The 56,898-nt window shown below is 69.3% G+C and carries 55 protein-coding genes, 1 pseudogene and 1 riboswitch (1 of these 57 running past the window's edge); of the genes and pseudogenes, 43 read left to right on the top strand and 13 right to left on the bottom strand.

All coding sequences use genetic code 11. The features are described from left to right. The 6 genes in view from hppD to hutH are tightly spaced (at most 31 nt apart) and all read left to right on the top strand, a layout consistent with a single transcriptional unit that may run on beyond the window. Window positions 1-949, top strand: the 3' portion of a protein-coding gene (gene hppD, locus JHY01_RS09095) for a 4-hydroxyphenylpyruvate dioxygenase (protein ID WP_205325305.1). Its footprint begins 239 nt before the window's first position; 949 of the gene's 1,188 nt are visible here — the last part of the coding sequence; its start codon lies beyond the left edge, outside the window; it ends in the stop codon at window positions 947-949. A gap of 31 nt (window positions 950-980) precedes the next feature. After that, on the top strand, window positions 981-2,636 hold the full coding sequence (gene hutU / locus JHY01_RS09090; RefSeq protein WP_205325304.1) for a urocanate hydratase: 1,656 nt from the start codon (window positions 981-983) through the stop codon (window positions 2,634-2,636). A 30-nt stretch (window positions 2,637-2,666) separates the two neighbouring features. After that, window positions 2,667-3,935 (top strand): allantoate amidohydrolase, encoded by a 1,269-nt coding sequence (locus JHY01_RS09085; protein WP_205325303.1) that lies wholly within the window; start codon window positions 2,667-2,669, stop codon window positions 3,933-3,935. Continuing rightward, a complete protein-coding gene (locus JHY01_RS09080) occupies window positions 3,929-5,242 on the top strand; it encodes a formimidoylglutamate deiminase (RefSeq protein ID WP_205325302.1) in 1,314 nt (437 codons plus the stop codon). Before JHY01_RS09085 ends, JHY01_RS09080 begins: the two co-directional genes overlap by 7 nt. Then, complete coding sequence (hutI, locus tag JHY01_RS09075; protein ID WP_205325301.1) at window positions 5,239-6,399, top strand: imidazolonepropionase; 1,161 nt, start codon at window positions 5,239-5,241, stop codon at window positions 6,397-6,399. Before JHY01_RS09080 ends, hutI begins: the two co-directional genes overlap by 4 nt. A 9-nt stretch (window positions 6,400-6,408) precedes the next feature. Next, window positions 6,409-7,947 (top strand): histidine ammonia-lyase, encoded by a 1,539-nt coding sequence (gene hutH / locus JHY01_RS09070; protein ID WP_205325300.1) that lies wholly within the window; start codon window positions 6,409-6,411, stop codon window positions 7,945-7,947. Here hutH and JHY01_RS09065 read toward each other — a convergent pair whose 3' ends face one another. Together JHY01_RS09065 and JHY01_RS09060 are read right to left on the bottom strand one after the other, a co-directional pair. Then, window positions 7,948-8,085 carry a hypothetical protein gene (locus tag JHY01_RS09065; RefSeq protein ID WP_205325299.1) on the bottom strand — a complete coding sequence of 46 codons (138 nt, stop codon included), beginning with the start codon at window positions 8,083-8,085 and terminating at the stop codon, window positions 7,948-7,950. An 83-nt stretch (window positions 8,086-8,168) separates the two neighbouring features. Then, window positions 8,169-9,119: an EamA family transporter gene (locus JHY01_RS09060; protein ID WP_205325298.1), complete on the bottom strand. Its 951-nt coding sequence runs from the start codon at window positions 9,117-9,119 to the stop codon at window positions 8,169-8,171. 71 nt (window positions 9,120-9,190) lie between these two features. Here JHY01_RS09060 and JHY01_RS09055 point away from each other — a divergent pair, with 71 nt between their 5' ends. Further along, window positions 9,191-10,108 carry a LysR family transcriptional regulator gene (locus tag JHY01_RS09055; protein ID WP_205325297.1) on the top strand — a complete coding sequence of 306 codons (918 nt, stop codon included), beginning with the start codon at window positions 9,191-9,193 and terminating at the stop codon, window positions 10,106-10,108. Between the two features lie 4 nt (window positions 10,109-10,112). Here the strand turns inward: JHY01_RS09055 and JHY01_RS09050 are convergent, their stop codons facing one another. Both JHY01_RS09050 and JHY01_RS09045 read right to left on the bottom strand, forming a co-directional pair. Continuing rightward, on the bottom strand, window positions 10,113-11,240 hold the full coding sequence (locus JHY01_RS09050) for a hypothetical protein (RefSeq protein WP_205325296.1): 1,128 nt from the start codon (window positions 11,238-11,240) through the stop codon (window positions 10,113-10,115). Window positions 11,241-11,375: 135 nt separating this feature from the next. Next, window positions 11,376-12,062: an IclR family transcriptional regulator gene (locus JHY01_RS09045; protein ID WP_344469158.1), complete on the bottom strand. Its 687-nt coding sequence runs from the start codon at window positions 12,060-12,062 to the stop codon at window positions 11,376-11,378. A gap of 67 nt (window positions 12,063-12,129) precedes the next feature. Between JHY01_RS09045 and leuC the strand changes: the two genes are divergently transcribed. From leuC to JHY01_RS27275, 3 genes are all read left to right on the top strand, one after another. Next, the gene (leuC, locus tag JHY01_RS09040) at window positions 12,130-13,557 is read left to right on the top strand and encodes a 3-isopropylmalate dehydratase large subunit (protein WP_205325294.1); all 1,428 of its coding nucleotides are present in this window, start codon (window positions 12,130-12,132) and stop codon (window positions 13,555-13,557) included. 15 nt (window positions 13,558-13,572) lie between these two features. Continuing rightward, window positions 13,573-14,172: a 3-isopropylmalate dehydratase small subunit gene (gene leuD / locus JHY01_RS09035; protein WP_205325293.1), complete on the top strand. Its 600-nt coding sequence runs from the start codon at window positions 13,573-13,575 to the stop codon at window positions 14,170-14,172. A gap of 240 nt (window positions 14,173-14,412) precedes the next feature. Then, window positions 14,413-14,967 carry an HU family DNA-binding protein gene (locus tag JHY01_RS27275; protein ID WP_205325292.1) on the top strand — a complete coding sequence of 185 codons (555 nt, stop codon included), beginning with the start codon at window positions 14,413-14,415 and terminating at the stop codon, window positions 14,965-14,967. Between the two features lie 139 nt (window positions 14,968-15,106). Here the strand turns inward: JHY01_RS27275 and JHY01_RS09025 are convergent, their stop codons facing one another. The 4 genes from JHY01_RS09025 to JHY01_RS09010 form a co-directional block, all read right to left on the bottom strand. Continuing rightward, on the bottom strand, window positions 15,107-16,390 hold the full coding sequence (locus tag JHY01_RS09025; protein WP_307814342.1) for a D-arabinono-1,4-lactone oxidase: 1,284 nt from the start codon (window positions 16,388-16,390) through the stop codon (window positions 15,107-15,109). A 133-nt stretch (window positions 16,391-16,523) separates the two neighbouring features. After that, complete coding sequence (locus JHY01_RS09020) at window positions 16,524-17,438, bottom strand: NUDIX hydrolase (RefSeq protein WP_205325291.1); 915 nt, start codon at window positions 17,436-17,438, stop codon at window positions 16,524-16,526. A 75-nt stretch (window positions 17,439-17,513) separates the two neighbouring features. Then, window positions 17,514-17,744 (bottom strand): cold-shock protein, encoded by a 231-nt coding sequence (locus JHY01_RS09015; RefSeq protein ID WP_240192551.1) that lies wholly within the window; start codon window positions 17,742-17,744, stop codon window positions 17,514-17,516. Window positions 17,745-17,809: 65 nt separating this feature from the next. Further along, entirely contained in the window at window positions 17,810-18,037 is a 228-nt protein-coding gene (locus JHY01_RS09010) for a hypothetical protein (RefSeq protein WP_205325290.1), read from the bottom strand. Between the two features lie 334 nt (window positions 18,038-18,371). On the opposite strand from JHY01_RS09010, the gene JHY01_RS09005 reads away from it, so the two are divergent. The 11 genes and pseudogenes from JHY01_RS09005 (at window position 18,372) to truA (ending at window position 26,119) form a co-directional block, all read left to right on the top strand. Further along, window positions 18,372-19,142, top strand: a complete 771-nt coding sequence (locus JHY01_RS09005; RefSeq protein WP_205325289.1) for a 1-acyl-sn-glycerol-3-phosphate acyltransferase — start codon at window positions 18,372-18,374, stop codon at window positions 19,140-19,142. Between the two features lie 11 nt (window positions 19,143-19,153). Then, entirely contained in the window at window positions 19,154-20,158 is a 1,005-nt protein-coding gene (locus tag JHY01_RS09000; RefSeq protein ID WP_205325407.1) for an NAD(P)H-dependent glycerol-3-phosphate dehydrogenase, read from the top strand. Next, a complete protein-coding gene (locus JHY01_RS08995; protein WP_205325288.1) occupies window positions 20,151-21,200 on the top strand; it encodes a D-alanine--D-alanine ligase family protein in 1,050 nt (349 codons plus the stop codon). The genes JHY01_RS09000 and JHY01_RS08995 overlap by 8 nt, the downstream gene beginning before the upstream one ends. 196 nt (window positions 21,201-21,396) lie before the next feature. Then, on the top strand, window positions 21,397-22,002 hold the full coding sequence (gene rpsD / locus JHY01_RS08990; protein ID WP_240192550.1) for a 30S ribosomal protein S4: 606 nt from the start codon (window positions 21,397-21,399) through the stop codon (window positions 22,000-22,002). A gap of 310 nt (window positions 22,003-22,312) precedes the next feature. Beyond that, window positions 22,313-22,534, top strand: a complete 222-nt coding sequence (gene infA / locus JHY01_RS08985) for a translation initiation factor IF-1 (RefSeq protein WP_026929479.1) — start codon at window positions 22,313-22,315, stop codon at window positions 22,532-22,534. Between the two features lie 27 nt (window positions 22,535-22,561). Next, on the top strand, window positions 22,562-22,678 hold the full coding sequence (rpmJ, locus tag JHY01_RS08980) for a 50S ribosomal protein L36 (RefSeq protein WP_081913453.1): 117 nt from the start codon (window positions 22,562-22,564) through the stop codon (window positions 22,676-22,678). Window positions 22,679-22,846: 168 nt separating this feature from the next. Next, a complete protein-coding gene (rpsM, locus tag JHY01_RS08975; protein ID WP_205325287.1) occupies window positions 22,847-23,221 on the top strand; it encodes a 30S ribosomal protein S13 in 375 nt (124 codons plus the stop codon). An 11-nt stretch (window positions 23,222-23,232) separates the two neighbouring features. Then, window positions 23,233-23,631, top strand: coding sequence for a 30S ribosomal protein S11 (gene rpsK, locus JHY01_RS08970; protein WP_136529806.1), 399 nt, complete (start codon window positions 23,233-23,235; stop codon window positions 23,629-23,631). Window positions 23,632-23,726: 95 nt separating this feature from the next. After that, window positions 23,727-24,773: a DNA-directed RNA polymerase subunit alpha gene (locus JHY01_RS08965; RefSeq protein ID WP_205325286.1), complete on the top strand. Its 1,047-nt coding sequence runs from the start codon at window positions 23,727-23,729 to the stop codon at window positions 24,771-24,773. 67 nt (window positions 24,774-24,840) lie between these two features. Beyond that, a pseudogene (gene rplQ, locus JHY01_RS08960) lies at window positions 24,841-25,188 on the top strand (50S ribosomal protein L17); the annotation flags it as partial. Between the two features lie 67 nt (window positions 25,189-25,255). Next, window positions 25,256-26,119: a tRNA pseudouridine(38-40) synthase TruA gene (truA, locus tag JHY01_RS08955; RefSeq protein ID WP_205325284.1), complete on the top strand. Its 864-nt coding sequence runs from the start codon at window positions 25,256-25,258 to the stop codon at window positions 26,117-26,119. 56 nt (window positions 26,120-26,175) lie between these two features. Here the strand turns inward: truA and JHY01_RS08950 are convergent, their stop codons facing one another. Beyond that, complete coding sequence (locus JHY01_RS08950) at window positions 26,176-26,373, bottom strand: hypothetical protein (RefSeq protein ID WP_205325283.1); 198 nt, start codon at window positions 26,371-26,373, stop codon at window positions 26,176-26,178. Between the two features lie 313 nt (window positions 26,374-26,686). On the opposite strand from JHY01_RS08950, the gene JHY01_RS08945 reads away from it, so the two are divergent. From JHY01_RS08945 to JHY01_RS08925, 5 genes are all read left to right on the top strand, one after another. Further along, window positions 26,687-27,067: a group 1 truncated hemoglobin gene (locus JHY01_RS08945; protein WP_205325282.1), complete on the top strand. Its 381-nt coding sequence runs from the start codon at window positions 26,687-26,689 to the stop codon at window positions 27,065-27,067. Between the two features lie 82 nt (window positions 27,068-27,149). Then, on the top strand, window positions 27,150-28,199 hold the full coding sequence (locus tag JHY01_RS08940) for a glycerophosphodiester phosphodiesterase family protein (RefSeq protein ID WP_205325281.1): 1,050 nt from the start codon (window positions 27,150-27,152) through the stop codon (window positions 28,197-28,199). A gap of 151 nt (window positions 28,200-28,350) precedes the next feature. Further along, the gene (locus tag JHY01_RS08935; protein ID WP_205325280.1) at window positions 28,351-29,808 is read left to right on the top strand and encodes a von Willebrand factor type A domain-containing protein; all 1,458 of its coding nucleotides are present in this window, start codon (window positions 28,351-28,353) and stop codon (window positions 29,806-29,808) included. A gap of 323 nt (window positions 29,809-30,131) precedes the next feature. Continuing rightward, window positions 30,132-31,628, top strand: coding sequence for a cytochrome ubiquinol oxidase subunit I (locus JHY01_RS08930; RefSeq protein WP_205325279.1), 1,497 nt, complete (start codon window positions 30,132-30,134; stop codon window positions 31,626-31,628). Continuing rightward, on the top strand, window positions 31,625-32,707 hold the full coding sequence (locus JHY01_RS08925; RefSeq protein WP_205325278.1) for a cytochrome d ubiquinol oxidase subunit II: 1,083 nt from the start codon (window positions 31,625-31,627) through the stop codon (window positions 32,705-32,707). Before JHY01_RS08930 ends, JHY01_RS08925 begins: the two co-directional genes overlap by 4 nt. 96 nt (window positions 32,708-32,803) lie before the next feature. Here JHY01_RS08925 and JHY01_RS08920 read toward each other — a convergent pair whose 3' ends face one another. Next, window positions 32,804-33,829 (bottom strand): proprotein convertase P-domain-containing protein, encoded by a 1,026-nt coding sequence (locus JHY01_RS08920; protein WP_205325277.1) that lies wholly within the window; start codon window positions 33,827-33,829, stop codon window positions 32,804-32,806. Window positions 33,830-34,139: 310 nt separating this feature from the next. Continuing rightward, window positions 34,140-34,925 (bottom strand): hypothetical protein, encoded by a 786-nt coding sequence (locus tag JHY01_RS08915; RefSeq protein WP_205325276.1) that lies wholly within the window; start codon window positions 34,923-34,925, stop codon window positions 34,140-34,142. A gap of 486 nt (window positions 34,926-35,411) precedes the next feature. On the opposite strand from JHY01_RS08915, the gene JHY01_RS08910 reads away from it, so the two are divergent. Next, window positions 35,412-36,029: a class I SAM-dependent methyltransferase gene (locus JHY01_RS08910; RefSeq protein WP_205325275.1), complete on the top strand. Its 618-nt coding sequence runs from the start codon at window positions 35,412-35,414 to the stop codon at window positions 36,027-36,029. 340 nt (window positions 36,030-36,369) lie between these two features. Here the strand turns inward: JHY01_RS08910 and JHY01_RS08905 are convergent, their stop codons facing one another. Then, window positions 36,370-37,839 carry a family 43 glycosylhydrolase gene (locus JHY01_RS08905; RefSeq protein ID WP_205325274.1) on the bottom strand — a complete coding sequence of 490 codons (1,470 nt, stop codon included), beginning with the start codon at window positions 37,837-37,839 and terminating at the stop codon, window positions 36,370-36,372. 159 nt (window positions 37,840-37,998) lie between these two features. Here JHY01_RS08905 and JHY01_RS08900 point away from each other — a divergent pair, with 159 nt between their 5' ends. Then, window positions 37,999-39,012: a LacI family DNA-binding transcriptional regulator gene (locus JHY01_RS08900; protein WP_205325273.1), complete on the top strand. Its 1,014-nt coding sequence runs from the start codon at window positions 37,999-38,001 to the stop codon at window positions 39,010-39,012. 251 nt (window positions 39,013-39,263) lie between these two features. Here the strand turns inward: JHY01_RS08900 and JHY01_RS08895 are convergent, their stop codons facing one another. After that, window positions 39,264-41,363, bottom strand: a complete 2,100-nt coding sequence (locus tag JHY01_RS08895; RefSeq protein WP_205325272.1) for an RICIN domain-containing protein — start codon at window positions 41,361-41,363, stop codon at window positions 39,264-39,266. Between the two features lie 298 nt (window positions 41,364-41,661). Here JHY01_RS08895 and JHY01_RS08890 point away from each other — a divergent pair, with 298 nt between their 5' ends. From JHY01_RS08890 to JHY01_RS08820, 15 genes are all read left to right on the top strand, one after another. Further along, window positions 41,662-42,915: an ABC transporter substrate-binding protein gene (locus JHY01_RS08890; RefSeq protein ID WP_205325271.1), complete on the top strand. Its 1,254-nt coding sequence runs from the start codon at window positions 41,662-41,664 to the stop codon at window positions 42,913-42,915. A gap of 101 nt (window positions 42,916-43,016) precedes the next feature. Further along, the gene (locus JHY01_RS08885) at window positions 43,017-43,964 is read left to right on the top strand and encodes a carbohydrate ABC transporter permease (RefSeq protein WP_205325270.1); all 948 of its coding nucleotides are present in this window, start codon (window positions 43,017-43,019) and stop codon (window positions 43,962-43,964) included. Next, window positions 43,961-44,806: a carbohydrate ABC transporter permease gene (locus JHY01_RS08880; RefSeq protein ID WP_205325269.1), complete on the top strand. Its 846-nt coding sequence runs from the start codon at window positions 43,961-43,963 to the stop codon at window positions 44,804-44,806. Before JHY01_RS08885 ends, JHY01_RS08880 begins: the two co-directional genes overlap by 4 nt. Then, on the top strand, window positions 44,803-46,059 hold the full coding sequence (locus tag JHY01_RS08875) for a family 1 glycosylhydrolase (protein WP_205325268.1): 1,257 nt from the start codon (window positions 44,803-44,805) through the stop codon (window positions 46,057-46,059). The genes JHY01_RS08880 and JHY01_RS08875 overlap by 4 nt, the downstream gene beginning before the upstream one ends. A gap of 103 nt (window positions 46,060-46,162) precedes the next feature. Then, a riboswitch (TPP riboswitch) is annotated at window positions 46,163-46,269 on the top strand. After that, a complete protein-coding gene (gene thiE / locus JHY01_RS08870) occupies window positions 46,262-46,996 on the top strand; it encodes a thiamine phosphate synthase (protein ID WP_205325267.1) in 735 nt (244 codons plus the stop codon). Its footprint overlaps the riboswitch before it by 8 nt. Then, the gene (locus JHY01_RS08865; protein ID WP_205325266.1) at window positions 46,996-48,525 is read left to right on the top strand and encodes an FAD-dependent oxidoreductase; all 1,530 of its coding nucleotides are present in this window, start codon (window positions 46,996-46,998) and stop codon (window positions 48,523-48,525) included. Before thiE ends, JHY01_RS08865 begins: the two co-directional genes overlap by 1 nt. Further along, the gene (gene thiS, locus JHY01_RS08860; protein WP_205325265.1) at window positions 48,522-48,713 is read left to right on the top strand and encodes a sulfur carrier protein ThiS; all 192 of its coding nucleotides are present in this window, start codon (window positions 48,522-48,524) and stop codon (window positions 48,711-48,713) included. The genes JHY01_RS08865 and thiS overlap by 4 nt, the downstream gene beginning before the upstream one ends. A 2-nt stretch (window positions 48,714-48,715) precedes the next feature. Next, complete coding sequence (locus tag JHY01_RS08855) at window positions 48,716-49,507, top strand: thiazole synthase (protein ID WP_205325264.1); 792 nt, start codon at window positions 48,716-48,718, stop codon at window positions 49,505-49,507. Next, on the top strand, window positions 49,504-50,445 hold the full coding sequence (gene thiD, locus JHY01_RS08850) for a bifunctional hydroxymethylpyrimidine kinase/phosphomethylpyrimidine kinase (protein WP_205325263.1): 942 nt from the start codon (window positions 49,504-49,506) through the stop codon (window positions 50,443-50,445). Before JHY01_RS08855 ends, thiD begins: the two co-directional genes overlap by 4 nt. 137 nt (window positions 50,446-50,582) lie before the next feature. Next, window positions 50,583-52,175: a phosphomethylpyrimidine synthase ThiC gene (gene thiC / locus JHY01_RS08845; RefSeq protein ID WP_205325262.1), complete on the top strand. Its 1,593-nt coding sequence runs from the start codon at window positions 50,583-50,585 to the stop codon at window positions 52,173-52,175. Between the two features lie 354 nt (window positions 52,176-52,529). After that, window positions 52,530-52,973 carry a 50S ribosomal protein L13 gene (gene rplM / locus JHY01_RS08840; RefSeq protein ID WP_205325261.1) on the top strand — a complete coding sequence of 148 codons (444 nt, stop codon included), beginning with the start codon at window positions 52,530-52,532 and terminating at the stop codon, window positions 52,971-52,973. Window positions 52,974-52,997: 24 nt separating this feature from the next. Continuing rightward, a complete protein-coding gene (gene rpsI, locus JHY01_RS26530; protein WP_205325260.1) occupies window positions 52,998-53,555 on the top strand; it encodes a 30S ribosomal protein S9 in 558 nt (185 codons plus the stop codon). 148 nt (window positions 53,556-53,703) lie between these two features. Then, window positions 53,704-55,032 carry a phosphoglucosamine mutase gene (gene glmM, locus JHY01_RS08830; protein ID WP_205325259.1) on the top strand — a complete coding sequence of 443 codons (1,329 nt, stop codon included), beginning with the start codon at window positions 53,704-53,706 and terminating at the stop codon, window positions 55,030-55,032. A 79-nt stretch (window positions 55,033-55,111) separates the two neighbouring features. After that, entirely contained in the window at window positions 55,112-55,987 is an 876-nt protein-coding gene (locus JHY01_RS08825; protein WP_205325258.1) for a LemA family protein, read from the top strand. 150 nt (window positions 55,988-56,137) lie between these two features. Continuing rightward, the gene (locus tag JHY01_RS08820; protein WP_205325257.1) at window positions 56,138-56,824 is read left to right on the top strand and encodes a hypothetical protein; all 687 of its coding nucleotides are present in this window, start codon (window positions 56,138-56,140) and stop codon (window positions 56,822-56,824) included. The last annotated feature ends 74 nt before the right edge of the window (window positions 56,825-56,898 follow it).

Genomic DNA, 56,898 nt, shown 5'->3' with positions numbered 1-56,898 from the left:
CGCGCTCAAGTCCGGCGGCGTCGTCTTCGTCCTCGCCGGCGGCGTCACCGCCGACGCCGAGGCCACGAAGCACTATGCCGCGCACGGCGACGGCGTCATCGAGGTCGCCCTTGAAGTGCCCGATGTGGACGCGAACTACAAGCACGCGATCGAGCAGGGCGCCATCGCGATCGAGGAGCCGCACGACCTCACCGACGAGCACGGCACCGTCCGCCGCGCCGTCATCGGCACCTACGGCGAGACCCGGAACGTGCTGATCGACCGGTCGAAGTACGACGGCCCGTTCCTGCCCGGCTTCGTCGCCGCCGAACCCATGGTCGCGCCGCCGCAGAAGCGCTTCTTTCAAGCGATCGACCACGTCGTGGGCAACGTCGAGCTCGGCAGGATGCGTGAATGGGTCCGCTACTACGAGCGGGTCATGGGCTTCACCAACATCGTCGAGTTCGTCGACGACGCGATCGCCACCGAGTACTCCGCGCTCATGAGCAAGGTCGTGGCCAACGGCAGCCGCAAGATCAAGTTCCCGATCAACGAGCCCGCCGAGGGCAAGAAGAAGTCCCAGATCGACGAGTACCTGGAGTTCTACGGCGGCCCCGGCGTCCAGCACATCGCGCTCGCGACCGGCGACATCCTCGCCGCCGTCGACGCGATGCGCGAGCGCGGCGTCGAGTTCCTGGAGGCCCCGGACGCCTACTACGAAGACCCTGAGCTGCGTGAACGCATCGGCGAGGTACGGGTGCCGATCGAGGAGCTGCAGGCGCGGCGCGTCCTGGTGGACCGCGACGAAGACGGCTATATGCTCCAGATCTTCACCAAGCCGCAACAGGATCGGCCGACAATGTTCTACGAGATCATCGAGAGGCACGGCTCGCTCAGCTTCGGCAAGGGCAACTTCAAGGCCCTGTTCGAGGCCTTGGAGAAGGAGCAGGCCAAGCGCGGCAATCTGTGATGTTCAAGCGGCACCGACGGGGAGCGGACATATGCACGCACCAATAGGCCCGGACCTGCACTGCAAGACCTGGCAGGCGGAGGCGGCCTACCGGATGCTCCAGAACAACCTCGATCCCGAGGTGGCCGAGCGCCCCGAGGACCTGGTGGTCTACGGCGGCACCGGCAAGGCCGCGCGCAGCCGTGACGATCTCAAGGCGATCCTGCGGACCCTGCTCACGCTGGAGGCGGACGAGACGCTGCTGGTGCAGAGCGGCCGCGCCGTCGGCGTGATGCGCACCCACGAGTGGGCGCCGCGCGTGCTCATCGCGAACTCGAACCTGGTGCCGGACTGGGCCACCTGGCCCGAGTTCCGGCGCCTCGAAGCGCTCGGCCTGACCATGTACGGCCAGATGACGGCCGGTTCGTGGATCTACATCGGCACGCAGGGCATCCTGCAGGGCACCTACGAGACCTTCGCCGCCGTCGCCGAGAAACGATTCGGTGGGAGTCTCAAAGGGACGCTCACACTGACGGCCGGGTGCGGCGGCATGGGCGGGGCGCAGCCGCTCGCCGTCACGATGAACGGCGGCGTGTGCCTGATCGTCGAAGTCGATCCCGACCGCCTCGAACGGCGCGTGCGCACCCGCTACCTCGACACCGTCGCGGCCGACCTCGACGACGCGATCGCGCAGGCCATGGCCGCCGAGCGGAGCGGCGAGGCCAAGTCGATCGGCGTGGTCGGCAACGCCGCCGAGGTCTTCCCCGAGCTGCTCCGCCGCGGCGTCGAGATCGACATCGTCACGGACCAGACCTCCGCGCACGATCCGCTGTCCTATGTGCCCGCCGGAGTCGACTACGCCGAAGCGGCCGAACTCGCGAGGACCGATCCGGACGGTTACACCGACCGCGCCCGCGAATCCATGGCCCACCACGTGGCGGCCATGGTCGGCTTCCTCGACGCGGGCGCCGAGGTCTTCGACTACGGCAACTCCATCCGCAGCGAGGCCCTCCTCGGCGGCTGCGAGCGCGCCTTCGCGTTCCCCGGGTTCGTGCCCGCCTACATCCGGCCGCTGTTCTGCGAAGGCAAGGGCCCCTTCAGGTGGGCCGCGCTCTCGGGCGACCCGGCCGACATCGCCGCCACCGACCAGGCCGTGCTCGACCTGTTCCCGGAGAACCGCAGCCTGCACCGCTGGATCTCGCTCGCCCGCGAACGCGTCGCCTTCCAGGGCCTGCCGGCCCGGATCTGCTGGCTCGGCCACGGCGAGCGGGACGTCGCCGGCGTGCGGTTCAATGAGATGGTCGCCGACGGAACCCTGCAGGCCCCCATCGTGATCGGCCGCGACCACCTCGACTGCGGCTCAGTCGCCAGCCCCTACCGCGAGACCGAGGGGATGAAGGACGGCTCCGACGCGATCGCGGACTGGCCCCTGCTCAACGCCCTCGTCAACACCGCTTCGGGCGCGAGCTGGGTGTCGATCCACCACGGCGGCGGGGTCGGCATCGGCCGCTCCATCCACGCCGGGCAGGTCACCGTCGCGGACGGGACGCCGCTCGCGGCCGAGAAACTCGCGCGGGTGCTCGCGAACGACCCGGCGATGGGCGTCATCCGCCACGTGGACGCCGGATACGAGGAGGCCGAACAGGTCGCGGAGGACCACGGCATTCATGTGCCTTCGCGAGAGCCGAGCCCGGCCCGGGAGTCCTGAAGCGCTGCCGCAATGTGAACGGGGGTTGACATGGACACGGACGCGTTCCGTCGACTATGGAATGAACTGGAACCGATCGGTCGCACCGAGGCGGGAGGCTACCTGCGGTTCTCCTGGACCGAGTCCGACCTCCGCCTCCGGCTCTGGTTCCAAGCACAGGCGAGGCTGCGCGGCCTCCGCTGCGAGGAGGACCGCAACGGCAACCTGTACGCCTGGTGGGACGCGGAGAAGGAGCAGGTCGTCGACCCCGACCGGCCCCGGCCACTGGACCAATTGACGGCTCGCAAGCCTCGCCGAGAGGGGGCGGTCCTCACGGGCAGCCATTTCGACTCCGTCCCGCACGGCGGCGCCTACGACGGCCCGCTCGGCATCGTCTCGGCCTTCCTCGCCGTCGACCGGCTCCGAGCCGAGGACGCGCAACCGAAGCGGCCCATCGGCATCGCCGCGTTCACCGAAGAGGAAGGCGGACGCTTCGGCGTTCCCTGCCTCGGCTCGCGCCTCATGACCGGCGTGATCGACTCCGACCGCGCCCGCGCGCTCACCGACCCCGACGGCGTCACGCTCGCCCAGGCCATGCGCGACGCCGGAGCCGACCCGGCCACCCTCGGCCCCGATCCCGAACGGCTCGAACGCCTCGCCGCGTTCATCGAGCTCCACATCGAACAGGGCCGCGCCCTCGACGGCAGCGAATCGCCCGTCGCCGTCGCCACCGCGATCTGGCCGCACGGCCGCTGGCGCGTCACGTTCACCGGCGAGGCCGACCACGCCGGGACCACGCGCCTGCCCGACCGGCGCGACCCGATGCTGACGTTCGCGTTCGCGGTCCTCGCCGCCCGCAAAGAGGCCCGCCTGGCCGGAGGCGTGGCCACCGTGGGCCGGGTCGAGGTCGAGCCGAACGCCACCAACGCGATCGCCTCCACGGTCACCGCCTGGCTCGACGCCCGAGCTCCCGACGAGGCGGTGCTCGGGGAGATCCTCAGCGGCTTCGAGTCCAAAGTGACCGAACGGGCGGGCCGGGACGGCACGGGCGTCGCGATCGCCCCCGAGTCCGAGACGCCGATCGTCGAGTTCGACGCGTCCCTGCGCGACCGGATCGCCGCGCTCCTCGGCGGCGCCCCGGTCCTGCCGACCGCGGCGGGCCACGACGCGGGCGTCCTGTCCGCGCACGTGCCGACGGCGATGCTGTTCGTGCGCAACCCGACCGGGGTCTCCCACGCGCCCGGCGAGTCAGCGAGCGACGAGGACTGCGCGGCGGGCGTCGAAGCGCTCGCGGCCGTGCTGCGGGAACTGGCGTGCTGACGTTCTGGGCCGAGCACGCGCTGCTTCCGGGCGGTCCGGCCGACGCGGTGGCGATCGAGGTCGCGGAAGGCCGGATCACCAAGGTGACGCCGGGCGGCAGGCGCCGAGGCGATGTACTCGCGGGCGTGACGCTCCCGGGATTCGCGAACGCGCACTCGCACGTGTTCCACCGCGCGCTTCGCGGCCGCACCCAGAACACCGGCGCCGGCACGTTCAGCCTGGGCTCATTCTGGACATGGCGCGAAGGCATGTACGCGCTCTCGCAGCGCCTCGAACCGGACTCGTACTACCGGCTGGCGCGCGCGGTCTACGCCGAAATGGTCCTCGCCGGGATCACGACGGTGGGGGAGTTCCACTACCTGCACCACTCGCCGGGCGGTCGTCCGTACTCTGACCCGAACGCCATGGGGGAGGCCCTGATCCAGGCCGCCGCCGACGCCGGGCTGCGGATCACCCTGCTCGACACCCTCTATCTCGCAGGCGGTTTCGGGCTGCCGCTCGAGCCGGCGCAGCGGCGCTTCGGCGACGGCAGCCTGGAGGCCTGGCTCGACCGGGTCGAGAAGCTCGACCCGCCCGGACACGCCCTGATCGGCGGCGCGGTGCACTCGGTGCGGGCCGTCCCGGATGAGGCGATCGCCGCGTTCGCGTGCTCCACCGAGGGCCGCCCGGTCCACGTGCACCTCTCCGAGCAGCGGTCCGAGAACGAGGCCTGCCGCCTCGAACACGGCTGCAGCCCGACTGAACTGCTCGAACGCTGCGGCCTCCTCGGCCCCGACCTCACCGCCGTCCACGCCACGCACATGGCCGGGCACGACATCGACCTGCTGCGCCGCTCGGGCACGACCGCGTGCTTCTGCCCCACGACCGAACGCGACCTCGCCGACGGCCTCGGACCGGCGCGGGCGCTCGCCGAAGCGGGCGTGCGGCTCTCGCTCGGCACCGACAGCAACGCCATTGTGGACATGTTCGAGGAGGCGCGCGCGATGGAGATGCACGAGCGACTGGTCAGCGAGGAGCGTGGCCGGTTCACCGCCGGGGAACTGCTCGACGCGATGACCAGGCACGACAGCCTCGGCTGGCCCGACGCGGGCCGTATCGAGGTCGGCGCGCGGGCCGACCTGGTCACCGTGGGCCTCACGACGCCCCGCACCGCCGGGATCGATCCTTCCGGGGTCGTATACGCCGCCACGGCCGCCGACATCACCGACGTGATCGTCGACGGCCGCCGCATCGTCGCGGGCGGCCGTCACCTGCGCGTCGATGCGGGAGCCGAACTCGCCGCCGCCATCGGAGGGCTGTGGGCATGAGCCTCCTCATCGCGAACATCGGCGAGCTCTTCACCGCCGACCCCGAGAACGGCGTCATGTTCGACGCCGCGATCGTCGCCGACGGCGACCGCATCGTCTGGATCGGCCTCAACGCCGATGCGCCGCCGGCCGACGAGCGCCTCGACGCGGGCGGCCGCGCGGTGATCCCCGGTTTCGTCGACAGCCACGCCCACCTCGTCTTCGCGGGGGACCGCCATGCCGAGTTCGCCGCCCGCATGAGCGGCGAGCCCTACACCGGCGGCGGGATCCGCACCACCGTCGCGGCCACACGGATGGCCGGCGACGAGGCGCTGCGCGCCAACGCCGCCCGCCTCACCGAGGAGATGCTCCGCCAGGGCACGACCACAGTGGAGATCAAATCCGGCTACGGCCTCACCGTCGAGGACGAGGCCCGCTCGCTGCGCATCGCGGAGGAGTTCACCGCCGAGACCACGTACCTCGGCGCGCACACCGTCCCGGCCGGTGCCGACTCCGACGAGTACACGGCGCTCGCCTGCGGCGCGATGCTCGAAGCCTGCGCGCCGCACGCCAAATGGGCCGACGTCTTCTGCGAACGCGGCGCCTTCGACGGCGACCAGGCGCGCGCGGTGCTCACCGCGAGCGCGAACGCCGGTCTCGCCCTCCGCGTCCACGCCAACCAGCTCACCGCCGGGCCCGGCGTCCGCCTCGCCGTCGAACTCGGCGCGGCCTCCGCCGACCACTGCACCCACCTCACCGATGCCGACGTGGACGCCCTCGCGAGCGGCGACACGGTCGCCACCCTCTTGCCGGGCGCGGAGTTCTCCACGCGCTCGCCGTATCCGGACGCGCGCCGCCTCATCGAGGCCGGGGCGACGGTGGCCCTCGCGACCGACTGCAATCCCGGGTCCTCGTTCACCAGCAGCATGGCGTTCTGCATCGCCCTCGCCGTGCGCGAGATGCACATGACCCCCACCGAAGCCCTCACCGCCGCCACCGCGGGCGGTGCTCATGCCCTGCGTCGCACCGACATCGGCCGGATCGCCGTCGGCGCCCGCGCCGACCTGGCCGTGCTCGACGCGCCCAGCCACGTCCACCTGGCCTACCGGCCGGGGACGCCCCTGGTGAAGGCCGTCGTACAAGACGGCACCACTGTGCATTTGACAACAGCGCGTTGAGGAGCAGCGATGTCCACAGTCCACATCAAACCGGTCCCGGTCACCCCTGAAGCGGTCATCGCGGTGGCCCGCGAGCGCGCCCGGGTCGTGATCGACGCCGAGGCCCGCGAGGCCATGGCCGCGAGCCGGGCGATCGTGGACGCGATCGAGCGCGAAGGCCGCCCCGTCTACGGCGTCTCGACCGGTTTCGGGGCTCTCGCGAACACCTTCGTCGAGCCCGAGCGCCGCGCCGAACTCCAGCACGCGCTCATCCGCTCCCATGCTGCGGGCGTCGGCGACCCGATGCCCGACGAGGTCGTGCGCGCCATGATGCTGCTGCGCCTGCGCTCCCTCGCCATGGGCCGCTCCGGCGTCCGCCCCGAGGTCGCCGACGGGCTCGCGGCGCTCCTCAACGCGGACATCACACCCTGGGTGCCGCGGCACGGTTCGCTCGGCGCGTCGGGCGACCTGGCTCCACTCGCGCACTGCGCGCTGGTGATGCTGGGGGAGGGCTGGGTCCGTGAGGCCGACGGCGGCCGCGTCGACGCCGGGCCGGTCCTCGAACGGGCCGGAATCGCGCCGATCACCCTGTCCTCCAAAGAAGGACTTGCCCTCATCAACGGCACGGACGGGATGCTCGGCATGCTGATTCTGGCTGTCGCGGACCTGCGTCACCTCTTCACGATGGCCGACGTCTGCGCGGCCCTCTCCAACGAAGCGATGCTCGGCTCGGACCGCCCCTTCCAGCCTGAACTGCACGAGATCCGACCGCAACCGGGCCAGGCGAAGAGCGCCGCGAACATTCACAGGCTCTTGCAGGACTCCGAGGTGATGGACTCCCACCGGAACGACCTCGCGCACGCGGTCCAGGACGCGTATTCGATGCGCTGCGCCCCGCAGGTGGCGGGCGCTGCAAGGGACGTGCTCGCGTACGCGGAGACCGTGGCCGCGCAAGAACTCCGCTCGGTCGTCGACAACCCGGTGGTCCTGCCCGATGGCCGGGTCGAGTCGACGGGCAACTTCCACGGCGCCCCGCTCGGCTACGCGGCCGACTTCCTCGGCATCGCGGCGGCAGACGTCGGCTCGATCTCGGAGCGCAGGGTCGACCGCCTGCTCGACGTGACCCGCAACCGCGGCCTACCGGCGTTTCTGAGTCCGGACCCGGGGGTGAACTCGGGCCTGATGATCGCCCAGTACACGGCCGCCGGAATCGTGGCCGAGAACCGAAGGCTGGCCGCACCCGCAAGCGTCGACTCGGTCCCCACCTCCGGCATGCAGGAAGACCACGTGTCGATGGGCTGGGCCGCAGGATGCAAGCTCAGGACGATCATCGACAACCTGGGCACGCTACTGGCGGTCGAACTCCTGGCCGGAGCGCAGGGCCTCCAACTGAGGCAACCCCTGATCCCGAGCCCGGCGGCCCGAGTCGCGGTCGCAGCGGTGGGTCCGATAGCCGGAAAGCCGGGCCCCGACCAGTTCCTAGCGCCCGTGATCGAGCAGGTGAAGCACCTCCTCGAGGGGTCGGCCCTCCGAACTGAAATCGAAACCGCCGTAGGCCCGCTCCGTTGATCAGAGGTCCCGGTCCTGCGGCAATTTCTCTCGGGGGTCGGTGGTGTCCGGGAGATCGTCCGGATAGGGCGGCTTGCGAAGCAGCGCTTTGAAGGTCGGGCCGTGCACCAACGACCCGGCCTCTAGCGACATGGTCACTGGTGTCTCGTCCCCGCTCATTCGGCCCCCGGCGTCGCGACGGGAAGCCCATGCGCGACTGCCAGCTCGGGCCGGGCGGAATCCTACGGGGCCGAGTTCTGTCCCGCTCCCGGCGTGGCCGCGAGTGCCACGGAGACCTGCGGGACCGTGTTGTTCGGCAAGGCCTTCACTCTCCTCCGGAGGCTTCCCAGCAGGACCCCGCCGATGACCAGGACGCCGCCCAAGGCTTCGGGGAGCGTCACCGTCTCGCCCAGGATCAGCCAGGCCGCGGTCATGCCGGTGACCGGCACCAGCATCGAGAACGGCGCCACCACGCCCGCCGGGTGCTTCGACATCAGCCAGGTCCACAGGCCCGAACCCAGGATCGTGCCGATCAGCACCGTGTAGAGCAGGCCGACCACCGCGCCGACCGCTCCCGGTTCGTTGAAGCCGATCAGTGAGCCGCCGATGCGCGACGGCCCTTCCACCGCCATCGCCAGCGCCAGCATCGGCAGCGGCGGCACCACTGACATCCACAGCGTCAGGTGCAGCGGGTTCGCCGCCTTCGCCTGACGGTTGCAGATGTTGCCGATCGCCCACCCGAGGGCTCCTGCCAATGTCAGCAGGAACGGGATCGCGCTGGCGTGCTCGGCGCGCTGCCAGCCGACCACCGCGAGGCCGCCCACCGCGACCAGGACGCCGAGCAGCTGCGGGCCGGTCACCCGCTCGCGCAGGAACGTCGCGCCCAGCAGCATCGTGAACGGCCCTGAGGCCTGCAGGACGAGGGACGCCAGCCCGGCCGGCATCCCGGCGGCCATGCCCCAGTACAGGAACAGGAACTGGAGGGTCCCGAATCCGAGCCCGTAGCCGATGAGCCAGCGCAGCGGCACGTCGGGTCGCTTCACGAAGAGCACGGTCGGGACGGCGATGAGCGCGAAGCGCAGCGCGACGAGGAACATCGGCGGGAAGTGCTGGAGTGAGGCGTCGATGGCGATGAAGTTGAGGCCCCACATGACGGCGACGGCCAAGGCGAGCAGTACGTGGCGAGCAGGCATGTGCCCAGCTTGCCCGCCACAACTGTAAAGCACAAATGAAAAATACTTAACTCATTGTGTAGCATCACTACATGGATGTTCGCCATCTGGAGTTGCTCCGCGAACTGGCGCTGCGCGGCAGCGTCACCGAAGTGGCCCGCGCCACGCACCGGACCCCGTCGGCGATCTCGCAGCAGCTCAAGGCCGCGCAGCGGGAATTCGGCATGGCGCTCGTGGAGCCCTCGGGCCGCGGCCTGCGCCTGACCGACGCGGGCCGGGTGCTCGCCGAAGGCGGCGCGGCGGTCGCCACCACGCTCGAACAGGTTCGCGCCCAATGGGATTCGTTCCGAGGCGAACCGTCCGGCACCGTGACCGTCGCGGCGCTGCCCAGCGCGGCCACCTTCATGCTCGCCGATGTCCTGCGGGACATCGAGGGCACCGCGATCGAGCTGCGGTGCAGTGATATCGACATCGCCGAGGGCGAGTTCGCCGCGCTCGCGGCGGACAACGACATCGTGATCGCGCACAGCTTCGTCAGTGTGAGCCCGGAGGGGGCGTCCGCGCTCGTCGCCGTTCCGCTCGCCCGCGAACCGCTCGATGTCGCGATGGCCGCGGACCATCCGCTCGCCGCGCACGAGACCGTCGGGGCCGCGGACCTCGTCGACTGGGAGTGGATCGGTGTGCCCAAGGGCTACCCGTTCGACTCGGTGCTCGAGTCGATCGAACGGGCGACGGGCACTTCGCTCCGCGTGGCCCAGCGGCTTCGCGACAACCGCCTCGTGGAGTCGCTGGTCGCCGGCAGCCGCCGCATAGCCGTGCTGCCCCGGTTCACGACCCCGACGGGCACGGGTCTGGTGCTGCGCGAGATCGCCGACATCCCCACGCGGCGCCACGTCACCGCGATCTCGCGACCGGACCGGGCCGAGCGGCTGGCGGTCAAGCGGGTCCTGGGCGCGTTCCAGCGGACCGCGGCCGAGGCGGAACGACGCCACCGCAAGGCCGGGAGCTAGGGGCTCAGCCCTCCAGCAGGTCCTGGGCGGTGGCGAGGTAGCCGTTCATCTTCTCCTGCCAGGCGTACACCTCGGTCTCGTGCTCCAGCATTCGTCCGATGTGGAGCGCGCGCCATCGCGTCTCGCCCGCTTCGCGGTAGCCCGTGCCGTCGGCGCAGGCCGCGAAGTCCTCGGCGAGGGCGAGCTCGGTGGCGAACGCGGTGTCGTAGTCGTACGGCGCGTCGGAGGGCACTTCGGGCATGAGGGCGAGCTGCCAGTCCGGCAGCGGGTCGAACTCGATGCCGGCGTTCGCCGGGTCCTGCGGGTACAGCGCGTGCAGGTAGAAGAAGGTGTCGATGTAGCCGTCGTCGTTGAAGTCCCAGCCGGGATTGCCGCCCTCGTCGAGGCAGGTCAGGAACGCGTGCTCCTCGTCGCGGGTGAGGTCGCGCCAGGCGCGCATATGGTCGGTGGGGTTCCAGCCGGCGTAGAGCGGGTTCTCCTCGCCCCAGGCCCAACTGAAGTAGCCCTCGGTCTCGTCCGGGGCGGACCACTGGTACGGCTCGCCGTAGACGGCGCGGTGCACCTCGCCGTAGCAGCCGCCGGGTTCGGGCCGCGACGCGTCGTCGGAGGTCTCGTCATCCCGCCACTTGACGGTCTGGACGCCCTCATAGGCCCGCTCCCAGGCCTTCCGTTCCTCGGTGGGCAGCTCGTAGAAGGGTCCGTCGAGCAGCTCCCAGTACGGCTCCATCTGCTCGTCCATCGGGTCGGGAGGCGCGAGTTCGCTGCCGTCGAAGGTCTGGGTCCAGACCATGAACCCGTTCTCGGCGGCTTCCTCGGCGGTGGGGATGTGGTCGGTGGGGGCGTCGAATTCGAGCTGGTCCTCCTCTTCCTCCGGAACGTATTCGGGCTGGTACCAGATGGTCTCGTCGTGGACGCTGAAGCCCTTGTCCTCCATGCACCGGCGTTCGAGCCGGTTGATGATCCCGGTGATCTCGTAGCCGACCTCGTCGGCTTCGGCGAGGGCGGCGATGAGGCGTGCTTCGTCCTCTTCCGTGGCCTCCAGACCGATTTCGAGCGGCGTCTGTGTCTGCTCGGGTTCCTCAGCGGTGCAGGCGGTGAGCGCGAGGGCGGCGCACGCGATGGGTGCGGTCATGCGGATGGGGTTGTATCGCATGGTTCACAGACGATCCGGCGGCCCGGTTCGGTTGCGCCGGGACCGGTGGGGCCAGCACGTGGAACGGCCCGGCGGAGGGAATCCGCCGGGCCGTTCAGGGGACGACAATGGGGGTCAGAGGCCGGAGAGTTTCTGGCCGGCGCGGATGACGGCCATGCCGAGGCGGTCGCCGGGACGGCGTCCGAGACGCTCTATGGGGCCGGACACCGAGATCGCGGCGACGACGCGGCCGGTCTTGTCGCGCACCGGGGCAGAGACGCTGACCACTCCGGGTTCGCGTTCGGCGACCGACTGCGCGAAGCCGCGGCGGCGGACCTCCGCGAGGGTCTTCGAGGAGAAGCGGCACTTGGGCAGCAGCGGGAGGATCCCTTCCGGGGGCTCCCATGCGAGCAGCACCTGCGCGCCGGAACCCGCCGTCATCGGCAGGCCCGCACCGACGGGCACCGTGTCGCGCAGCCCGGAGGCGCGCTCGGCGGCGGCCACGCAGACGCGTTCGTCGGCCCGCCTGCGATACAGCTGGGTCGATTCGCCCGTCTGGTCGCGGAGGAGGTTGAGCACTGGTTCGGCGGCACTGAGGAGGACGTCGGCCGTCGACCCGGCGAGCTCGCCGAGTTTCGGGCCCGGGCGCCAACGGCCTTCGTGGTCGCGTTGCAGCATCTCGTGGGCTTCGAGGGCCTGTGCGAGCCGGTGGGCCGTGGCCCTGGGCAATCCGGTCTCGTGCACGAGCTCAGCCAGGCTGGCGCCGTTGGTGCAAGCCGTGAGGATGAGCACCGCCTTGTCAAGGACGCCGACTCCGCTGATAGTATTCGTTCTCACGAGCTGAACATTACCTCCCATATTTCGAGAAGTCCAACGACTGGGAACAGAGATGTCACCTACACCACACGAATCCGAGGGAACGGCACCGCGCACCCTCGCGCAGAAGGTCTGGGACGCCCACGTGGTACGCACGGGCGGCCAGCAACCCGACCTGCTCTACATCGACCTGCACCTCCTCCACGAGGTGACCAGCCCCCAGGCCTTCGACGGCCTCCGGGTGGCCGGGCGCAAAGTCCGCCGGACCGATCTCACGATCGCGACCGAGGACCACAACACGCCCACCGACAACCTCTTCACCATCGCGGACCCGACCAGCCGCAAGCAGATCGAGACGCTCCGCGCCAACTGCGAGGAATTCGGCGTCCGCATCCACTCGCTCGGTGACGAGAACCAGGGCGTCGTCCACGTCGTGGGACCCCAGCTGGGACTCACCCAGCCGGGCATGACCGTCGTGTGCGGCGACTCCCACACCTCGACGCACGGCGCGTTCGGCTCGATCGCGTTCGGCATCGGCACCAGCGAGGTCGAGCACGTGCTCGCCACGCAGACCCTGCCGCAGGCGAAGCCGAAGTTCATGGCCGTCACCGTGAACGGCTCGCTTCCCGAAGGCGTCTCGGCGAAGGACCTGATCCTCAAGGTCATCTCCATCACCGGCACCGGCGGCGGCAAGGGACACATCGTCGAGTACCGCGGCCAGGCCATCGAGGAGCTCTCGATGGAAGGCCGCATGACGGTGTGCAACATGTCGATCGAGTGGGGCGCCAAGGCCGGCATGATCGCGCCTGACGAGAAGACCTCCGAGTACGTCAAGGGCCGCGCGCACGCGCCCAAGGGCGAGGAGTGGGACGCCGCCGTCGCGTACTGGCAGACCCTCAAGACCGACGAGGGCGCCGTCTTCGACAAGGAGATCGTCATCGACGCGGCCTCGTTGAGCCCGTTCGTCACCTGGGGCACCAACCCCGGGCAGGGCGTCGAGCTCTCCGGCGACGTCCCGAACCCCGAGGACTTCGACGACCCGATCGCGCGCACCACCGCCGCCGGGGCCCTCGAGTACATGGGCCTCGAAGCCGGCACGCCGATGCGCGAGATCGACGTCGACGTCGTCTTCCTCGGCTCGTGCACCAACGGCCGCATCGAAGACCTGCGCACCGCCGCCGAGGTCATCAAGGGCCGCAAGGTCGCCGAAGGCGTCAACATGATGGTCGTGCCCGGCTCCGCGAAGGTGCGCGAGCAGGCCATCGCCGAAGGCCTGGACAAGGTCTTCATCGACGCGGGCGCCGACTGGCGCTTCGCCGGCTGCTCGATGTGCCTGGGCATGAACCCGGACCAGCTGACGCCCGGCCAGCGCGCGGCCTCCACCTCGAACCGCAACTTCGAGGGCCGCCAAGGCAAGGGCGGGCGCACGCACCTGGTGAGCCCGGCCGTCGCCGCCGCCACGGCCGTCACCGGCCATCTCGCCAGCCCGGCGGATCTGTAGGAAGGGCAGGGAATCATGGACAAGTTCACGACCCACACCGGCCAGGTCGCGCCGCTGCGACGTTCCAACGTCGACACCGACCAGATCATCCCGGCCGTGTACCTCAAGCGGGTCACCAAGACCGGTTTCGAGGACGGCCTGTTCGCCGAATGGCGCGAGGACGAGAAGTTCCTCCTCAACCGGCCCGAGTACCGGTCCGCGACCATCCTGGTCACCGGCACCGAGTTCGGTACCGGCTCCTCGCGCGAGCACGCCGTCTGGGCCCTGAAGGACTACGGGTTCAAGGCGGTCATCGCCCCGCGCTTCGGAGACATCTTCCGCGGCAACTCCCTCAAGAACGGTCTGTTGACTGTGGAGTTGCCCGAGGCGGCCGTCGAAGAGCTGTGGCTGCGCGCCGAACTCCACCCGGAGTCGGAGATCACCGTGGACCTCGAGGCCTGCGAAGTCCGTGCGGGGGACCGCACCTGGGGCTTCGAATTCGACGAGTTCCTGCGCTGGCGCATGATGGAAGGCCTCGACGACGTGGCGCTGACCCTGCGCGACGAGGACAAGATCGCGGCGTTCGAGTCGAACCGGGACGCTTGGCGGCCTAGGACTCTCCCTGTTCAGGTCTAGTGTCCTGAGCCCGATCCAGTTAGCAATCACGTACGGAGCCGGTGGCATCGCCACCGGCTCCAGGCGTGTTCGGGTCCCTCCCAACGGGGTTGCGAGCGTCGATTTCGGGCACCTGAATAAAAATTCCCTGCGACACAACGGGTCTATTTTCGCGGAAACAGTTGCGTTCGCTTTCGAAACGTCATAACGTGCGCTTAACAAGCTGGTATGGCTTCAAGGACTATCGGGAGGGTAGGACTCGTGAACAAGGCAGAGTTCGTCGAACGGATCGCCGCACGCACTGGCGACCGGGCGGCCGCGAAAGAAGTCGTGGATGTCGCGATCGACGAGATACAGCGCGCGGTGGTGAAAGGGGAGAAAGTCTCCTTCGCCGGTTTCGGCGTCTTCGAGAAGCGCCAACGCGCCGCTCGGATGGCTCGCAACCCCCGCACCGGGGAAGCGGTGAAGGTCAAGAAGACCGTCGTTCCCGCGTTCCGTCCGGGCACCGGGTTCAAGGAGCTCGTGACCGGCAAGCGCAAGGCCGTCAAGTCGACCACCGCCAAGAAGGCGACGCCGGCGAAGAAGGCCGCCGCCAAGAAGGCGACCAAGAAGACGGCTGCCAAGAAGACCACGCGGGCCGCCTCCAAGGCGACCCGGTCCACCGCCACGAGCCGCGTGGGGGCCAAGAAGACCGCGGCGAAGAAGACCACGGCCAAGAAGGCCGCGACCGCGAAGAAGGCCGTGCGCAAGACCGCGGCGAAGCCCGCCGCGAAGAAGACCGCGGCGAAGAAGACCACGAAGCGCGGACGTAGCTGATGCCGTGCCCCGAACCGGTTCGGGGCACGGTGAGGCGCCCGTCCGTTCTCGCACGGGGAAGAGGGCATTCAGGAGCCACCTGAATGCCCTCGCTGCTTTACCGCGGCTTTACCTGGAAGCGTGCCTCAGACGGCACCGCTCAGTGGGACGCGGCACCGCCCGCGACTGCGTCCGAGAAGTCATTGCCGAACTTCCCCTCTGGATCGACGCGAGCGCGAAGTTTCTCGAAGTCGCCCATTCTCGGATAACGCGAGCGCACTTCATCCATTGGTATCGAAAACAATTTGCCCCAATGCGGCCGCGGTGAGAACGGTTCCAAAGCCGCCTCCGCCGCCGACATCACCGGCTCGACCGCCGCGAAGTCACTCACCCAAGTGAAATGCAGGCCCACAGTGTCGCGCCCGAATGCGGGCGAGAGCCACAGATCGTCCGCCGCCATCGTGCGCACCTCGCAGATCTGCACGACCGAGGAGAGCTCGTCCCCGAGCCCGGCCAGCGCCTCGAGCGCGGCCGGCGCGTCGGCCCGGTCGACCAGGAACTCCGACTGGAGCTCGTCGCCCGCGCTGGGCGTGAACTCGGGCTTGAAGTGCGGCAGGCGCTCGTGCCACGGGCCCGTCTGACCCTGCTGCACCGTGCACGCCTCAGGGTCCACCCCCGGCACCGGGTGGCGCTTCCCGTCCGCCAGCGGCGCCCCGAACCAGTTCGCCCGCGGGAACGGGTGGGTCTGGTCGGCGGTGCGCTGCTTGACCCAGAACTGGAACCGCGGGGACGCGCCCCACGCGGTGAACAGGCTGGTGCTGTAAGCGGCCGAGGTGAGCTCGTCGAAGTGCGACACCGCCTTGTCGAAGACCAGGTCGTCGTAGACGTACTGGCGCATCTCGAAGCCCGGCAGAAGGTCCAGCGTCACCGCGTGCACGACGCCCAAGGCGCCCAGGTGCACCACCGAACCGGGGAAGTCCTCGTCGCCGCGCGCGACCGTGCGCAGCTCCCCGTCGGGGCCGATGAACTCGATGGAAGCCACGGCCGTCGCGAGGTTCCCGTTGCCGTCGCCCGAACCGTGCGTGCCGGTCGCGATCGAACCGGCGACGGAGATGTGCGGCAGGGACGCCATGTTGTGCAGCGCGAAGCCGGCGCGGTGGACCGCATCGCTCAACGCGGCGTACGTGATCCAGCCCGAGGCGCGGACGGTGGCCGTGCGGGCGTCGACGGTCACTTCGGGCTCGATGCCCGCGAGCGAGATCATCGTCGCGTCGGAGGCCGTGATCGCGTTGAACGAGTGGCCCGAACCGAGCACGCGCAGACGGGACGCGGCGGCCACGGCCGCCCTGGCCTCGTCGAGCGTCGCGGGCGCCTCGAAGCGGCTGGGGGAGAAGCGGATGTTCCCGGCCCAGTTCTGCAGGGCGGTGGGGGAGCGGTCCGACACGGCGGCATTCCTCCTTGTAAGCGCGCCAGAGCGCACACAGAGCGGTGGGGCGGCCAACGGTACCGCGAACCCCGCGCAGGAGACCCCGAGCGGCCCAGGGGGCGGGAACTCGGCCGTACGGTTCCCCGGGAGCCTAGAGCCTTTCCACTCCCACCAGCTTCTGGCCCGACAGGGACAGCACCCACGCCTCCCCGGGCCTCGTCGAGACGTCCGGGGTCTCCACCCCGTCCTCGTCCGCCAGGATCGCCACCGTGTCGCTCACGACCTCTGCCTCGGCGCACACGATCGCGGCACCGCCGCCGCCCGCGAGCTCGCGGACGCGCGCACTCGACCGCTCGGGATTGCGTTCGTGCGCTTCGGTGTCGAACGCCGAATCGCCGCTCAGCCTGCACCGCACGGCCTGCGCGATCGGCTCCACCGTCTGCACGCTCGCCCGGCCGGAGGCGCTGAACGCCCGATCCGGTTGGTACAGCGACGCGAGCGCCGCCACCCGCACCGCCTGGTCCTGCCCGCGCGCGCTCAGCGGCCGCGTCACCTCCGGCCCGTCCCAGTCCTGCTCGACCTCCGCGGGAGCCACCAGCAGCACCGTCCCGGTCACCGCCGGCAGCGCCCCGAACGCCTTGAGCACCTGCTGGTCCCGCGGCCGCGTCAACGTCTCCCGCGCCTCAGCGAGGGTGATCCAGCGCCGCTCGCCGATCTCCTCGTCAGCCGTGAACGCCGCATCCGGCTTCTCGGTGCGCATCGACCAGTAGTCGACGTACTTCAGCACGTCTCCTTCGGGATTCGGCAGCACATACGAGGCCCGGCACAGCCGCATCTGCGGAATGACCGGAATCCCGGTCTCCTCCTCGACCTCCCTGCACGCCGCCGTGAGCGGGTGCTCTCCAGGGTCGAGCTTGCCCTTCGGCAGCGACCAGTTCCCGACCTTGGGCCGCCATACGGCGATCACTTCCACAAGGCCGCGCTCGCCGTTGCGCCACAACAGGCCGCCAGCGGCGGCGATCCGCCTCGGCGCCCCGTTCCCGACAGTGTCCTGTTCCACACTCACGCTTCATACGGTACTGGGACTCACCCAATCGCGGGAAGTCTGCCACTCGCGCGGGGTAGGCGCGGCACGCCGTGTCTACGCGTGCATCGTGGGAATGCGGACGGCGACGACCTTGCCGTCGGGATCGGTGTCCAGGTCGACGCGCTGGCCGAGGCGGAGGAACCGCAGGCCGGAGACGGCGAAGGCCGCCGCGTCGAAGCCGACGCGGCGGCCGCTCAGTTCGGGGGGACTGTCGAGGACGACCTCGCCGGAGGTGTCCTCGTTGAAGTTCGAGACGGTGCCCTGCATGGTCTCAGCTTGGCCCATGCGGGGCCGGAAATCCAGGCGCTCCTCGCGGGCGCGCCGTCCGGTCCGGGACGCTTCCGGCCGCGCTACTTGCGAATCTGGGGGTTGTTGCGCCCGCCGATGGCCTTCTTGGCCTTGAGGCCCAGCCAGATGACACCGCCGACGATGGCGATGAAGAGGGCGAAGTTGAAGATGAAGGCGAGGATCCCGCCGATCGCACCGAGCACGAATTGGATCACGTTCACCACGATGATCACGGCGATGACCGCGCCGCCGAACAGGGCCGCGAGCCAACCGAAGAGACGCCAGTTCATGTAACTCACTCCAGCGAGTCGAGATTCGAGCCGACACGTCCGGTCGGCAGTGTAGATGTCATTGTGACTCTATGATGACATCATAGCGGGTTTCGCGCAACCCGCGGGTACCGCCGCTCCCGTGCCGCGCTTAGCGTCCCGCGCGCCGCGTACCTGGGGGTTCACTCGACGTAGCGGCGTACCCCGCGGCGAGGAGTCAAACCCCACCCTTTGCTTACCGTCGCCTGAAGGGCCCGGCGCGGGAGTTAGAGTGCAATGCACTGACGATCCCGTACACGACGGCACAGGCCGAGCCCAGACGGCCGAGCCCTTCCCCGAGAAAGCGAGCCAGCAGGTGACCGAGCCGAGGCCCGAGGCGCAGTACACCTTCCGCCGCCGCGGCGGCGACGCCCTCCGCCCCGACGTCCGCATCTACGCCAACATCGTCAAGGGCGGCATGCTCGGACTCAGCAGGCGCAACTGGTCCGGCATGGAGCACATCCCGCTCAAGGGCCCCGCGATCCTGGTCTGGAACCACTACTCGGACATCGACCCGCTCCTGGTCGTGCACTACGTCTACAACGCCGGGCGCCACCCCCGGTTCCTCCTCAAGGAGTCGATCCTGCGCATCCCGCTGGTCGGCCCGCTCGTGCGCAGCACCGGCCAGATCCCCGTCAAGCGCGGCAGCGCCGAAGCGGCGGACTCCCTGCGCACCCTCGAACGCGAACTCGCCCAAGGACACGTGGTCATCATGTCCCCCGAAGGCACGGTCACGAAGGAACCGGACCGCTGGCCGATGCGCGGCAAGACCGGCATCGCCCGTCTCGCCCTCGAATCCGGCGCGCCCGTGATCCCGATCGTGCAGTGGGGCGCCCTCGGCATCCACGACCGCAAGCGCGACCCCAAGTTCAAGCTGGGCCGCAAGCCCGTCACGGTCCGGGCGCTCCCGCCCGTCGACCTCTCCCCCTGGCAGGACAAGGAACCCACCCGCGAGGACCTCGCCGCGGTCACCGACCGCATCATGGAGGACCTCCGCGCGGGCCTCGCCGAGATCCGCGGCCAGGAAGCACCCCCACTGTTCGATCCCCGGCAGCACCGATCTGATGAAAGCGAGTCTTCCGAGTGAGAGCAGCCGTCATGGGGGCCGGTTCCTGGGGAACCGTGTTCGCCAAGATCCTCGCCGACGCCGGAACGCCGGCCACGGTGTGGGCCAGGCGCGCCGAGGTCGCCGACGCGATCAACGCGACCCACCGCAATCCGGACTACTACCCGGACATCGAACTGCCGGGACTGGTGCGCGCGACCGCCGACCCCGCCGAGGCGCTGCGCGGCGCGGACCTCGTGGTCCTCTCCGTCCCGAGCCAGACCCTGCGCGGCAACCTCGCCGCCTGGGCCGAGCACTTGGAGTCCGGCGCGACGCTCCTGAGCCTCATGAAGGGCATCGAACTCGGTTCGACCGAACGCATGACCGAGGTCATCGCCGAGGTCACCGGCGCGCACCAGTCGCGCATCGCGGTCCTCTCCGGCCCGAACCTCGCCCGCGAGATCGCCGAGGAGCAGCCCACGGCCTCCGTCGTGGCGTGCATCGACCACGGCCGGGCCGTCGAGGTGCAGAAGGCCGTCACCACCTCCTACTTCCGCCCGTACACGAACACCGACGTGGTCGGCTGCGAGCTCGGCGGCGCCGTCAAGAACGTCATCGCGCTCGCCTACGGCATGGCCGCCGGGATGGGCATGGGCGACAACACGAAGGCCACGATCATCACCCGCGGCCTCGCCGAGACCACCCGCCTCGGCATGCGGCTCGGCGCGGACCCGACCACGTTCGCCGGGCTCGCCGGGCTCGGCGACCTCGTCGCGACCTGCTCGTCCCCGCTGTCGCGCAATCACACCTTCGGCGAGCAGCTGGGACTCGGTGCGACCCTCGAAGAGGCCGCCCGCGTCACCAAGCAGACCGCCGAAGGCGTCAAGAGCTGCCGTTCCATCACCGACCTCGCTCGCAAGGTGGGCGTGGAGATGCCGATCTGCGATGCCGTGGAACGGGTCTGCCACGAAGGACTCGACCCCAGAGCCGCGGTCGCCGAACTCATGGGACGCGAGACCAAACCCGAAATCGACAGTTTGAGGTCCGACAATGACTAAACCGACCGTCGCCGTCTTCTTCGGCGGACGCAGTGTGGAACAGCCGGTCTCGTGCGCCTCCGGTTCGGGAGTCGCCAAGGCCCTGCGCGAGCGGGGCTTCGACGTCACCACCATCGGCATCACCCGCAGCGGCGAATGGGTCGAGCTGGCCCCGGACGTGGCATTCGCGATCGAATCCCCCGAGGCCCTGCCCGAGGTCACCGCCGAGGCCGGCAAGGCCGTCGCGATCGACCTCGGCCCCGGCGCGCAGCCGATCGCCGACGTCCTCTTCCCGGTCCTCCACGGCCCCTACGGCGAGGACGGCACGATCCAGGGCCTGTTCGAGATGGCCGGCGCGCCGTACGTCGGCTCCGGTGTCCTCTCGAGTTCGCTGTGCATGGACAAGGAGTTCAGCAAGCGGCTCCTCGCCGCCGAGGGCGTCCCGCAGGGCGCGTTCGACGTCCTCAAGGCCGGCGAGAAGCTCGACGCCGAAGCCGTGATCGGCAGGCTCGGCCTCCCGATCTTCGTCAAGCCCGCCCGCGCGGGTTCGAGCCTCGGCATCAGCAAGGTCAACTCGGGCGCCGAACTGGCCACGGCCGTCGAGAAGGCCCGCGAGGTCGACGACAAGGTCGTCTTCGAGGCGGCCTTCCGACGCGCCCGCGAGATCGAGATGGGCGTCGTCGAGACGCTCGACGGCGACCTGGAGATCACGTTCCCGCTCGAAGTGCTCGCCAAGGGCGAGGACGGCTGGTTCGACTTCGAGGCCAAGTACCTCGACAACCCCGAGCCGTTCAACCTCCGCCCGGACTACCCCGAGGGCGTGGCCGAGCAGGCCCAGGCGCTCGCGCGCAAGGTCTTCCGGCTCCTCGACTGCCGCGACCTGGCCCGCGTGGACTGCTTCCTCGGCGAGGACGGTGTCGTCTATCTCAACGAGGTGAACACGATGCCGGGCATGACGCCGATGAGCGGCGTGCCGCAGGCGTTCGCCGCCTACGGCATCTCGTACGGCGAGCTCGTGGAGCGCCTGGTCACTCTCGCGGAGGCCCGTGCTCGACGCTCCTGAGCACGGCGAGTACCCTGGCTGAGTTGACACGTCTCCCGTAGAGGTGTTCAGCCACTGCATCACCGTGTGCGCGCCAGTCCTCAGGGTCTCCCCGAGTGCATAACTGAGCGCGCTACACTCACGCGTTCCCGCTGGTCGGGAGCGTACTGTGCCTCGTATCTTCTTCGAGGCGACGCATGAATTACTGGAGAGATCATTGCAAGCTAAGGCGAAAGTCAAGCTTTCCCGATCCCTCGGCATCGCTCTGACGCCGAAGGCCGCCAAGTACATGGAGCGCCGTCCCTACCCTCCGGGGCAGCACGGCCGCGGCCGCAAGAAGGAATCGGACTACAAGAACCAGCTCGTCGAGAAGCAGCGTCTGCGCGCGCAGTACAACATCTCTGAGCGCCAGCTGCGCAACGCCTACGCCGAGGCCGTGCGCAAGTCCGGCAAGACCGGTGAGAACCTGGTGTCGCTGCTCGAGTCCCGCCTGGACGCCTTCGTGCTCCGCGCCGGATTCGCCCGCACCATCTACCAGGCGCGGCAGTTCGTGAACCACGGCCACTTCACCGTGAACGGCCGCAAGGTCGACATCGCGTCCTACCGGCTCAAGGCCGGCGACTTCGTGCAGGTGCGCAAGAAGTCCCGCGAGACCACGCCGTTCCAGCTGGCCGCCGCCGGCGCCTGGGCGGGCGAGACGACTCCGGCTTACATCGAGGCTCACCTCGAAGGCCTGATCGCCCGCTTCCTCTCGGTGCCCGAGCGCAAGCAGATCCCCGTGATCTGCGACGAGCAGCTCATCGTCGAGTTCTACTCGAAGTAAAGCCTGAGTGAGCAATGAGCGCCGCCCGGCTTTCCGGGCGACCGGGATTCCGAGCGGCGCTCCGCTTGCGTCCGAGTGCCCTCCGTCACGGTCAACCCCCTGGTAGGCGGTATTGGGGCGCGAGTAGACTCGCTGAGTGGTGCAGTGCGTCCCCAGGTGGGTCGTCGTGCGAACCGTGGTTTTTCCCGAGTTCACCGACGTAGCGCCGCATCATTCCTACGCCGCCCGAATCCTCGGGCCGGTGTGCCAGTAGCTCCGACCTGTCATGGGTGCGGGGTTTTCAGACCGAGTTGTCACGGTAGCGGAGGACATGCCGAAAAAAGACGGTGCCATCGAGATTGAGGGCAAGGTCGTCGAGTCCCTCCCGAACGCTATGTTCCGGGTGGAACTCACCAACGGCCACAAGGTACTCGCCCACATCAGTGGCAAGATGCGCCAGAACTACATCCGAATCCTCCCCGAGGACCGGGTCGTGGTGGAGCTCTCGCCGTACGACCTGTCGCGCGGGCGGATTGTCTACCGCTACCGCTGACCTGACGACTACACGTAAGTAGGACTCGTGAAAGTCAAGCCGAGCGTCAAAGTGATCTGCAAGAACTGCCGCGTGATCCGCAGGCACGGACGAGTGATGGTTATCTGCTCGTCCGACCCGCGTCACAAGCAGCGTCAGGGCTAACGCAGCACAACGCCAGCAAGAAAGGCCCCAGAAGGGGAAACCGCCGCCAGTGCGCAAGCACAACCCTCGGCTCGGAGGCCGAGGCTCGCATCGCCCATCAGGGCAGGGGATCAGACCCCGGCGAGAAGGCAGTGGTCAGACCTCCGACAACGCTAGGAGTACGCCTGTATGGCACGCCTGGTTGGAGTCGACCTCCCGCGCGACAAGCGCCTGGAGATCGCACTCACCTACATTTTCGGCATCGGCCGCACGCGCTCGCTTGAGACGATCGCGGCGACCGGCCTCGACCGCGACAAGCGCGTCAAGGACCTCACCGACGAAGAGCTCGTGCAGCTTCGTACGCACATCGAAGAGCACTACCAGGTCGAAGGTGACCTGCGCCGCGAGGTGCAGGCGGACATTCGCCGCAAGATCGAGATCAACTGCTACCAGGGTCTCCGTCACCGCTACGGCCTTCCGGTCCACGGTCAGCGGACCAAGACCAATGCCCGTACTCGCAAGGGTCCGAAGAAGACCGTCGCGGGCAAGAAGAAGGCACGTTAGGAGACCAGCTGATGCCACCGAAGACTCGCGGCGGTTCCAAGAACCCGCGCGCCAAGAAGAAGAACGTGCCCCACGGGCACGCCCACATCAAGAGCACCTTCAACAACACCATCGTGTCGATCACCGACCCGACCGGTGCTGTGATCGCCTGGGCCTCCTCGGGCCAGGTCGGTTTCAAGGGCTCGCGCAAGTCCACCCCGTACGCCGCGCAGATGGCCGCCGAGGCCGCCGCCCGCCGTGCGATGGACAACGGCATGCGCAAGGTCGACGTCTACGTCAAGGGCCCGGGCTCGGGCCGCGAGACCGCGATCCGCTCCCTCCAGGCCGTCGGCCTCGAGGTCGGCTCGATCAACGACGTGACCCCGCAGCCCCACAACGGCTGCCGTCCGCCGAAGCGCCGCCGCGTCTAGTACGCGCAGCGGCACCCAAGCGGTTATCGTCACCGAAAATCCATGAGTTTTAGGCGTCAAATAGCGGGCGCCCCGAACAAAGGAAACACGCAACAGTGCTTATCACTCAGCGGCCCACGCTCACCGAGCAGCAGATCAGCCCGACCCGCTCCAAGTTCACCATCGAACCCCTGGAGCCCGGTTTCGGCTACACGCTCGGCAACTCGCTGCGGCGCACGCTGCTGTCGTCCATCCCGGGCGCGGCGGTCACGTCGATCAAGATCGACGGCGTCCTGCACGAGTTCTCCACCATTCCCGGCGTGAAAGAAGACGTCGTCGAACTGGTGCTGAACGTCAAGCAGATCTGCGTCTCCTCGGAGAACGACGAGCCGGCCACCATGTACCTGCGCAAGGAAGGCCCGGGCGAGGTCCTCGCCGGGGACATCCAGCCGCCCGCCGGCGTGCAGGTCCACAACCCCGAACTCAAGCTCGCGACCCTGAACTCCAAGGGCCGCATCGACATGGAGTTCGTGGTGGAGCGCGGCCGGGGCTACGTCTCGTCGCCGGCCAACAAGGGTGAGACCAACGAGATCGGCCGCATCCCGGTCGACTCGATCTACTCGCCCGTGCTCAAGGTGGCCTACTCCGTCGACGCGACCCGCGTCGAGCAGCGCACCGACTTCGACAAGCTCACCGTCGACGTCGAGAGCAAGCCGTCCACCACGCCGCGCACCGCGCTGGCGTCGGCCGGTTCCACCCTGGTGGAGCTGTTCGGCCTGTACCGCGAGCTCGACACCGAGGCCGAGGGCATCGACGTCGGGCCCAGCCCGGCCGACCAGCAGCTGGCCGCCGATCTGGCCCTGCCGATCGAGGACCTGGACATGACCGTCCGGTCCTACAACTGCCTCAAGCGCGAGGGCGTCAACACCGTTGGCGAACTCATCAACCGCACCGAGGCCGACCTGCTCGACATAAGGAATTTCGGGCAGAAGTCGATCGACGAGGTCAAGATGAAGCTCGCCGGCATGGGCCTGAGCCTGAAGGACTCGCCCGGCACCTTCGACCCGAGCGAGGCCGCTGTGGCCTACGGCGGGTCGCCGGTCGCCGACAACGACGAGTACGAAGAAGACGGTGAAGATCTCCGCGAGACCGAGGAGCTCTAAGCTTCCCGACCAGTGGCGGTCGGTTCCGTAAGACGGCCGGCCGCGTCAAACCAAGAGGAGCAAGACAATGCCCAAACCTACAAAGGGCCCGCGCCTGGGCGGTTCCCCGGCTCACGAGAAGCTCATGCTCTCGGGCCTCGCGGCCTCCCTGTTCGAGCACGGCAGCATCACCACCACGGTGACCAAGGCCCGCCGCCTGCGCCCCTACGCCGAGCGTCTCATCACGTACGGCAAGAAGGGCACGCTGCACCACCGCCGTCTGGCGCTGGCCAAGCTGCGCAACAAGGACGCCACGCACGACCTGTTCGAGCAGGTCGCGCCCCGCTTCGCCAACCGCGAAGGCGGCTACACCCGGATCATCAAGGCCGGGAACCGCAAGGGCGACAACGCTCCGATGGCGATCATCGAGCTGGTCGACTAGCAAGGTCTGAGCCGATTCATGGCTCGCAGGCTTCGCCAAGAGTGAACCGCGCGCAGGGCTCATGCTCTGCGCGCGGTTCGCTTTATCCGGAAGGACTGCTGTGGACGAGGTTGTGGACAGGACCCGCTTGCGGCTCGGCGTCGCCTACGACGGAGCCGAGTTCTCGGGGTGGGCGCTGCAGCCGGGGCTGCGGACGGTCGCCGCGGAGGTCATCCGCGCGTTGGAGCTGCTGTTCGGCGAGATCAGCGACTTCACGGTCGCCGGGCGGACGGACGCGGGCGTGCACGCGACGGGACAGGTGGTGCACGTCGACGTGCCGACCGCGAAATGGGAGGCCTTGGAGGAGCGACTGCTGTGGCGGCTCCGGGGCATCCTCCCTGCCGATGTGCGCGCGACCTCGGTCGCGGCCGTCGATCGTTCGTTCAACGCGCGCTTCGCGGCCCAGTGGCGGCGGTACCGCTACCGTGTCGCGGACGCGACCTGGGGCGTGAACCCGCTGCGGCGCTTGGACACCCTCGCCTGGCAGCGGCCGATCGACGTGGAGCGGATGCACGCGGCGTGCCAGCGCCTCATCGGCGAGCACGACTTCGTGGGCTTCTGCAAGCAGCGCGAAGGCGCGACGACGATCCGCGAACTCCAGCAGTACGACTGGGCGCGTGACGAGGACGGCGTCGCGGTCGCGACGGTGCGAGCGGACGCGTTCTGCCACTCGATGGTCCGCAGCCTCGTGGGCGCGGCACTCGCGGTGGGCGACGGCCGCAGGGATGAAGACTGGCTCGCCTCCATCCTCACCCTCAGTGAGCGCGCCAACGACGTGCACGTGGTCGGCCCGCACGGGCTCACGCTGCTGGAGGTCTCCTACTCGGATGACCCGAAGGACTGGCAGGCCCGCGTGGACCTGACCCGCCGAGTGCGGACCCTGTAGACCGAGCAGGCCCTCTGCGTTCCTGCGCTGCAGAGGGCCCCTGGAGTGGGAGTCGGCTAGTCGAAGGTTTCGACGAGTTCGATGTCGAACCTCCACTGTCCGTTCGTGACACCGCTGAAGGTCGCCTTGACATCGAACACGTCGCCGGTGGCTTCGTCGGTGACCTGGCAGTACACGGTCCGGCCCTCGTACAGCATCACGTTGGCCTCACCGCAGTCGATCGTGGGCCGCTCGCCCAGCTCGTCCTCCAGCACGGCGGCGATGGCGTCCTCGACTTCCGTAACGGACGTACCGCATGCTCGGTGCCGTGGTCGTCTGACCCGGAGTTAATCGGGACGGCCCGGCGCGCAGTGCCGGGCCGTTCGCCCTTGACCGCAGGCCCGCACAGGCTGACATTGCCGGAGGTCACCTGCTCGGAGGGCCAGAAAGGCCGGCAGGCCCGCGTTCGGGTGTGAACGGCTCGTTTCCGTCATCGCATTTGTCGTTGGCGGCGTTGTGGAGACCTACGTTACGGCGATCCAATCTGACCGCCACCGCAGGGAATCGCCGGAAACGGACACTCGGGTCATGACTGACGCATCGCCTGAAAGCACGACCACGATCCTGGAGCAGATCGGCGGGGAGGCCGCCGTCGAAGCGGTCGTCGAGATCTTCTACGGCAAGGTCCTCGGTGACGACCAGCTCGCCGACTACTTCATCGAGTCCGACATGGATCAGCTCAAGAAGCACCAGGCCAGGTTCGTCGCCCAAGCGCTCGGCGGCACTCGGCCCTACAGCGGCCGGTCGATGCAGAAGGCGCACGAGGGCCGGGGCATCACCGGCGCCGACTTCGACCGCGTCGTCGAGCACCTCGCCGCCTCGCTCGTCGAGGCGGGCGTCGACGGGGACACGATCGGCGTCATCGCCGGGGCGCTCGCGCCGTTGAAGGGGGACATCGTCACCGGCTGATCCGTCCGGTGTGCACCGATCCGACGGGCCTCTGTCGATTCGCGTTCACAACCGAGTCACGTGCTCCGCCCACGCTGAGGCCATGAGACGCTTCCTCACTGTCGGAGCGGTGGCTGCGGTCGCCGCCACCGCGCTGTTCGTAGCCCTGCCCACCCCTGCCGACGCGCACCCTTCGCGTGACTTCGACCTCCAGGCCCACCGCGGCGGGCTCGGGTTGGTCGTCGAGAACACCTTGCCCGCGTTCGCGAACGCCCTCGAGCTCGGGGTGAGCACGCTCGAGCTCGACGTCCAGATCACCGAGGACGGCTTCGCGGTCGTCACCCACGACCGCCGCGTGAGCGGCGGCAAGTGCCTCGACACGGCACCGGCCTTCGAGGGCGACCCGGAGTACCCGTACGTCGGCGAGTACGTCAAGGACCTCACGCTCGACCAGGTCCGCACCCTCGACTGCGGCAGTCTCGTTCAGACCGCCCACCCGAACCAGGAGGCGCACCCGGGCGAGCCGATGCCGCTGCTCAGCGAGGTCTTCGACCTGGTGCGCGACTACCGCGCGCGCGGCGTGACGCTCAACATCGAGACCAAAGTGGAGGCAGGAGCGCCGCATGAGACCGCGCCGCGCGAGGCCTTCGTGGAGACCGTGGTCGCCGACATCCGGGAGGCCCGGATCGGCCGCCAGGTCACCATCCAGAGCTTCGACTGGGGCACGCTCATGCTCATGGGCGAGACCGCGCCCGAGCTGCCGCTGGTCGCGCTCACGAACATCTCGTTCCTCCAGACCGGCCAGGCCGGGGCCTCGCCCTGGCTGGGCGGCATCGACATCGACGACTTCGGGGGCGACCCGATCGCGGCGATCGACTCGTTCGGGGCCGACGCGTTCTCGCCCGTCCACGGCTCGCCGCAGAACGGCAAGGCCACCGACGCGGACTACGTGCCGTACGTGACCGAGGCGATGGTCGACCACGCGCACGGCTTCGGCATCGAGGTCATCCCGTGGACCGTCGACGACGAGGCCACGATGCGCAAGCTCATCGACGACGGCGTGGACGGCATCATCACCGACTACCCGGACGTGCTCCGAGAAGTCATGCGGGACTACGGACTCCGTCTCCCGAAGCGATACTGCGACCGTTAGCGACCGAATCGCTACCCGATGACGGCACGGTCACGACCGGGTCCTGTTTGCTCACCGCCCCATCACGGTTCGGCCACGAGGGGAACCGGAGCGCGGAAACGGCTGTCTCATGGAAGTACCCCGTTATCCCGAGCGAGAAGGGAACCCCTCCATGAGGCGCCACCGAATGGCCGGTATTCCGGCTGCCCTCCTGATGATCGCCCTCGCCGCCTGCTCCGGCCCCGGCGAGTCGCAATCCGGTACCGCGCAGGACATGGGCGAGGCCGAACCCATGGGGCCTGAGGAAACCTACGGCACCGACCAGCCGGTCTCCCCGGGTGACGATCCTCAATCGACGTTCGCGGTCGACGTCGACACCGCCTCCTACGACTATGCGCGCCGCTCACTCGAAGACGGTGTGCTGCCCCCGGCCGACCAGATCCGGCCCGAGGAGTTCGTGAACTACTTCGACCAGGGCTACGCCGAACCCGAAGGGAACGGCTTCGCGGTCAGCGTCGACAGCGCCGAGCTCCCGAGCTGGTACGACGCGGGCGACGCGACCCACGTGATGCGGGTGGGCCTCCAGACCCGCAGCGAGCCCGAAAGCGAACGCGCCGATGTGAACCTGACCTTCGTCATCGACGTCTCGGGGTCCATGGACCAGGACGACCGCATCGGCGTCGTCCGCGACTCGCTCGACCTGCTCGTGAGCCGGCTGCGGCCGACCGACGCGGTCGCGATCGTCACCTACGAGTCCGATGCCGAAGTGCTGCAGCGGATGACGGCGGTCGGCAACGGCGAGGAACTGCGCGGGGCGATCGACGACCTGTACGCGCGCGGCTCCACGAACATGCAGGCCGGCCTGGAGGACGGCTACGCGCTGGCGGGCGAGGCCTTCGACGCGGACAAGGACAACCGGGTCATCCTGCTCTCCGACGGCGAGGCGAACGTCGGCATCACCGACCACGACGAGATGCTGGACGCCCTCGGCGAGGACGTCGCCGAAGGCATCACCCTGCTCACCGTCGGGGTCGGCGACTCCTACAACCAGGAGATGCTGGAGCAGCTGGCCGACAACGGCGACGGCTGGGCGGTCTACTTCGCGACCGAGTCCGAGGCCGAGCGCGTCTTCTCCGAGCGGCTGACCTCGACGCTCGGGGTGGCGGCGCGAGACGCGAAGATCCAGGTGACCTTCGACGAGACCACGGTGGAGGCGTACCGGCTCATCGGTTTCGAGAACCGGGCGATCGCGGACTACGAGTTCGAGGACGACAGCGTCGACGGCGGCGAGGTCGGTCCCGGGCACAGCGTCACGGCCCTGTACGCGCTGACACTGACCGGCGCGTCCGGCGACGTCGCCCAGGTCGGTGTGCGCTGGCGGGACCCGTCCGGCGAGCACACCGGCTCGGCGGAGGCGATCCTGCCGACGAGCGCGACGTCCGCGTATCCCGACGCGCACCTGAGCGTCGACCTGGTCGCGGCGGCCTTCGCCGAGGTCCTGCGCGGCAGCGCCGGGTTCGACTGCGACGACCTCCTCGCCGCGGCCCGGGAACTCGCCGAGACGAGCGAGGACCCGGATGTGGAGGAGCTGGCGGCGCTCATCGCGATCGCCTCGGATCTGGGGGCGTAGTCTCGTCGCCGGTGCCGCCCCGGGCCTTCGGGTCCGGGCGGCACCGGGCCGTGTCTCTCCGGGGCGGCGAATCGGCCGAGCGCGGGTCGGTGCAATCCGGTCGGGAAGCGGCGGCGGGGCGCCGGGGAGCGATGTCCGAGGCGCCCGTCGAGAAAATTGAGCGCCGCCGCCCCGGCGTCCTAGCCGCTTGGCCGGAAGCCGAGGTCCGTGCGCATATCCGCTGGTCCTGAAGTTTTTGAACACGTTCGATCACACGTTCCGCAGGCTTGTGAAAGCATTCACAAGAAGGTGATTTCGGGTTTTCCAGCCCGTAGCTTCAAGGCATGGATGCAACCCAGCTCCTCGCCCAGGCGTCCGATGTAGTCGCCGCCGCCGACCCCGCCGGGCTCATGCCCGCGCGCCAGCAGATGGCGCTGTCCCTCGGATGGCACATCATTCTCGCCTGCTTCGGAGTCGCCTTCCCCGCCATCATCTTCGTGATGCACCTGCGCGGCATCCGCAAGAACGACCCCGTCGCCCTCAACCTCGCCAAGCGCTGGGGCAAAGTCTCGGCCGTGCTCTTCGCGATCGGCGCCGTCTCCGGCACCGTCCTCAGCTTCGAGATGGGCCTCCTGTGGCCCGGCCTCATGGGCACCTTCGGCGACGTCCTCGGACTCCCCTTCGCCTTCGAAGGCCTCGCGTTCTTCCTCGAAGCGATCTTCCTCGGCATCTACCTCTACGGCTGGGGCAAGATGCCCCCCAGACTGCACCTCTTCATGGTGCTGCCCATGGCGATCACCGGCGTCATCGGCACCTACTGCGTCCTCGCCGTCAACGCCTGGATGAACGCCCCCGTCGGCTTCGACATCGTCGGCGGCGAAGTCGTGAACATCGAGCCCTGGGCCGTCCTGTTCAACCAGCACGCGTTCCTCGCCTTCGCCCACATGTGGCTCGCCGCCTACATGGTCGCCGGGTTCTCCATCGCCTCGGTCTACGCGGTCGGGATGCTCAAAGGGCGCCGCGACCGCCACCACCGGCTCGGATTCATGGTGCCGTTCGCCTTCGCGACCATCGCGGCCCTCGCGCAGCCCCTCGCCGGGCACTTCCTCGGCCACGACCTGGCCGAACGCCAGCCCGCGAAACTCGCCGCGTTCGAATACGCCGACGAGACCGCAGACGGCGCGACGCCGCTCACCATCGGCGGCTTCTACATCGACGGCGAAGTCAAGTGGGCCATCGAGATCCCGTACCTCTCCTCGGTCGCCTCACTGAACTCGTTCACCGAACCCGTGCCCGGCCTCGACCAGATCCCGGAGGAGGACCAGCCGCCGGTGAACTTCACCCACTACTCGTTCCAGGCGATGGTCGGCATCGGCCTGCTCCTCCTGGCGGCGGTAGCGCTGTACTGGTTCCTGCGATGGCGCAGGCGGGACCTGCTCGAGAACCGCTGGTTCCTGCGGTTCATGGCGGTCACCGGACTGCTCGCGATGACCGCCATGGAAGCGGGCTGGATCGCCACCGAAGTGGGCCGGCAGCCCTGGATCGTCTACGGCGTCATGCGCACCACCGAAGCCGCCAGCGACCACTCGGCCGGTCTCTGGGGCGTCTACGGCGCCTCGGTCGCCCTCTACGGCGGCATGACGATCGCCGCGATCGTGATCCTGCGGTCGATGGCGCGGCGCTGGCGCTCGGGCGCGGCGGACCTGCCGAGCCCCTACGGGCCGAAGCCTGTGACGGTCGACGGGCCCGGCGAGGTCCGGGAGTGCGCCGATGAGAAGGACGGCGACGCCGAGAACGCCGCCATGAGCCGCCCGACCGCCGAGCAGGAGGCCGCGAAATGATGTCGCTCGAGTTCGCCGTCGCCGCAGCGCTGTTCGCCGGGGTCGTCGCCTACGCGGTACTGGGCGGAGCCGACTTCGGTTCGGGATTCCACGACCTCACCGCGGGCGGCGCCCGCCGCGGCGCACCACTGCGGACGCTCATCGACCACAGCATCGGCCCGGTGTGGGAGGCCAACCACGTCTGGCTCATCTACGTGCTGGTGATGTGGTGGACCGGGTTCCCGGAGTCGTTCGCCGCCGCCATGACCACGCTTTATGTGCCGCTCGTGCTCGCGCTCGTCGGCATCGTGCTCCGCGGCGCCGGCTTCGCGTTCCGCAAGCACAGCGAGACGCTCTGGCAGGCGAAGCTGTTCGGGATCGTCTTCGCGACCTCATCGGTGCTCGCCCCGTTCTTCCTCGGCACCATCGTCGGAGCGCTCGCCTCGGGCCGGGTCCCGGCGGCCGGGAACGGCGACCCGTGGTCCTCGTGGATCAACCCGACCGCGCTCTTCACCGGGTGCATCTCGGTCGGCACCTGCGCGTTCCTCGCCGCGACGTTCCTGACGGCGGACGCCGCGCGGCGCGGCGAGACCGCACTGGCCGCGAAGCTCCGGATCCGGTCCCTTGTGGTCGGTGCGGCGACGGGGGTCGTGGTCTTCGCGGGGCTGATCCCTGTCGAGCACGACGCGCCGACGTTCTGGAACGGCCTGACCGGCCGCGCCGCGCCCGTCATGGCGCTCTCGGCGCTGGGCGGCATCGCGACGCTGATCCTGTTGTGGCGCGGGCGGTTCGGCCCGGCCCGGTTGGCGGCGGTGGTCGCGGTGGCGGCCGTGATGGCCGGGTGGGGGATCGGCCAGTACCCGTGGGTGCTCGTCGACCAGGTGAGCATCGCCGATGGCGCCGGCGCGCGGGCGACCCTGCAGGGTCTGCTGGTGGCCGTGGGGATAGCGGCGGTGATCGTCGGTCCGGCGCTCGGGTACCTGTTCTATCTGACGCAGTCGCCCGAATGGAACGGGGAGGCGCGCGGAGGCGTCGAAGCGGGAGAAGGTGGTTCGATCCGCCGCGGCGTCTCGCATTGGAGCAGTCGGTTGGGGAGCTGACCGCTTCGGGGAAGGTTTGACACCTGCGGTGGATGAGGGAGGGCCGGGCGCGCCAGTGCCCGGCCCTCCTTGGTGCGCGCTGTCGAATGCGCGGGATCAGATGCTGAGCGACCAGCTGTTCAGGGTGCCGCTCGAACCGCCGTAGTAGGTGTCGGTGACGCGCAGCGTCCAAGTGCCCGAACGGTTCTCGCTCGAAAGGTTGACGCTGTAGGTGGTGGCGATGTTCGCGCCGGAGCCGCCCGCGGCCTTGAGGGTGCGGCTGGTGCCGTCAGGGGCGATGAGCGCGATCGTGATGTCGCCGCTGTAGGGGTGGGTGATGTTGACCGTGACCGAGCTCGTCGAGGAGGCGGTCCCGGTGCAGGACAGGCTGATCGTGGAGTTCAGCGGCGAGCCTTCGGGAATGGCGGCCGCGGTGGTCTTCGAGCCGGAGCAGTTGGTCGGAGTGCCGCCGGAGGAGCCGCAGTAGTTCGTCAGGTGCGACTGGATCGCGGACTTCTCGGAGGCGTCGATCGTGAGGTCGTACAGGTACTTGACGTGGATCCAGGCCTTGACGTAGTCGCAGCGCACCGAGGTGTTGGCGGGCATCCACTCAGCCGGGTCGTAGTCGCTCTTCGAGGAGTTCGCCGAGGTGGTGGCGATCCACAGCTGCGGGGAGTTGATGTCGTTGGCGAAGGCCTGTCGCTGCGCGGTGGTCCAGGACCAGGCTCCGGAGGCCCAGGCTTCGGAGAGGGCCACGACGTGGTCGATGGTGGCGTTGGAGACCGAGGTGGTCCAGGTGTTGTCGAAGTCGGACTGCCAGTTGCCGGAGGTGGGCTGGCAGCCGTCGCCGGTGACGACGTTCTGGCCGTCGCGCTTGAGGACGTACTGGCGGGCCGTGCAGCCTCCGCTGCCGCTCACGGACCTCCAGTGCGGGAAGAGGCTGCGGTCGTAGCTCGACCCGTGGGACTCGGCGGCGACGGTGAGCGCGTTCAGTTCGGATTGCGCGGTCGCGGTGGAGGGGATGCCCGGAGGGCGGACGGCTTCGGCGGGTGCGGCGTCGAGGATGACGACGGAGAGGACGGCAAGCGCGGCCGCGGCGAGTGCGGCGACGGCGCGGCGGGCGGGGAGGGTCCAGGAAGGCATTGCTCGGCTCCTGAGGTGAGGCGGTCGGGGGAGCGGCCGATGGGGTCGGCCGCGGGAGGCGGGCCCGCCGGGGATGGGACGCGGGCCTGGATTGATCAAATCATGGGATGATCGGCTATGGCAATAGTCACAGTAGATTGTTCACATTCCCGACACGAGCCGGTCGGGGCCGAGCGGTCGGAAGTTCCCCGAGAGTCGAAGGCGCACGACGAATACCGCCGCACTCGGGTGCACAACGGGAACCGCTCGCATCCGGGAGCGCAAAGAGAACCGCCCGCGCCGAAGGCGCGGGCGGTTGCGATGTGGACGCCTACTGCACCTCGCGCCTCGGGTTGAGCTGGTCGATGAACCAGACGTCCACGAGGTCGCTCACGATGGCGCGCACCGGCTCCGACGCCTCCTCGATGGGTTCGCCGTCGGTGCGGCCGATGACCACGTACATCAGGTAGTGCCCATAGGTGTTGTACCCGACCATGGTCGCGGCCCGGCCGAGTTCCGCGGCCTCGCCGTCGGTCCGCAGGGCCGCGAAGCCGCCCTCGAGTCCCGCCTCGATCGCGGCGCGCAGCGAGTCCGCCTCGGCCGTGTCGGCGAGGTTGAGGACGCCGGCGGTCGCGGCGTACTCGCCGTCCGGGTTGATGAGCGTCGCGCGCACCGTCTGCGTGCAGTCGGCGTCGGCCAGCAGGTCGGCGAGTTCGTCGAGTCCGGCGTCCGAGCAGTTCGCGAGTTCTTCCGTCTCAAGGACTTTGTAGCTGCCCGTGCCCCCGTCCGGGGTGATCGAGCCCGCGCCGAAGAGCTCCGCGATCGAGATCGGCGCCGTGTCGGTGGCGCGGCTGGCGATCGGGTCGACCACCTCCGGTGCGCCGACCGATTCATCCACTGAGGATGATTGATCGGCCGCGGGCCTCGCGGTCGGCGCGGACGGGTCCGGTTCGCCTTCGCGGAGCACGATGAACGCCCCCGCCGCGCAGGCGGCGGCGACCGCGAGCGCGCTCACGACCGCGAGCGCGACCAGCCACCATTTCGTGCGGCGCCGGGCGCGCTGTGCGGCGCGACGCAGGGGACGCGAGGCCTGGATCTGGTCCAGGTGCGCTTCCATCTCCTCCTCGGGCGACCGTTGCCCCGGCGCGGGCGACGGCGAGCGGCCCCCCGATCCGAGACGCACGGTCGGCGTGCGGTCTTCGGGGCTGAGCCGCGCTGTGGGTGCGCGCATCTGCGAGCGCTCGTCGTACTCCGACCAGTCGAAACCTGGATTGTCCGGAGGCCGGTGCGACTGCGTCTCCTGGGGAACTCCGAACGGTGACGGGCCATGTGCCATGGGGGCAGCTTAGACCCGGAAACCGTCGAAACCGGTAAACGTTCCCCCGGGAGATGGACGGCGTCGAGCGTCGTTCATCTCCTCGGGTGACAAGCCGTGGCACGTGACATATCACATGTCGCACTGCGGATCGATCAGGAACGAGCACTCCATCGGCCGGGTGGCATATCACATGTCACGCAGCGGACCTGGGGGCGAGAACGGCGCAGGTCTCTTACGGGCCGATCCCGGCGGCCGGCGCGGGCTCGGCGCGCGACAATGGGGGACATGTCCAAAGGCCCAGCCGACCAGCCAGAGCACTACTTCAGCGAGCAGCCCGCAGTCGACGACCGCGAACGCACCGTCGAGTTCGACCTCGACGGCGTCAAGTACGAGCTGACCGCCTCCACCGGGGTCTTCTCCGGCAACCGCCTCGACCCAGGCACCAGCGTGCTGCTCAACAAGGTCGTGCCGCCCGAGTCCGCCGGGACCTTCCTCGACCTCGGCTGCGGCTACGGTCCGATCAGCGCCGTGCTCGCCCAGCGCGACGACGCCGAGATCTGGGCGGTCGACGTCAACCGACGCGCGCTCGACCTGACCCGCCGCAACACCGAGAAGGCCCCGGGCACCGTGCACGTCGCCGCTCCTGAGGACGTTCCGGCCGACGTGCGGTTCGACGAGATCTGGTCCAACCCGCCGATCAAGGTCGGGAAAGAGGCCCTCCACGACCTGCTCGAGACCTGGCTGCCGCGCCTCAAGGACGGCGGCGTCGCCTGGCTCGTCGTCTCCAAGCACCTCGGCGCCGACTCGCTCGCGCGCTGGCTCACCGAGCAGGGCTGGGATGTCGACAAGCACGCGAGCGCCAACGGCTACCGGGTCCTGAAGGTCGAGCGAGCCGAACCGTAGCGGCGCGCGCCCGAAGCGCGCGCCGCGATTCGGGATCGAAGGGGCAGCCGGGGCTGCGGGCGAACGGCTGAACCGACCGGCGTGCCACTTGTTCCGCGGCCGCGAACGATCGGGCTTTCAGGCGAAACGCCGGAAACGCGGCAAGGGCCGCCTGCTCGAAGCCGGCCGGTGCGCCTCGCGCCGCCGCGATCCGGCGTACGGCCGAAGCCCGCGAACTCGACGCGGGCAACAGGCCAGGACCGCCGCGACACGGGCACTCGACCCCGCCGCGAATGCGGGGCCGCGCCGCCCGCTCGAGGCGAACGGCGCGACCCCGCATGGTGCGCTCAACGCGCTCCCGTCACTCTCCCGACGGCGGATTCAGGACGATCCCGCTGGCCACCGGCGTGCCGAAGTTCGGGGTGCCGTCGGCGTTGAACGTGAACGGCTGCACCCGCGTCTCCCGATCCGAGCCGCAGCCCTGGCCGCTCTGCGGGTTGCCGTGGTACACGATCCACTGCTGCGAGCCGTCCGGCGAGGCGAAGAACCCGTTGTGCCCCGGCCCGAACACCCCGTTGCCCTGCGACAGCACCGGGTCGGCGCTCTTGTCCCAAGAGGACGCCGAGAGCACCGAGCCGCCGTCGTACGTCAGCAGCCCCAGCTTGTAGTCGTCCGTCGTGCACGACGAGGCCGAGTAGACGATGAACGTCCTGCCGCCGTGCTGGAGCACCACTGGGGCCTCGTTCACATTGGCCCCCACCGTCTCCCACGAGAGCGTCGGCGTCGCGATCGTCACCTGCGAGCCGGTCACGGTCCAGGGGTTCGACATGGCCGCGATCCGGATCGACTGGTTCGCGCCGACCCACTCCGACCACAGCAGGTACAGCGAGCCGTTGAGCTCCAGATAGGACCCGTCGATGTTCCACTGGTCCGGCAGCGGCGTGCCCATGAACTCATACGGCCCCATGGGGGTCGACCCGGTGGAGCGCAGCACGTGGAGGCGCTGGCCGTCGAAGTTCGTCTGCGAGTTCCCCGAGGTGTACATCAGGTACCAGACGCCGCCGATGCGGTGGAACTCCGGCGCCCAGTGCGAGCAGCAGCGGCTCGCGTTGCCCGAGTCGTTCCACACCACCGAGTCCGCAGCGGTCTTGAGCCCGGCCAGGGTCGTCGCCCGGCGCATGATCACTGTGGAGTCCCAAGTGGTCGTGGACATGTAGTAGTAGCCGTCCCAGTACTCGATCCACGGGTCGGCCCCGTTGGAGCGGATCGGGTTGGCGACGCCGGTGTCCGCGGCCTCGCTCAGGAACCACTTCTGCGCGTTCAGGCCGTTGGAGGTGTACTGCGAGATGCGGCTGCCCGCGGTGGTCGACCACTCCCACAGGTCGAGCGCCTTGCCCGAGAAGCGGTTGATGAAGCTGTACGAGCCGTCGGCGTGCTCGGTGACCGACCACTGCTGGTTGGTGAAGTTCTGGTCCGACGCCTGGGCGATGACGGCCCCGTCGGCGGCGTCCCAGCCCCAGACGTCGAGTACGAGGTTCGAGTGGCGGGCCTGGATCTTGTAGTAGCCGCTGCCCGCGTCGACGAACCGGAACTGCTGGTTGGTGCCGGCATTGCGGCCCCACTGGACGAGTTCGGCGCCGGCGGCGGTGGAGGCGCCCTCGATGTCGAGGGCAAGGTGGGAGTGGGCGCTGGTGATGGTGAACCAGACGCCGGTGGTCACGGCGCCCTGGGCGGGCGCGGGGGTCGCGGCGACGAGGCCGAGGGCGGCCATGGCCGCGGCTGCGGCGAGCGCCAGCAGCGTGCGGCCCCGCCGCAGTATGGAGGTGGACATCCTTGTCTCCTGGTGTGAGAGAAGCCGAAGTATCGCTTGATGGAAATGTGCGGATAAACTGTCGCCGAATCGACCGCCGCTTGCGGAGCGAATTCGTGGGAGCGGTCCGGCAAACCCGGTTTGCATCGTTGTAGAATTCTGCGGAACGGAGGAGGTGCGATGGCGGCGACCTTGCGCGATGTCGCGAAACTGGCAGGCGTCTCATTCAAGACCGTCTCGAACGTCATCAACGACTACCCGCACGTCCGCCCCGCGACCAGGGCGAAGGTCGAGCGGGCGATCGCCGAGCTCGGTTACAAGCCGAACCTCAACGCGCGCAGCCTGCGGTCCGGCCGCACCGACACCGTCGCGCTCGCCGTCCCCGAGCTCAACCTGAGCTACTTCGCCGAGCTCGCGGGCATGGTCATCGCCGCCGCCGAGGAATCCGGGCTCACGGTGGTCGTCGAGCAGACCGGCGGCGACCGCGACCGCGAGCTGGCGCTCCTGCGCAGCCCCCGCCTGAGCATGACCGACGGCCTCATCCTCAGCCCGCTCGGCATGGGCCAGGAGGACGCCGGCGCGCTCGACGTCCCGTTCCCGCTCGTGCTCCTCGGCGAGCGCACCTTCGACTGGCCGTGCGACCACGTCACCATGCGCAACGTCGAGGCCGCCCGCGCGGCGACCGAGTACCTGCTGGCCTCGGGCCGCCGCCGGATCGCCGTCATCGGCGAGTACGAGGGCGAGGTCATGGGCTCGGCCCGGCTCCGCCTGCGCGGCTACCGCGAGGCCCTCGCCGCGCACGACGTGCCGTACGACGCCTCGCTCGTGGTCCGCGCGACCCTGTGGCACCGCGCCGACGGCGCCCGCGCGATGCACGAGCTCCTGGACCGCGACGTGCCGTTCGACGCGGTCTTCGGCTTCAACGACACCATGGCGCTCGGCGCGATGCGCGTGCTCCAGGAGGCCGGCCGCCGCGTCCCCGAGGACGTGGCGGTGATCGGCTTCGACGACCTCGACGAGGCCGCCTACTCGATCCCCTCGCTCACCACAGTGGACCCGGGGCGGGAGTGGCTGGCGCGCACCGCGCTCGGGACGCTGCTCGAGCGCATCGCCGAGACGGGCCCCAAGCAGCCGCCGCGAACCGAGCTGGCGGACTTCACCATCGTCGAGCGCGAGTCGGCGCCGAGGAACTGAGGTACGGGCGCGAAACGATGCCGCCGACCTGAGCGCCGGAGGCGCCGCGGCACCGAGCGCCGTTCGCGCACCGAATCCCTTCGCGGTCCCGAAGGACGGGCGCATTGCGCGCCCGGGCTCCTCGACCTTGGACATCGGACCTCCGAACTCGAAGCGAAGTCTCGCAGCGGATCTGCGACGCCTGGCGGGCCGCGCCTGCGCGCCGTCCGGGGGCGGCGGGCCGTCGAGCGCCCGCCGCCCCCGGCGGCCGGCTACTGGATGCCCTCTTTCACGAGTCGCCACTGCTGGCACGCAGCGCCGTTCGCGGTCCACTGCTGCGCGACCGCGCCATCCGCGGTGGAGCATCCGGCGATCTCGAGCAGCTTGCCGCTGTTGGCGTTCGTGAACGTCCACCAGCCGCCGCTGGTCGCGGCCGTCCACGACTGCGTCGCGCTCCCGGTCGGGCCCCACTGCACCGCGTCCACCCCGTCGGCGGTCTGCGCCGAGGGGATCTCGAGCAGCTTGCCGCTGTTCTGGTTGGTCAACTGCACCGTGGCGCCGCCGCTGACGGTCCACCGCTGCGTCGCGTTGTTCGTGTCGCCCCACTGGCCCACGGCCGCGCCGTCGGTCATCAAGGCGCTCAGCACCTCCAGGTACTTGCCGCTGCCCCGGTTCGCGACCTGGAAGACCGGCGCGAGCGCACTGCTCGAGTACAGGTGGATCGCGTCGAGTTCGGCGAAGTCGGTGCCCTTGGTGAACCGGATCGTGTTCGTGCCCGCATTCAGCGTGACGGTCTTCTGCGCCCAGCCGTACCGGGCCCAGTCCACAGTGGCCGGATAGCTGATCGACGAGCCGGAGCCGCCGTTCACGCTCACCGAATGCGTCGCGGTCGAGCCGAAGCCGTTGTCGTACCGGACGTTCATCGTGTAGGTCCCGGCGGTCGGCACCTTCACGGTGAACTGCACGTAGCTGCCGCTGTTGTTGATGTTCCCGATCTTCGACCCGTTCGAGGCCTGCACGTGGTTGACGGTGGACACGTCGTTCAAGGTCGCGTTCTCGGCCTCGTACTGCAGGGCGTCCAGCGGGATCGACCCGACCCGGATGTCGTTGAGGTCGGTGGTCGTGTTCTCGACGTTCACGGCCTGGTAGAGCGTGCGGCCGTCGGCGCCGTAGTCGATGCCCTGCGCGAATCCGCTGAAGTTCCCGCCCTGGGTGTCACTGGCGTCGTAGGTGACCGCCATCGGCAGCCGCTCCCACGGGCCATCGCCGAGGTTGTAGTTGACGTAGAAGTTCTGGCCGCCGTCGATGTTGCCGCTCCCGTCGAGCGACCACTTCGAGGCCACCACGACCATGCCCTTCGGGCCGCCGGAGGGCACCCACTTCACGTACGGCGAAGAACCGATGCCGCGGCCGTTCGCCAGCTTGATCTGGGTGCCGATGCTGTTGGTGGAACCCCAGTTCAGGCCGTCGGCCGAGATCTTGTAGTAGACCGGCGCGGTGTTCTGGGACTGGCTGGGCCGGTTCACGACCTCGAAGGTCGCCATGTAGCGGCCGTCGGGCAGTTTCGTCACGGTGATCATGCCGGGCCGGTCGCTCTGGTTGGTCGGCGCCGAGACGTTGACCAGCGAACCCCAGGTCTTGCCGCCGTCGGTGGAGCGGCGGTAGGAGATCGCCTGGAGCACGCCGTTCGCCTTCTGGCGCTCGTCCGAGAAGTACGCGGCGAGGCCGCCGTTCCCGTCGATCGCGAGCGAGGGCTCCCACACCGTGGTGGTGGTCGAGGACGGCGACGGGTCGTACACGGCCGGGCCGCCGGAGTCGATGGTGCTCAGGTAGCTCCAGTTCGTGCCCTGATCGGTGCTCTTGTACACGACCAGGCGGCTCGTCGAGCGGTCCTCGGGCATGACCATGCCCGCCAGCAGGATCGTGCCCGCGGCCAGGTCCCCGGTGGTCTGGGTGACCTCGTAGAGGAACGGCTGGGCCGTGCGGGTCAGCGCCGGGAACGTCGCGCTCGGGTTCACGTCGGCGACGTGGCTCCAGCTCGCGCCGTTGTTCGTGCTGCGGTAGATCGGGTAGACCTGCACGCCGTTCTGGAGCACGAGCTTGTCGAACGTGACCAGCTGCGTGCCGTTGGCGCTGCCGCTGTTCTTGAGCACGATGATCTTGGCGTAGGTGGTCCCGGCGGGCGTGCCGCCTTCGGGGTTGAACGAGCTGCCGGCGGCGGGCGAGTAGACGAGCGCACCGTTGCCGGTGGTCACGGCCGCGGCGGGCGCGGGGGACCAGCCGATGGACGCGGCGACGAGGGCGAGGAGGAAGGCGGCGGCGGCGATCACGGCGCCGCCTCGCCTGAGGCTGAGGAGTTGAGGGCTTCGCATGTGACTTCCAATCTTTACAACGTTGTATCATGCGTGCGGGACATCGTATGACCATCAATGCCCGCAGGTCAAGCCCATGGTCGCGAATCCGGTCACAGATCGGAAACGAAGTGGACACGAACGGTGGGTCCCGTTGACAGCCTCGGCGGGGTGTGCGTACGATTCCCAGACTTACAACGTTGTACAAGACGGTTCCCCCAGTACAGGACCCCCTCGACGTTGTACGTCACCGATTGCAGTCACACCACCAATTGACAGCACCGCCTGTGATTCTCAGTCGCGGTGGGAGGGAACTGAAATGAAACGCAAGACCGTTCTTATCGGCGGCGCCGGGAGCGCCGCGCTGGCGCTCCTCGGCTCCGGTTGCTCGGAGAACGAGGTCGGCGGCCCGGCCACCCTCACGTTCTGGCACGGCTACACCGAGGCCGACGGCGACGTCCTCCAGGGCATCGTCGACGACTTCAACGCCTCGCAGAGTGACATCACGATCAACACCGAGGTCAAGACCTGGGCCAGCATCGACGACACCCTGCTGACGGCGCTTTCGGCCGGCGAGGGCCCCGACATCGTGGCGATGCCGGCCGAGCGGCTCCCGATCTACGCCGACAAAGGCGCGTTCGTCGAGCTCACCGGCTTCTACGCCGACGACTCCTCCAACACCGCGAACCTCATCCCGGGCGCGGTCTCGATGATCGAGGTCGAGGGCACCAAGTACGGCGTGCCCACCGGTTTCGTGCCGCTGGCCGTCTACTACAACACCGCGCTCTTCGAGGCGGGCGGCGTCACCGCGTTCCCGGGCACCTGGGACGAGTGGGTCGCCACCGCCAAGCAGCTCACCGTTGACGAGGACGGCGACGGCACGCCGGAGCAGTACGGGGTGGTCCTGCCCGACCACGCCACGGTCGCCAATGGACTCTGGCCGTCCCTGTTCTACGGCAACGGCGGTGACATCGTCAGCGAGGAGATCGACGCGGTCATCGACTCGCCCGAGAACGCCGCGACCCTCGAGTACTGGCGTAAGGCCATTGTGGATGACAAGATCTCGCCGACGGGCATCGACGGCGTGGGCGCCGACGAGCTGTTCGGCGCGGGCAAGGCCGCCATGACGATCGGCGGTCCGTGGATGGCCTCGATCGCCGCCGAGAACGGCATCGACTGCGCGATCGCCGCGATCCCGGCCGGTCCCGTGACGCAGGCCGCGTCGGCCATCGGCGTCTCCATGGCCGTCACGGTCGACGCGGACGACAACGCCCGCGCCGCCGCCGAGGAGTTCTTCGCGTTCTTCCTCAACGACGAGAACGCGGCCGCCTGGTCGCTCGGCTCCGGCTGGCCGCCGCTGCGCACCGACGTGCCCGCCGAGGCGGTCAACTCCAACCCGGTCGTCGCCGCGCTGACCGAGATCGCCGACCTCGGGCGGCCCCTGCTGCCGGGCGTCGTCAACAGCGTCGACGTGCTCGCCGCCGTGGACGAGCTGACCCAGCGTGCCATCGCGGGCGAGGACATCGACGGGCTGCTCGCCGAAGCGCAGGAGACCGTCCAGAACGCGCTCTAGGCCCGGATCAGCCGTCCTCAAGAGACGGTCAAACAGGACAGCGATCGACGGGGACGCCGCCCCTCGGCGTCCCCGCCGCCCCAAGGGGAGTGAAGGAGACCATGACCACCGCACCACCGACGGGCCGCCGGTACCGCCCGCCCGCACCGCTGGGGGGACGCCGCCGCGTCGAAAGCCCTAAGCACCGCACCGCGATCGCCGCCGCGTTCCTCGCGCCCGCACTGATCGTCCTGGGCCTGTTCACGATCTGGCCGATGCTCTCGGCCCTGCGGCTGTCCTTCACGGACGCCAGCGGCTTCGGCGAGCCCGAATGGGTCGGCCTCGAGAACTACATCGAGGTCTTCACCGACCCCGACCTGCTGGGCGCCGTCACGAACACCGCGCTCTACACGGTCCTGTTCACCCCTGTGGCGGTCGCCGCGGCCCTCGGCCTGGCGCTGCTGCTCAACAACCCGCGGCTGCCCTTCCGGAGCTTCTTCCGCACCGCCCTGTTCGTGCCGTTCGTGGTCTCCTTCTCCGTGGCGGCCTTCGCCTGGAGCTACCTCGTCGACCCGCAGGTGGGCCTCCTCAACTACTGGCTGCGCGGCCTCGGCATCCAGCTCGGCAACGTGCTGGAGGACCCGAACCTGGCCATGCCCATGGTCGTGCTGGTCGCGGTCTGGAAGCTCTTCGGCTTCTACTTCGTGATCTTCCTGGCCGGCCTGCAGGACATCCCGACCTCGATCTACGAGGCGGCCCGCATGGACGGCGCCGGGGTGTGGTCGCGGCTGCGCAACGTCACGCTGCCGATGCTCTCGAACACGATGGCGTTCGTGCTCGTCTTCGCGATGATCGCCGCCCTCCAGGCCTTCGACCAGATCTACGTGATGACCGGCGGCGGCCCCTACGGCAGCACCCAGACCCTCGTCATGGAGATCTACGAGTCCGGCTTCCGCAAGCTCGAGATCGGTTTCGCCTCGGCCCTGTCGTACGTGCTGCTCGTCGCGACCCTGCTGCTGAGCCTGGCGCAGTTCGTGTTCTTCGGCCGCAAAGAAAAGGACCTGGCATGAGCACCGCACGCCGCTCGCTGCGCGACCTCCGGCCCTCCACCGTGCTCACCACGATCGCGTTCGTGGTCGTCACCGCCGTCGTGCTGCTGCCGATCGCGATCATCGTGCTCACCGCGTTCAAGCCCGTGGCCGAGGTCAACGCCTACCCGCCGAGCCTCCTCCCGGAGGACTGGACGCTCGCCAACCTGAAGACCGTCACCTCGGAGCTGCCGTTCGCGCGTCTGGTCGGCAACAGCTTCGTCTTCGCCGGCGGCGTGACGCTGTTCGCGCTCATCTTCGACTCGCTCGCCGCGTACGCGTTGGCGCGCTTGGACTTCACGGGCCGGAAGTTCCTGCTCATCGCCATCATCGCGACGCTGATGATCCCGTTCCAGGCGACGCTCATCCCGCTGTACCAGCTCGTGGCCGACCTCGGCTGGGTGAACACGTACACCGGGCTCATCGCGCCTCGCGCCGCCGACGCGTTCGGGATCTTCTTCCTGCGCCAGTTCTTCCTCGCGCTCCCGCGGGACATCGACCAGGCCGCGCGCATCGACGGCGCGGGGGAGTTCCGGATCTTCAGGTCCATTGTGCTCCCGAATGCCGTTCCCGCCCTGCTCACACTGGGGCTCTTCACGTTCGTCAACAACTGGAACGACCTGCTGTGGCCGCTGGTGTTCACCACCGACGCCGAGATGGGCACGATCACCTCCGGCCTGACCCAGCTCACCGGACCCAGCGGCATCGTGCCCCACGGCGTGATGATGGCCGGCTCGCTCATCGCGATCCTGCCGCTCGTCATCGCGTTCCTCTTCATCCAGCGGCGCTTCATCGAGAACATCGCAACGACAGGACTCAAATGACCGGCTCTCCCAACTGGCACCGCGACGGCGGCATGCACTTCGCCGTAGGTGTCGAGGACACCTTCGTGCCCCAGGCCGGACCGGGCGAACGGCCGATCGACGAGTACGAGCTCACCGAGCACTACGAGCGGTGGCACTCCGATCTCGGCCTCGCCGTCGAGGCGGGCGCCGAGCTGGTGCGCTGGGGCGTCCCGTGGCACCGCATCCAGCCCGAACCCGGGCGCTGGGACTGGGGCTGGCTCGACCGCGTCATGGACCGCTACGCCGAACTCGACCTTCGGCCCATTGTGGACCTCATGCACTACGGCACTCCACTGTGGCTCGATCGTCAGTTCGCGAACCCGGACTACCCGAAGCTCGTCGCCGAGTACTCCGCCCGCGTCGCCGAACGCTACGCGCACCTCGGCGTCACCGACTACACGCCGGTGAACGAGCCGATGATCCACGCCCTGTTCTCCGGCGAGTACGCGTACTGGCCCCCGTATCTCTCAGGGCCGCAAGGACTCTCGACCATGGTCGGACAACTCGCCCGCGGCTTCGTGCTCGCGCAGCGCGCCATGCGGGACGTCCTCGGCGACCGCGCCGTCTTCGTCCACGTCGACGCCGGCATGCGCTACGTCGGCGACACCGACGCACCCGAGCACCGCGAGCACGCCGCGCGCCTGAAAGACCAGGTCTTCCTCGTCGAAGACCTCGTCACCGGCCGCGTCGACGCCGACCACCCGCTCGAGGTGCACCTGCGCGCCAACGGCTGGGTCGACGCCGACCTCGCCTGGTTCGCCGAAGCCCCCGTGCAACCCGACGTCATGGGCGTCAACTACTACCCGCGCCACTCGACCGAGCTGTTCGAAGCCGGGGTCTTCCACGGCGGCGGCTTCCGCGACCCGCGCCCGACCCGCGACGACGGCGTCGCCGGCATGGACGAACTCCTCCGCGAGGCCCACGCCCGGTACGGCGCGCCCGTGATGCTGACCGAGACCTGCGTGACCGGCTCGGTCAAGGAGCGGATCGACTGGCTCGACGAATCCGTTGCGGCCCTGCACGGCCTGCGCGCCTCCGGCGTCGACGTCGTCGGGTACACGTGGTGGCCCCTGTTCGACATGTACGAATGGACGTACCGGCACTCCGAGCAGCCGCGCGAGGCGCACCGACTCACCATGGGGCTGTGGCGACTCGAGGAGAGCGCGACCGGTCTCGAGCGGGTGCGGACCGACATCGTCGCGCGCTTCCGCCACCATGCGCGCGGCGACTAGCCGCCCTGGGCGACCGCTTCGCGGGCTGGAAGGCGGTGTCCAATTCCTGACACCGCACTTGCGAGGAGCCCTCGCGATGACGTAGCGTAACGGCCGTAAACGAATAAACCCACGGGAGTCCGATGCATCGGGCTGAGAGGGGACTTGGTAGTCCCGACCGTCGAACCTGATCCAGATCATGCTGGCGCAGGGAGAAGGAGCTATGCGCGCTACTCGTCTACCTCGACTCCACGTCATCACCGACACCCGCGGCCCGGTCGCACTGCCGGCGAACGCGCTGCGGAGCGGCCCTCTCGCCGCCATCGAAGCGGCGCTGGCCGCCGGAGCCCGCCTCGTCCAGGTCCGGCCCGAGGACCACTACACCGATCGCGCGGCCTTCGACCTCGCCACCGCGATCGCCGCACTCTGCGACCAGTACGGCGCACTGTGCCTGGTCAACGACCGCGTGCACCTCGCGCAAGCGATCGGCGCCGACGGCGTCCACCTCGGCGCGGAGGACCTCCCGATCGACGCCACCCGACGCCTCCTCCCGGCAGCCTCGATCATCGGCGGCACCGCCCGCGACCCGGAATCGGCGCGAGCCGCGCGCCGTGCCGGGGCGAGCTATCTCGGCGTCGGCCCGGTCTGGGGCACCACCACCAAAGCCGGTCTGCCGCAACCGATCGGAATCGAGGGTCTCGCCGCCGTCTGCGAGGCCGTCGACCTTCCGGTGATCGCCATCGGCGGCATCACCGCGGAGCGCGCGGCGCTCTGCCGCGAGGCCGGAGCCCACGGTGTGGCGGTGGTCGGCGCGGTCTCGGCCGCCTCGGACCCGCGCCAGGCGACCGCGGACCTCCTTGAAGCCGTGGGGGAGAACCCGGCGGAGTGGCGTGTAGGGCCGCTACCAGCGGGTGAGGCTCCCGATCCGGGCCTCCTGCGAGGGGCGGGCGAAGCCTGATGCGCATCGCCATCGTCGGCGCCGGATCGATCGGGCTCGCCGTCGCGTGGCGGGCCGCCCAGTCCGGCGCCGAGGTCGTCGTGCACGATCCGGACCCGGGTTCGGGCGCCTCGCGCGTGGCCGCCGGGATGATCGCACCCGTCACCGAATCCCATTACGGCGAAGAGGCACTCGGCCCGTTCATGGCCGCATCGGCCGACGCCTGGCCCGGCTTCGCCCTCGAACTCGAAGCGGCGTCCGGACTCGCGATCGGGTTCCGCGATGTGCCCACGCTGCTGGTCGGCGTTGAAGACGGCGACAGGGCCGAGATCGACCGGCAAGCCGAGCTGTACCGGTTCACCGCAAGGAATGTCGAGACCCTCGCCGCACGCGTCGCGCGCAAGGTCGAACCTCTGCTCAGTCATCGCGTGCGCGGCGGCGTGCTCGTCCCGGAGGACCGCGCGGTCGATCCGCGAGCAGTACATGACGCACTACTGATCGCCGCCGAGCGCGCCGGGGTCGGACTCCGGGCCGAACGCGTCGACGACCTGGCCGCGCTCGACGCCGACCAGGTGGTCATCGCGGCCGGATGCGGATCGGCGAACTTCGTCGGTGCGGGTGCGGGTGCGGGTGCGGGTGCGGGTGACAGCGTCGAGGCGCCGCGCGACAACACGGGTGCCGCCACGGACAGAGGCGGAATAGCGGCGCGCGGCGAGTGCTCTGATACCGCCGCAGGCGACGGCCCCATCGGAGACCGCGGCCAATCCGCAACCCGCTGGAACCTGCCGGTTCGCCCAGTGCGCGGCGCAGTGCTGCGACTGCGAGCCGTCGGCGATCAACCGCGCCCTCGAACAACCGTGCGCGGCTACGTGAAAGGCCACCCGATCTACATCGTGACCCGCGAAAGCGGCGAAATCGTCGTAGGCGCATCGAGTGACGAACGCGGGTTCGACCAGCGCACCGGCACCGCCGGAGCGGTGCACGACCTGCTTCGCCGGGCGATCGAGCTCGTGCCCGAGATCGCCGAGTACCACCTGGACGAAGTCAGCGTCGGCTTCCGCCCGGGCACGCCCGACAACCTGCCGCTCATCGGCCGCCTCGACCCGCGCACTGTGGCCGTGACCGGTCACTACCGCAACGGCATCGCGCTCATCCCGGCAACCGCGGCCGGAGTCGCGGCCCTGCTCGCCGGGGAGGAAGAAGTGATCCCGGCGGCCTTCGACCCGCTGCGGTTCGAACGGTCGCGGAGCGAGGACGCCGATCGTTTCGGGCGCAGGGACGGTCTGTCCGGGTCGCGATTCGAAGGCGCCCCCGATTCCATATCGCCCCATGGATCTGACACGCCCGATCGGCGTGAGGACGCCGGCGGACTCGATCCGGTTCCGCGCGCGGGCACGGGCGGACCCGGACCGGGTCGCGCGACCCGTGGCGAAGCAGCGCCGGTCGAAGCCGACGCCGATCGCCGAAAGGCGGCACGGGTCGACACGACCGCGGCGAGTCGGAGATCCGCCCCAGCCGAAGGCACGACCGCTCAGCAGGAGGAATCGTGAAGATCGAGGTCAATGGCGAAGCGCGCGAAGGCATCGCCACCATCACCGACGCCGTCGCGGCCGTCACCGGCGCCCGCCGCGGGATCGCCGTGGCGCTCAACGGCGAAGTCGTGCCGCGATCCGAATGGGACCGTCCGCTCGCCGACGGCGATGCCGTCGAAGTGCTCACCGCGACCCAAGGAGGCTAGCCATGGACCACCACGCCACCAGAACCGACGCCGACCTCAAGATCGCCGACAAGACCTTCAGCTCGCGCCTCATCCTCGGCACCGGCGGCGCCGCCAACCACGCCCAGCTCGCCGAGGCCATCACCGCCTCCGGCACCGAACTCGTCACCGTCGCACTGCGCCGCGTCGACCCCAGCGCCTCCGGCTCGATTCTCGACGTCATCGAACGCTGCGGCGTCGACCTCCTCCCCAACACCGCCGGATGCTTCACCGCCGAGCAAGCCGTCCGCACCGCCAAACTCGCCCGCGAAGCCTTCGGCACCAACTGGATCAAACTCGAGGTCATCGGCGACGAGGACACCCTCCTCCCCGACCCGGTCGAACTCCTCGACGCCGCCGAGACCCTCGTCGCCGACGGCTTCACCGTCCTGCCGTACACCAGCGACGACCCCGTGCTCGCCCGCCGCCTCGAAGACGCCGGGTGCGCCGCGGTGATGCCCCTCGCCGCGCCCATCGGCACCGGACTCGGCGTCCGCAACCCGCACAACATGGCGTTGATCTGCGAGAACGCCAACGTCCCCGTCATCTGCGACGCGGGCATCGGCACCGCCTCCGACGCCGCGCTCGCCATGGAACTCGGCTGCTCGGCGGTGCTCCTCGCCACCGCCGTCACCCGAGCCGCCGACCCCGCGCTCATGGCCGCCGCCATGCGCGACGCCGTGAACGCCGGCCGCGCCGCCCGGCTCGCCGGCCGTATCCCCAAGCGCCACCTGGCCAACGCCTCGTCGAGCTTCGAAGGGATGGCCGACCTGTGAACCCGGCAGATCCGCCGCGGCGGAGCCCGCGGGGCGGAGCTCGGCACACGCCGCCCGTCGCCCTCACCATCGCCGGGTCCGACTCCGGCGGCGGCGCCGGCATCCAGGCCGACCTCCACACCTTCGCCGCGCATCACGTGCACGGCACCAGCGTCGTCACCGCGATCACCGCTCAGAACACGCGCGGCGTCAGCGCCGCGGAGGCGGTCGGGGCGGACCTGGTCCGCGCCCAACTGGACGCGGTCCTCGGCGATTTCTCGGTAGCGGCCGTCAAGACCGGGATGCTCGGCGGCGACGCGCTGCTCGCGCTCGTCGCCCAGTACGGCGAGGCCGACCGGCTGCCGAACCTCGTGGTCGACCCGGTCATGGTCACCACCACCGGCGACTCCCTGTTCGCGGGTGACCCGGCCGCGTACCTCGCACGACTCGGCCCGCTCGCGACCATCCTGACGCCCAACCTGATCGAAGCCCGGCAGCTGCTCGGCCGCGAGATCACCACTGTGGACGACATGCGCGAAGCCGCACGCGCGCTGGCGACGTACGGGCCGCGAGCGGTGCTGATCAAAGGCGGCCACCGCGAGGAGCCCTCAGCAGGTGAGCGGGGCACTGGATCGGATGAAGGGAGTCAGGGCGACGAGCCGGGCGACTCCGCTTACGCGCCAGGCGCATCGAGCACGGCCGTTGACGTGCTGTGGTGCGACGGTCAGATGCTCGACCTCGCCGCGCCGCGGGTCGCGACCCGCAACGACCACGGCACGGGCTGCACGCTCGCCTCGGCGATCGCGGCGCGGCTCGCGCTCGAACACCCGCTGCCCCAGGCGATCGCGGGCGCGAAGGCATATGTGACCGAGGCGCTGAAGGCCGCGGCCGATTGGCGTCTCGGCCTAGGCCCAGGTCCCGTCCACCACCATCACGGCCGAAAGAGCGCGCCCCTGTGAGCGGGCTTGACCGCTCCGCCGCGGCGGGAGGCTCAGGTGGCCCCCGATTTCACCCTGACAGAGGGGTTTGACATTTCCGTGCCGCCGCTTCGCGCGGCCGGCCGGAGCCGATCGATCGATATTTGCGAGGAGACAGCATGAACGGCAGAAGCAAGGTCTATGTCGAAGGGCCCCAGAACGACATCCGGGTCCCGTTCACCCAGGTCGAGCTCACCGGCGGCGAGCCGCCGGTCCGGCTCTACGACACCTCCGGGCCCGGTTCCGACCCGGAGGTCGGGTTGCCGAAGCTCCGCGAGGCGTGGATCGCCGAGCGCGCCGACGCCGCCGCGAGCAGGATCGAGCACGAAGGCGCCCAGCTCGACTGCCCCACCCAGCTCCACTACGCGAAGCAGGGCATCGTCACCCCCGAGATGACGTTCGTCGCGATCCGCGAAGGACTCGAGGCCGAGTTCGTGCGCGACGAGATCGCAGCGGGCCGCGCGATCCTGCCCGCGAACGTCAACCACCCCGAGACCGAGCCGATGATCATCGGCAAGAACTTCCTCACCAAGATCAACGCGAACATCGGCACGTCCGCCGTCTCGGACTCGGTCGCCGCCGAGGTCGAGAAGCTCACCTGGGCCACCAAGTGGGGCGCGGACACCGTGATGGACCTCTCCACCGGCAAGCACATCCACGAGACCCGCGAGCACATCATGCGGAACTCCCCGGTCCCGATCGGCACCGTCCCGCTCTACCAGGCCCTCGAGAAGGTCAACGGCGACCCGGTCAAGCTCAACTGGGAGGTCTACCGCGACACCATCATCGAGCAGGCCGAACAAGGCGTCGACTACATGACCGTCCACGCCGGGGTCCTCCTGCGCTACGTGCCGCTCGCCGCCCGCCGCGTCACCGGGATCGTCTCCCGCGGCGGCTCGATCATGGCCGCCTGGTGCCTCGCCCACCACGAGGAGAACTTCCTCTACACGCACTACCGCGAGCTCTGCGAGATCTTCGCGAAGTACGACATCGCGTTCTCCCTCGGCGACGGCCTGCGCCCCGGCTCCATCGCCGACGCCAACGACGAGGCCCAGTTCGCCGAGCTCCGCACCCTCGGCGAGCTCACCCACATCGCCTGGGAGTACGACGTCCAGGTCATGGTCGAAGGCCCCGGCCACGTGCCGATGCACAAGATCAAGGAGAACGTCGAGCTCCAGCAGGAGATCTGCGGCGAGGCCCCGTTCTACACGCTCGGCCCGCTCACCACCGACGTCGCCCCCGCCTACGACCACATCACCTCCGCGATCGGCGCGGCCATGATCGGCTGGTTCGGCACCGCGATGCTCTGCTATGTGACGCCGAAGGAGCACCTCGGCCTGCCCAACCGCGAGGACGTCAAGGAAGGCGTGATCGCCTACAAGATCGCCGCCCATGCCGCCGACCTCGCCAAGGGCCACCCGAAGGCCCAGGAATGGGACGACGCGCTCTCCAAGGCCCGGTTCGAGTTCCGCTGGCAGGACCAGTTCAACCTCTCGCTCGACCCCGACCGGGCCCGCGAGTACCACGACGAGACCCTCCCCGCCGAGCCCGCGAAGACCGCGCACTTCTGCTCCATGTGCGGCCCCAAGTTCTGCAGCATGAAGATCAGCCAGGAACTGAAGGAGTACGCGGAGAAGGGCATGGCCGACAAGAGCGAGGAGTTCACCTCCTCCGGCGGCAAGGTCTATCTCCCGGTGGTCGAAACGACCTGATCGTACCCAGTACGCGGTACGGGAAACGACGTACAACGTACGATGTACGAGGCGCAGCGTGCGACGCATCGGCACGTCGTACTGTGCGCGGAGCCCGCGCTCGGGCTGTAGCCGAGGTCACGGCGGCCGCCTTCAAGGGGGCCGCCACCACCGCGTAGACTCGGTACCTGTTGTTCGAGTGCCTCCGCACTGAGCCGACCAGCGGCTCGCAGTTCCACGCGGAGACGCTGTCCAACGAATCCCACGCCGACGGCCTCGCCGCCGAGCGCGCCGATACCGGCCCCGGGGATTCAGGCGGTCCCGCGCTCATCTGCGGGATTCGTTCCACACCGACAACGAAAGCTAGGTAAACCTGTGCGCACGTACAGCCCTAAGCCGGGTGACATTGACCCGCAGTGGCTCGTGATCGACGCGACCGACGTGGTGTTGGGCCGGCTCGCGACGCACGCTGCCGATCTGCTCCGCGGCAAGCACAAGCCGACCTTCGCGCCGAACGCGGACACGGGTGACTACGTCATCATCGTGAACGCCGAGAAGATCGTGCTGACGCGGAACAAGCTCCAGACCAAGAAGGCCTACCGCCACTCCGGCTTCCCCGGCGGTCTCAAGGAGAAGTCCTACGCCGAGTTCATGGAGAAGGCCCCCCACAAGGTGGTCGAGAAGGCCGTCTTCGGCATGCTGCCGAAGAACAAGCTCGGCCGCGCCGTGTCCAAGAAGCTGAAGGTCTACGCGGGTCCCGGTCACCCGCACGCCGCCCAGCAGCCGAAGCCGTACGAGATCAAGAAGATCGCGCAGTAGGCGCGGGCGTAGAGGAGCATGCACATGAGTGACGAGATCCAGGCCACTGAGGCCACCGAAGCCGCCGAGGTCGCCGAGACCGAAGCCCCCGAAGCCGTCGAGACCGAGGCTGTCGAAGCCCCCGTCGAGATCCCCGAGGTCCCCGCCGACGTCGCCGCCGCGCCGTCAGTGCCGAGCATCCCCGTGGTGCCCGCCGACCGCGCGATCCAGACCGTGGGTCGCCGCAAGCGCGCGATCGCCCGCGTCCGCCTGGTGTCCGGCACCGGCAAGTACGTCGTCAACGGCAAGACCCTCGAGGACTACTTCCCGAGCAAGGTCCACCAGCAGACCGTCGCGGAGCCCTTCGTGACCGTCGAGGCCGGCGACAACTTCGACGTCCTGGTGAACATCCACGGCGGCGGCGCCACCGGCCAGGCCGGCGCGCTTCGCCTCGGCATCGCCCGGGCCCTGGTCGAGATCGACCCGAACACCCGCCCGGCCCTCAAGGCCGCCGGCTTCCTGACCCGCGACGCGCGCGAGAAGGAATCGAAGAAGTACGGCCTCAAGAAGGCCCGCAAGGCACCGCAGTACTCGAAGCGCTAGCACGTCTTCCCCGCCCACGGCGGAGCCTGCGAGCCGTAGGTTTCGCGGAGCGGGGATACGCGCTAGTCTGCACAAGCGACGGGGCTGCCGAGGAGGACATCCTCGGCGGCCCCCGTTTTTTATGCCGAAAACGATGGGAAGCCACACCGTGTCACGACTGTTCGGGACCGACGGCGTACGAGGGCGGGCGAACGCCGACCTCACGCCCGACCTGGCACTCCGCCTCAACATCGCCGCCGCGCGCGTCCTCGGAGCGACTGACCGCCGCGCCGTCGCCGTCATCGGCCGCGATCCCCGCGCCTCCGGCGAGATGCTCGCCGCCGCCAGCGCCGCGGGCCTCGCCGCGGCCGGCGTGAAAGTCATCGACCTGGGCATTCTTCCCACTCCCGCGGTCGCCCACCTCACGGCCCTGACGGGCGCCGACTTCGGCGTCATGGTCTCGGCCTCGCACAACCCCATGCCGGACAACGGCATCAAGTTCTTCGCGGCCGGCGGCCGCAAGCTCCCCGACGAGGTCGAGGACGCCATCGAGGCGGCCATGAACGACGATTCGCCGCTGCCGCAGGGCGACGGCGTGGGGCGCATCGCCCGCTCGGTCGATCCGGTCGAGGCGTACATCGAGCACCTGGTCGCGGCCTGCCCGCACTCGCTCGACGGCATCAAGGTCGTGCTCGACCCCGCGAACGGCGCGGCCACCGGCGCGGCCCCCGAGGCACTGCGACGGGTCGGTGCCGAGGTCATCACGATCAACGCGGACCCCGACGGGCTCAACATCAACGAGAACTGCGGGTCCACCCACATGGGGGGGCTGCGTGCGGCCGTCGTCGAGCACGGCGCGCACGCCGGGATCGCGCTCGACGGCGACGCGGACCGCTGCCTCGCGGTGGACGCGAACGGCGCCGATGTGGACGGCGACGCCATCATGGCGGTCCTGGCGCTCGCGATGCGCGAGGCCGGGCAGTTGCGCGGCGACACGCTGGTCACGACCGTGATGAGCAATCTCGGCCTGCACCAGGCGATGGGCGCGGCGGGGATCAAACTCGAGGTCACCGGGGTCGGTGACCGCTATGTGCTCGAGCGCATCGGCGAGGGCGGCTATTCGCTCGGCGGCGAGCAGTCGGGGCACATCATCATCTCCGACCACGCGACCACGGGCGATGGGACGCTCACGGCGATCATGCTCCTCGCGCGCATGGCCGCCACCGGAAAGCCCTTGGCGGAACTCGCCTCGGTCTTCACTCCCGCGCCGCAGGTGCTCGTGAACGTGCGGGTCACCGACAAGTCCGTGATCGACCATGAGGACGTGCGCAGCGCGGTGGCGCTGTGGCAGGCGAAGCTCGGCTCCGACGGCCGGGTCCTGTTGCGGCCCTCCGGTACTGAGCCGCTGGTCCGGGTCATGGTGGAGGCTTCCGAGGAGCCGGTGGCGCGGACGGTGGCGGCAGAGCTCGTGGCGGTCGTCGAGCACGCCATGGGCTGATTTCGACCATATTCGATGCAGCGGGAGGGCTCCTGAGCGGTGCCCTCCCGTTGGCATAGATGCACTAAGCTCACGCTCTATGGGTAACCCAATCATCTGGATCCTGATCCTCCTGCTGTTGATCGGCTTGATCCTGGTCTTCGCGGCCCTCGGCGGCCGCAACAAGCTGGTGCGAATGCGCAACATCACCCAGGAGTCTTGGGCGCAGATCGATGTCGAGCTCCAGCGTCGTTACGACCTGCTGGACAACCTGATGTACGTCGTGCAGCAGGCGGCGGGTTCCGAGAACGCCACGCTGCGGCAGGTCGCCGAGGCGCGTGCGATGGCCATGCAGACCCGGCAGGACCCGAACGCGGGCCACGGCCAGCAGGGCGCGGCCGAAGGCCAGCTCGGGAACGCCATCCGCGGCGTGATCCACATGCAGGAGTCGTACCCGGCCTTGCAGACCAACCAGAACTTCCTGCAGCTCCAGCAGGAGATCACCGAGACCGAGAACCGCATCGCGGCCCCGCGCCGGTTCTACAACGCGAACGTGCGCGAGTACAACACCGCGCTGCAGGTCTTCCCCGGTTCGATCTCCGCGAAGATGGGCGGCTTCAAGCCCGAGGAGTACTTCGAGCTGGACAACCCGGCGGCCCGTACGGCCCCGAAGATGCGCGACATGGGCCAGCCCGCCTACATGCAGCAGCCTCCGGCCGGCCAGCAGCAGCAGATGCCGCCGCAGCCCGCGCCCGGCCAGATGCCTTACGGGCAGCCGCAGCAGGTCGGCTACCAGCAGCAGATGCCGCAGCCGGGGTACGGCCAGCCCGCCCCGCAGCCCGGTTTCGGGCAGCAGCCCCAGCCCGGTTACGGCGCCCCGCAGCCGGGGTACGGCCAGCAGCCCCAGCCGGGCTACCCGCAGCAGCCCCAGCAGCCCCAGCAGCCCGGATACGGCCAGCAGCCCTACGGCCGGTAGCGCCCTTCCTGCTCGATGCGCCCTCGGCGACGCTCGTGAGTCGCACTTCCGCCCTTCTCGGCGAAGCCTGCGAGCCGTGATCCAGCACTTCCGGCGAAGCCTGCGAGCCGCACATCAGTCCTGAAAAGCCCGTAAGAAGGAACCACCCCAGTGAACGAGACACTGCTCGCCTCGAGCAGCAGCGGCGACATGCCCTGGTGGGCTTATGTCCTGTGCCTGATCGTGGTCGGCGCCGGCGCGTACTTCGCTTGGCGCGCCCGGCAGAAGAAGATCGCGATGTACCGGGCCTGGGCGGCCCAGTACGGCTTCCACTACGAGCCCAGCGACAACTCGGTCACCGGACTGTCCACTGAGGATCCCTTCAATGAAGGCCACTCGCGCAAGGGCATCGACGTCTTCCGCGGCATGTACAAGAACGTGCACGTCGTGTTCTTCCAGTACCAGTACTCCACCGGCAGCGGCAAGGAGCGCAAGACGTTCAACCACCAGGTGGTGGCGATCGGACTGCCGACCGCGCGGCCGCTGCTGGACATCGGCCAGGAGAACTTCCTGACCAAGCGTTTCGCGAAGGACATCGACTTCGAGAACCAGGCGTTCAACGACTTCTTCCGGATCAAGTCGCCGAACCGCCGGTTCGCGTACGACATCATCCACCCCCGCACCATGGAGTGGATGCTGCAGGACCAGCGCGCCCGTTCCTACCCTTGGCGCTTCGAAGGGCCGTGGCTCATGACCTTCCGGTCGGGGGCGCTCAAGCTCGAAGAGGTCTTCTTCTACGCGGACTTCTTGATCGACGTCCTCGCCCAGGTGCCCAGACACGTCTGGTCGAACAACTGACGACCCGCCGGGGGGGGGGGGGCGGCGCCGGGCCGCGCCGGGGCGCCCCGGGCACCCGGGGGGGGTGGCGCCGG

The sequence above is a fragment of the Glycomyces sp. YM15 genome (genome assembly GCF_016918015.1).
In the GTDB taxonomy this organism is placed as follows: domain Bacteria; phylum Actinomycetota; class Actinomycetes; order Mycobacteriales; family Micromonosporaceae; genus Glycomyces.
This window is presented reverse-complemented; position numbering and strand designations above follow the sequence as displayed.

Coding starts and splice junctions, on each gene's coding strand:
- infA (WP_026929479.1), top strand. CDS start 22,313: ATGCCGAAAAAAGACGGTGCCATCGAGATTGAGGGCAAGGTCGTCGAG.
- JHY01_RS09015 (WP_240192551.1), bottom strand. CDS start 17,744: ATGGGCCAAGCTGAGACCATGCAGGGCACCGTCTCGAACTTCAACGAG.
- JHY01_RS08935 (WP_205325280.1), top strand. CDS start 28,351: ATGAGGCGCCACCGAATGGCCGGTATTCCGGCTGCCCTCCTGATGATC.
- JHY01_RS09060 (WP_205325298.1), bottom strand. CDS start 9,119: ATGCCTGCTCGCCACGTACTGCTCGCCTTGGCCGTCGCCGTCATGTGG.
- rpsM (WP_205325287.1), top strand. CDS start 22,847: ATGGCACGCCTGGTTGGAGTCGACCTCCCGCGCGACAAGCGCCTGGAG.
- hutH (WP_205325300.1), top strand. CDS start 6,409: ATGTCCACAGTCCACATCAAACCGGTCCCGGTCACCCCTGAAGCGGTC.
- JHY01_RS08930 (WP_205325279.1), top strand. CDS start 30,132: ATGGATGCAACCCAGCTCCTCGCCCAGGCGTCCGATGTAGTCGCCGCC.
- JHY01_RS08825 (WP_205325258.1), top strand. CDS start 55,112: ATGGGTAACCCAATCATCTGGATCCTGATCCTCCTGCTGTTGATCGGC.
- truA (WP_205325284.1), top strand. CDS start 25,256: ATGCTCTGCGCGCGGTTCGCTTTATCCGGAAGGACTGCTGTGGACGAG.
- JHY01_RS09000 (WP_205325407.1), top strand. CDS start 19,154: ATGGGGGCCGGTTCCTGGGGAACCGTGTTCGCCAAGATCCTCGCCGAC.
- JHY01_RS08895 (WP_205325272.1), bottom strand. CDS start 41,363: ATGCGAAGCCCTCAACTCCTCAGCCTCAGGCGAGGCGGCGCCGTGATC.
- JHY01_RS08995 (WP_205325288.1), top strand. CDS start 20,151: ATGACTAAACCGACCGTCGCCGTCTTCTTCGGCGGACGCAGTGTGGAA.
- JHY01_RS09010 (WP_205325290.1), bottom strand. CDS start 18,037: ATGAACTGGCGTCTCTTCGGTTGGCTCGCGGCCCTGTTCGGCGGCGCG.
- JHY01_RS08920 (WP_205325277.1), bottom strand. CDS start 33,829: ATGCCTTCCTGGACCCTCCCCGCCCGCCGCGCCGTCGCCGCACTCGCC.
- leuC (WP_205325294.1), top strand. CDS start 12,130: ATGTCACCTACACCACACGAATCCGAGGGAACGGCACCGCGCACCCTC.
- hutI (WP_205325301.1), top strand. CDS start 5,239: ATGAGCCTCCTCATCGCGAACATCGGCGAGCTCTTCACCGCCGACCCC.
- thiE (WP_205325267.1), top strand. CDS start 46,262: ATGCGCGCTACTCGTCTACCTCGACTCCACGTCATCACCGACACCCGC.
- rpsI (WP_205325260.1), top strand. CDS start 52,998: ATGAGTGACGAGATCCAGGCCACTGAGGCCACCGAAGCCGCCGAGGTC.
- JHY01_RS09050 (WP_205325296.1), bottom strand. CDS start 11,240: ATGACCGCACCCATCGCGTGCGCCGCCCTCGCGCTCACCGCCTGCACC.
- JHY01_RS08900 (WP_205325273.1), top strand. CDS start 37,999: ATGGCGGCGACCTTGCGCGATGTCGCGAAACTGGCAGGCGTCTCATTC.
- JHY01_RS08940 (WP_205325281.1), top strand. CDS start 27,150: ATGAGACGCTTCCTCACTGTCGGAGCGGTGGCTGCGGTCGCCGCCACC.
- JHY01_RS08855 (WP_205325264.1), top strand. CDS start 48,716: ATGGACCACCACGCCACCAGAACCGACGCCGACCTCAAGATCGCCGAC.
- rpsK (WP_136529806.1), top strand. CDS start 23,233: ATGCCACCGAAGACTCGCGGCGGTTCCAAGAACCCGCGCGCCAAGAAG.
- JHY01_RS08905 (WP_205325274.1), bottom strand. CDS start 37,839: ATGTCCACCTCCATACTGCGGCGGGGCCGCACGCTGCTGGCGCTCGCC.
- JHY01_RS09055 (WP_205325297.1), top strand. CDS start 9,191: ATGGATGTTCGCCATCTGGAGTTGCTCCGCGAACTGGCGCTGCGCGGC.
- JHY01_RS08890 (WP_205325271.1), top strand. CDS start 41,662: ATGAAACGCAAGACCGTTCTTATCGGCGGCGCCGGGAGCGCCGCGCTG.
- JHY01_RS08915 (WP_205325276.1), bottom strand. CDS start 34,925: ATGGAAGCGCACCTGGACCAGATCCAGGCCTCGCGTCCCCTGCGTCGC.
- leuD (WP_205325293.1), top strand. CDS start 13,573: ATGGACAAGTTCACGACCCACACCGGCCAGGTCGCGCCGCTGCGACGT.
- JHY01_RS08945 (WP_205325282.1), top strand. CDS start 26,687: ATGACTGACGCATCGCCTGAAAGCACGACCACGATCCTGGAGCAGATC.
- hutU (WP_205325304.1), top strand. CDS start 981: ATGCACGCACCAATAGGCCCGGACCTGCACTGCAAGACCTGGCAGGCG.
- JHY01_RS08885 (WP_205325270.1), top strand. CDS start 43,017: ATGACCACCGCACCACCGACGGGCCGCCGGTACCGCCCGCCCGCACCG.
- JHY01_RS08875 (WP_205325268.1), top strand. CDS start 44,803: ATGACCGGCTCTCCCAACTGGCACCGCGACGGCGGCATGCACTTCGCC.
- JHY01_RS08880 (WP_205325269.1), top strand. CDS start 43,961: ATGAGCACCGCACGCCGCTCGCTGCGCGACCTCCGGCCCTCCACCGTG.
- JHY01_RS08925 (WP_205325278.1), top strand. CDS start 31,625: ATGATGTCGCTCGAGTTCGCCGTCGCCGCAGCGCTGTTCGCCGGGGTC.
- thiC (WP_205325262.1), top strand. CDS start 50,583: ATGAACGGCAGAAGCAAGGTCTATGTCGAAGGGCCCCAGAACGACATC.
- JHY01_RS08865 (WP_205325266.1), top strand. CDS start 46,996: ATGCGCATCGCCATCGTCGGCGCCGGATCGATCGGGCTCGCCGTCGCG.
- JHY01_RS09085 (WP_205325303.1), top strand. CDS start 2,667: ATGGACACGGACGCGTTCCGTCGACTATGGAATGAACTGGAACCGATC.
- JHY01_RS08910 (WP_205325275.1), top strand. CDS start 35,412: ATGTCCAAAGGCCCAGCCGACCAGCCAGAGCACTACTTCAGCGAGCAG.